Annotated in this window: 53 protein-coding genes and 1 riboswitch; of the genes, 25 read left to right on the forward strand and 28 right to left on the reverse strand. The window is 43.3% G+C overall.

Translation table 11 applies throughout. From position 1 onward, the window contains the following. The coding region (locus K5Q73_RS16990) for a prolyl oligopeptidase family serine peptidase (protein ID WP_308443292.1) at window positions 1-1,046 on the forward strand (1,046 nt) is incomplete at its 5' end. Window positions 1,047-1,084: 38 nt separating this feature from the next. After that, window positions 1,085-1,267: a hypothetical protein gene (locus tag K5Q73_RS16995; RefSeq protein WP_220763822.1), complete on the forward strand. Its 183-nt coding sequence runs from the start codon at window positions 1,085-1,087 to the stop codon at window positions 1,265-1,267. Window positions 1,268-1,402: 135 nt separating this feature from the next. Here K5Q73_RS16995 and K5Q73_RS17000 read toward each other — a convergent pair whose 3' ends face one another. Further along, window positions 1,403-3,331 (reverse strand): radical SAM protein, encoded by a 1,929-nt coding sequence (locus K5Q73_RS17000; protein ID WP_220763824.1) that lies wholly within the window; start codon window positions 3,329-3,331, stop codon window positions 1,403-1,405. Window positions 3,332-4,214: 883 nt separating this feature from the next. On the opposite strand from K5Q73_RS17000, the gene K5Q73_RS17005 reads away from it, so the two are divergent. Both K5Q73_RS17005 and K5Q73_RS17010 read left to right on the forward strand, forming a co-directional pair. Continuing rightward, window positions 4,215-4,718, forward strand: a complete 504-nt coding sequence (locus K5Q73_RS17005; RefSeq protein ID WP_220763826.1) for a GNAT family N-acetyltransferase — start codon at window positions 4,215-4,217, stop codon at window positions 4,716-4,718. Window positions 4,719-4,819: 101 nt separating this feature from the next. Next, the gene (locus K5Q73_RS17010) at window positions 4,820-5,227 is read left to right on the forward strand and encodes a GNAT family N-acetyltransferase (RefSeq protein ID WP_220763828.1); all 408 of its coding nucleotides are present in this window, start codon (window positions 4,820-4,822) and stop codon (window positions 5,225-5,227) included. A gap of 82 nt (window positions 5,228-5,309) precedes the next feature. On the opposite strand, the gene K5Q73_RS17015 is transcribed toward K5Q73_RS17010, so the two are convergent. The 14 genes from K5Q73_RS17015 to K5Q73_RS17080 all read right to left on the reverse strand — a co-directional run bounded on the left by K5Q73_RS17015 (window position 5,310) and on the right by K5Q73_RS17080 (window position 20,383). Further along, window positions 5,310-6,368 (reverse strand): TIM barrel protein, encoded by a 1,059-nt coding sequence (locus K5Q73_RS17015; RefSeq protein ID WP_220763830.1) that lies wholly within the window; start codon window positions 6,366-6,368, stop codon window positions 5,310-5,312. 107 nt (window positions 6,369-6,475) lie between these two features. Further along, entirely contained in the window at window positions 6,476-7,060 is a 585-nt protein-coding gene (gene cobO / locus K5Q73_RS17020) for a cob(I)yrinic acid a,c-diamide adenosyltransferase (protein ID WP_220763832.1), read from the reverse strand. Between the two features lie 36 nt (window positions 7,061-7,096). Next, window positions 7,097-7,870 (reverse strand): adenosylcobinamide-GDP ribazoletransferase, encoded by a 774-nt coding sequence (gene cobS / locus K5Q73_RS17025; protein WP_220763834.1) that lies wholly within the window; start codon window positions 7,868-7,870, stop codon window positions 7,097-7,099. Next, window positions 7,867-9,330, reverse strand: coding sequence for a cobyrinate a,c-diamide synthase (locus K5Q73_RS17030; protein WP_220763836.1), 1,464 nt, complete (start codon window positions 9,328-9,330; stop codon window positions 7,867-7,869). Before K5Q73_RS17030 ends, cobS begins: the two co-directional genes overlap by 4 nt. Continuing rightward, on the reverse strand, window positions 9,327-10,799 hold the full coding sequence (locus K5Q73_RS17035; RefSeq protein ID WP_220763838.1) for a cobyric acid synthase: 1,473 nt from the start codon (window positions 10,797-10,799) through the stop codon (window positions 9,327-9,329). Before K5Q73_RS17035 ends, K5Q73_RS17030 begins: the two co-directional genes overlap by 4 nt. Further along, entirely contained in the window at window positions 10,796-11,923 is a 1,128-nt protein-coding gene (locus K5Q73_RS17040; protein WP_220764056.1) for a hypothetical protein, read from the reverse strand. Before K5Q73_RS17040 ends, K5Q73_RS17035 begins: the two co-directional genes overlap by 4 nt. 11 nt (window positions 11,924-11,934) lie before the next feature. Further along, window positions 11,935-12,645, reverse strand: a complete 711-nt coding sequence (locus K5Q73_RS17045) for a histidine phosphatase family protein (protein WP_220763840.1) — start codon at window positions 12,643-12,645, stop codon at window positions 11,935-11,937. 1 nt (window position 12,646) lies between these two features. Then, window positions 12,647-13,237, reverse strand: a complete 591-nt coding sequence (locus K5Q73_RS17050) for a bifunctional adenosylcobinamide kinase/adenosylcobinamide-phosphate guanylyltransferase (protein WP_220763849.1) — start codon at window positions 13,235-13,237, stop codon at window positions 12,647-12,649. Further along, entirely contained in the window at window positions 13,234-14,181 is a 948-nt protein-coding gene (locus tag K5Q73_RS17055) for a cobalamin-binding protein (RefSeq protein ID WP_220763851.1), read from the reverse strand. The genes K5Q73_RS17050 and K5Q73_RS17055 overlap by 4 nt, the downstream gene beginning before the upstream one ends. 1 nt (window position 14,182) lies before the next feature. Next, on the reverse strand, window positions 14,183-14,758 hold the full coding sequence (gene cobU / locus K5Q73_RS17060) for a bifunctional adenosylcobinamide kinase/adenosylcobinamide-phosphate guanylyltransferase (protein ID WP_220763853.1): 576 nt from the start codon (window positions 14,756-14,758) through the stop codon (window positions 14,183-14,185). Continuing rightward, window positions 14,759-15,769, reverse strand: a complete 1,011-nt coding sequence (locus K5Q73_RS17065) for an iron ABC transporter permease (RefSeq protein WP_220763855.1) — start codon at window positions 15,767-15,769, stop codon at window positions 14,759-14,761. It abuts the gene before it with no gap. Beyond that, entirely contained in the window at window positions 15,756-16,568 is an 813-nt protein-coding gene (locus tag K5Q73_RS17070; RefSeq protein ID WP_220763856.1) for an ABC transporter ATP-binding protein, read from the reverse strand. The genes K5Q73_RS17065 and K5Q73_RS17070 overlap by 14 nt, the downstream gene beginning before the upstream one ends. 47 nt (window positions 16,569-16,615) lie before the next feature. Beyond that, entirely contained in the window at window positions 16,616-18,430 is a 1,815-nt protein-coding gene (locus tag K5Q73_RS17075) for a TonB-dependent receptor domain-containing protein (RefSeq protein ID WP_220763859.1), read from the reverse strand. Window positions 18,431-18,589: 159 nt separating this feature from the next. Next, window positions 18,590-18,760: riboswitch (cobalamin riboswitch) on the reverse strand. Window positions 18,761-19,024: 264 nt separating this feature from the next. Next, window positions 19,025-20,383, reverse strand: coding sequence for an MATE family efflux transporter (locus tag K5Q73_RS17080; protein WP_220763861.1), 1,359 nt, complete (start codon window positions 20,381-20,383; stop codon window positions 19,025-19,027). 34 nt (window positions 20,384-20,417) lie between these two features. Between K5Q73_RS17080 and K5Q73_RS17085 the strand changes: the two genes are divergently transcribed. After that, complete coding sequence (locus K5Q73_RS17085) at window positions 20,418-21,032, forward strand: riboflavin synthase subunit alpha (protein WP_220763863.1); 615 nt, start codon at window positions 20,418-20,420, stop codon at window positions 21,030-21,032. Window positions 21,033-21,108: 76 nt separating this feature from the next. Here K5Q73_RS17085 and K5Q73_RS17090 read toward each other — a convergent pair whose 3' ends face one another. Genes K5Q73_RS17090 through K5Q73_RS17100 form a run of 3 tightly spaced genes read right to left on the reverse strand, consistent with a single transcriptional unit; the run spans window position 21,109 to window position 22,435 of the window. Continuing rightward, a complete protein-coding gene (locus K5Q73_RS17090) occupies window positions 21,109-21,309 on the reverse strand; it encodes a CPXCG motif-containing cysteine-rich protein (protein WP_012277111.1) in 201 nt (66 codons plus the stop codon). Between the two features lie 2 nt (window positions 21,310-21,311). Continuing rightward, window positions 21,312-22,049 (reverse strand): pteridine reductase, encoded by a 738-nt coding sequence (locus K5Q73_RS17095; protein ID WP_220763865.1) that lies wholly within the window; start codon window positions 22,047-22,049, stop codon window positions 21,312-21,314. Window positions 22,050-22,090: 41 nt separating this feature from the next. Further along, window positions 22,091-22,435 carry a hypothetical protein gene (locus tag K5Q73_RS17100; protein WP_220763867.1) on the reverse strand — a complete coding sequence of 115 codons (345 nt, stop codon included), beginning with the start codon at window positions 22,433-22,435 and terminating at the stop codon, window positions 22,091-22,093. 286 nt (window positions 22,436-22,721) lie between these two features. Between K5Q73_RS17100 and thrS the strand changes: the two genes are divergently transcribed. From thrS to rplT, 4 genes are all read left to right on the forward strand, one after another. Continuing rightward, window positions 22,722-24,650, forward strand: a complete 1,929-nt coding sequence (thrS, locus tag K5Q73_RS17105; protein ID WP_220763869.1) for a threonine--tRNA ligase — start codon at window positions 22,722-22,724, stop codon at window positions 24,648-24,650. 3 nt (window positions 24,651-24,653) lie between these two features. After that, the gene (gene infC / locus K5Q73_RS17110; protein ID WP_220764059.1) at window positions 24,654-25,196 is read left to right on the forward strand and encodes a translation initiation factor IF-3; all 543 of its coding nucleotides are present in this window, start codon (window positions 24,654-24,656) and stop codon (window positions 25,194-25,196) included. Window positions 25,197-25,283: 87 nt separating this feature from the next. Beyond that, complete coding sequence (gene rpmI / locus K5Q73_RS17115) at window positions 25,284-25,478, forward strand: 50S ribosomal protein L35 (protein ID WP_012155497.1); 195 nt, start codon at window positions 25,284-25,286, stop codon at window positions 25,476-25,478. 18 nt (window positions 25,479-25,496) lie between these two features. Beyond that, complete coding sequence (gene rplT / locus K5Q73_RS17120; protein WP_012155496.1) at window positions 25,497-25,856, forward strand: 50S ribosomal protein L20; 360 nt, start codon at window positions 25,497-25,499, stop codon at window positions 25,854-25,856. Window positions 25,857-26,141: 285 nt separating this feature from the next. Here rplT and trxB read toward each other — a convergent pair whose 3' ends face one another. Then, a complete protein-coding gene (trxB, locus tag K5Q73_RS17125; RefSeq protein WP_220763878.1) occupies window positions 26,142-27,092 on the reverse strand; it encodes a thioredoxin-disulfide reductase in 951 nt (316 codons plus the stop codon). A 289-nt stretch (window positions 27,093-27,381) separates the two neighbouring features. On the opposite strand from trxB, the gene K5Q73_RS17130 reads away from it, so the two are divergent. From K5Q73_RS17130 to K5Q73_RS17140, 3 genes are read left to right on the forward strand one after another with little or no spacing between them, the layout of a single operon-like run. After that, window positions 27,382-28,509 carry a M14-type cytosolic carboxypeptidase gene (locus K5Q73_RS17130; protein ID WP_220763880.1) on the forward strand — a complete coding sequence of 376 codons (1,128 nt, stop codon included), beginning with the start codon at window positions 27,382-27,384 and terminating at the stop codon, window positions 28,507-28,509. A 42-nt stretch (window positions 28,510-28,551) separates the two neighbouring features. After that, window positions 28,552-28,869 (forward strand): zinc ribbon domain-containing protein, encoded by a 318-nt coding sequence (locus tag K5Q73_RS17135; RefSeq protein WP_220763881.1) that lies wholly within the window; start codon window positions 28,552-28,554, stop codon window positions 28,867-28,869. Continuing rightward, the gene (locus K5Q73_RS17140) at window positions 28,866-29,147 is read left to right on the forward strand and encodes a YeaC family protein (RefSeq protein WP_220763890.1); all 282 of its coding nucleotides are present in this window, start codon (window positions 28,866-28,868) and stop codon (window positions 29,145-29,147) included. Before K5Q73_RS17135 ends, K5Q73_RS17140 begins: the two co-directional genes overlap by 4 nt. A 414-nt stretch (window positions 29,148-29,561) precedes the next feature. On the opposite strand, the gene ansA is transcribed toward K5Q73_RS17140, so the two are convergent. Both ansA and sppA read right to left on the reverse strand, forming a co-directional pair. After that, window positions 29,562-30,578, reverse strand: coding sequence for an asparaginase (gene ansA, locus K5Q73_RS17145; protein WP_220763892.1), 1,017 nt, complete (start codon window positions 30,576-30,578; stop codon window positions 29,562-29,564). Window positions 30,579-30,757: 179 nt separating this feature from the next. Beyond that, a complete protein-coding gene (gene sppA / locus K5Q73_RS17150) occupies window positions 30,758-32,599 on the reverse strand; it encodes a signal peptide peptidase SppA (protein WP_220763894.1) in 1,842 nt (613 codons plus the stop codon). A gap of 155 nt (window positions 32,600-32,754) precedes the next feature. Between sppA and K5Q73_RS17155 the strand changes: the two genes are divergently transcribed. Together K5Q73_RS17155 and K5Q73_RS17160 are read left to right on the forward strand one after the other, a co-directional pair. Next, the gene (locus K5Q73_RS17155) at window positions 32,755-34,770 is read left to right on the forward strand and encodes an FAD-dependent oxidoreductase (RefSeq protein WP_220763896.1); all 2,016 of its coding nucleotides are present in this window, start codon (window positions 32,755-32,757) and stop codon (window positions 34,768-34,770) included. A 363-nt stretch (window positions 34,771-35,133) separates the two neighbouring features. Beyond that, entirely contained in the window at window positions 35,134-35,496 is a 363-nt protein-coding gene (locus tag K5Q73_RS17160; protein ID WP_220763907.1) for a YgiW/YdeI family stress tolerance OB fold protein, read from the forward strand. Window positions 35,497-35,958: 462 nt separating this feature from the next. Here the strand turns inward: K5Q73_RS17160 and yfaE are convergent, their stop codons facing one another. The 5 genes from yfaE to ubiG all read right to left on the reverse strand — a co-directional run bounded on the left by yfaE (window position 35,959) and on the right by ubiG (window position 41,680). Further along, window positions 35,959-36,384: a class I ribonucleotide reductase maintenance protein YfaE gene (yfaE, locus tag K5Q73_RS17165; RefSeq protein WP_220763909.1), complete on the reverse strand. Its 426-nt coding sequence runs from the start codon at window positions 36,382-36,384 to the stop codon at window positions 35,959-35,961. Beyond that, window positions 36,353-37,483 (reverse strand): class Ia ribonucleoside-diphosphate reductase subunit beta, encoded by a 1,131-nt coding sequence (gene nrdB / locus K5Q73_RS17170; RefSeq protein ID WP_220763919.1) that lies wholly within the window; start codon window positions 37,481-37,483, stop codon window positions 36,353-36,355. Before nrdB ends, yfaE begins: the two co-directional genes overlap by 32 nt. A 71-nt stretch (window positions 37,484-37,554) precedes the next feature. Continuing rightward, complete coding sequence (gene nrdA, locus K5Q73_RS17175) at window positions 37,555-39,843, reverse strand: class 1a ribonucleoside-diphosphate reductase subunit alpha (protein WP_220763929.1); 2,289 nt, start codon at window positions 39,841-39,843, stop codon at window positions 37,555-37,557. Window positions 39,844-40,293: 450 nt separating this feature from the next. Beyond that, window positions 40,294-40,977: an HAD family hydrolase gene (locus K5Q73_RS17180; protein WP_220763939.1), complete on the reverse strand. Its 684-nt coding sequence runs from the start codon at window positions 40,975-40,977 to the stop codon at window positions 40,294-40,296. Further along, window positions 40,970-41,680, reverse strand: a complete 711-nt coding sequence (gene ubiG / locus K5Q73_RS17185; RefSeq protein WP_220763950.1) for a bifunctional 2-polyprenyl-6-hydroxyphenol methylase/3-demethylubiquinol 3-O-methyltransferase UbiG — start codon at window positions 41,678-41,680, stop codon at window positions 40,970-40,972. The genes K5Q73_RS17180 and ubiG overlap by 8 nt, the downstream gene beginning before the upstream one ends. 280 nt (window positions 41,681-41,960) lie before the next feature. Here ubiG and gyrA point away from each other — a divergent pair, with 280 nt between their 5' ends. Next, a complete protein-coding gene (gene gyrA / locus K5Q73_RS17190) occupies window positions 41,961-44,678 on the forward strand; it encodes a DNA gyrase subunit A (protein WP_220763952.1) in 2,718 nt (905 codons plus the stop codon). A 327-nt stretch (window positions 44,679-45,005) separates the two neighbouring features. Here the strand turns inward: gyrA and K5Q73_RS17195 are convergent, their stop codons facing one another. Next, the gene (locus tag K5Q73_RS17195; protein WP_220763954.1) at window positions 45,006-46,163 is read right to left on the reverse strand and encodes a serine hydrolase; all 1,158 of its coding nucleotides are present in this window, start codon (window positions 46,161-46,163) and stop codon (window positions 45,006-45,008) included. A gap of 346 nt (window positions 46,164-46,509) precedes the next feature. Between K5Q73_RS17195 and serC the strand changes: the two genes are divergently transcribed. Continuing rightward, complete coding sequence (serC, locus tag K5Q73_RS17200; protein WP_220763956.1) at window positions 46,510-47,601, forward strand: 3-phosphoserine/phosphohydroxythreonine transaminase; 1,092 nt, start codon at window positions 46,510-46,512, stop codon at window positions 47,599-47,601. Between the two features lie 116 nt (window positions 47,602-47,717). On the opposite strand, the gene K5Q73_RS17205 is transcribed toward serC, so the two are convergent. Beyond that, complete coding sequence (locus tag K5Q73_RS17205; protein WP_220763958.1) at window positions 47,718-48,911, reverse strand: amino acid aminotransferase; 1,194 nt, start codon at window positions 48,909-48,911, stop codon at window positions 47,718-47,720. 408 nt (window positions 48,912-49,319) lie between these two features. On the opposite strand from K5Q73_RS17205, the gene aroA reads away from it, so the two are divergent. The 9 genes from aroA (at window position 49,320) to K5Q73_RS17250 (ending at window position 57,414) form a co-directional block, all read left to right on the forward strand. Then, complete coding sequence (aroA, locus tag K5Q73_RS17210; protein ID WP_220763960.1) at window positions 49,320-50,600, forward strand: 3-phosphoshikimate 1-carboxyvinyltransferase; 1,281 nt, start codon at window positions 49,320-49,322, stop codon at window positions 50,598-50,600. A 179-nt stretch (window positions 50,601-50,779) separates the two neighbouring features. Beyond that, window positions 50,780-51,472: a (d)CMP kinase gene (gene cmk / locus K5Q73_RS17215; RefSeq protein ID WP_220763962.1), complete on the forward strand. Its 693-nt coding sequence runs from the start codon at window positions 50,780-50,782 to the stop codon at window positions 51,470-51,472. Window positions 51,473-51,569: 97 nt separating this feature from the next. Beyond that, complete coding sequence (gene rpsA, locus K5Q73_RS17220; protein ID WP_012155309.1) at window positions 51,570-53,237, forward strand: 30S ribosomal protein S1; 1,668 nt, start codon at window positions 51,570-51,572, stop codon at window positions 53,235-53,237. Window positions 53,238-53,309: 72 nt separating this feature from the next. Beyond that, window positions 53,310-53,597 carry an integration host factor subunit beta gene (ihfB, locus tag K5Q73_RS17225; protein ID WP_220763964.1) on the forward strand — a complete coding sequence of 96 codons (288 nt, stop codon included), beginning with the start codon at window positions 53,310-53,312 and terminating at the stop codon, window positions 53,595-53,597. Between the two features lie 122 nt (window positions 53,598-53,719). Continuing rightward, entirely contained in the window at window positions 53,720-54,028 is a 309-nt protein-coding gene (locus K5Q73_RS17230; protein ID WP_259650803.1) for a LapA family protein, read from the forward strand. 1 nt (window position 54,029) lies between these two features. Then, entirely contained in the window at window positions 54,030-55,190 is a 1,161-nt protein-coding gene (lapB, locus tag K5Q73_RS17235; RefSeq protein WP_220763975.1) for a lipopolysaccharide assembly protein LapB, read from the forward strand. Between the two features lie 66 nt (window positions 55,191-55,256). Next, window positions 55,257-55,952: an orotidine-5'-phosphate decarboxylase gene (gene pyrF / locus K5Q73_RS17240; RefSeq protein ID WP_220763984.1), complete on the forward strand. Its 696-nt coding sequence runs from the start codon at window positions 55,257-55,259 to the stop codon at window positions 55,950-55,952. Window positions 55,953-56,024: 72 nt separating this feature from the next. After that, window positions 56,025-56,831, forward strand: a complete 807-nt coding sequence (locus tag K5Q73_RS17245) for an SDR family oxidoreductase (RefSeq protein ID WP_220763993.1) — start codon at window positions 56,025-56,027, stop codon at window positions 56,829-56,831. A gap of 40 nt (window positions 56,832-56,871) precedes the next feature. Beyond that, window positions 56,872-57,414: a DUF2058 domain-containing protein gene (locus K5Q73_RS17250; RefSeq protein WP_220763995.1), complete on the forward strand. Its 543-nt coding sequence runs from the start codon at window positions 56,872-56,874 to the stop codon at window positions 57,412-57,414. Window positions 57,415-57,671: the final 257 nt, after the last annotated feature.

Here is a 57,671-nt window from a genome sequence, read left to right on the forward strand (position 1 = left end):
GCATAAGAATAGTTAATCACCGACATGGAGTTCACGTGACCAAACATCTGCTAGCCATCCTTCTAATTATTTTCTCATTTAGTTCTCAAGCATCCAATTTGATCAATGATGAACGCGTTACAGAACAAAAAAACTGCTTTTCATGGCCGTTTACTGACTATGACTCTTGGCGTAGCGTCATGGAAAAGAAATTTAAAAGGAAAATAAGCTCTGAGGAAAAGCTTAAACAAACTTTATCTCGTTTTGATTCGCGTTTTGGTAAGGAAAAGTTTGATCTTTATAAGGCTAATTTATCCTGCTCTACATTTGAATATCTTGTAGATGGTAATGTCGTAAAGGGCTATATCATCAAGCCAATAGTATCTAGCGGTAAGTTGCCTGTGCTGATTTATAACCGTGGCGGCAACGGTAACTTTGGTGGTGTTGTTTTCGGCGCCATGATGAATAATTTATTTCCTATCGCTAATGAGGGATTCGTGATTATTGGAAGCCAATATCGAGGGACTTTTAATAGTGACTCTATCGTTCAGGATGAATTTGGCGGCAGTGATATCAATGATGTCATCGCATTAATGGATTTTATTCCTAGTATTGAAGGAGCTGATGAGCAACGCATTGGGATGTACGGGGCGAGCCGTGGAGGTATGCAGACACACTTAGCGGTAAAAAAAGCTACTAATATAAAAGCGATAGCAACTATTTCAGGTCAATCTGATCTACTTAAAGGTCTTACTTACCGACCTGAAATGGAAAATGTGTATTTACACCGAATTCCAAACTATGAGCAGAATAAAGTCACTGAACTTAACAAACGGTCGGTATTAAACTGGGTCAATGAATTATCACCCTCAATACCTATCTTACTTATACACGGTGATAATGATAAGCGAGTGTCTGTTAAGCACTCAATGGATCTCGCCGATGCGTTATCAACGAACCAGATCCCTCACAAACTGGTGATCTACCCTGAAGATGATCATTTCTTGAATAAGAATAAAGAAACAGCTGAAAAAGAGCTGGTTAATTGGTTTAAAGACTATCTATAACCAATCACTCAAATGGATATATTCATAGCGGAGTCAACATGAAAACAAATGATTTGTCAAAATCTCGCTATTATTTTAGCGGATCGGTGATTATGTTTTTAGGCTTAATTTATAATCTAATCGAAAAAGATCTGTTAGGTAGTTTTAGCTTTTTATTGTTATCGGTGATATCTCTATCTTTAGGTGTTATCAACAAAAGGGCTGCAACCGCAAAAGAATAATCTTGCGCAAGTATTTTAAACAAAAAGCCACTTTAAACAAAAGGCCACTTTGCTAAATAAAAGTGGCCTTGCTGTAGATTAGAGCGGCTATAGGCTAAAACGCATTCGCAACTAGCCGTTTAAGATATTCAGTGGTTAATCTGTTTCGATTAGATTGTTAATCGCTTTTGAGATCAGATCTTTCTTCATCTGAGTACGGGTAACTTTTTGGTTAAACCAGAAGCTCATCGGTTGGTCGAAGCCAATACCGTGCATGTAGTTGTAAATGGCTTTACGTAAGCCTTCGCCCAGCATTTCATGATCCGTGCCAGTTGGATCGGTAAAGTCGACATCATTTTCAGCGAACAAGATCTCAGGACGCTCGGCTAGGGTGATGCCAAATTGCTCAGGATTGATACCAATTGGACTGTGGATCGTGGCAACAAAACGGTGCCAGTAGGCAGATTGAAAGCAACCTTGTTGCATCATCTGACGCACCATTTCAAGTGAGTCCACTGTTTCTTGCTCGGTTTGTGTTGGGAAGCCATACATCAAATAGGCGTGAACCAATATACCCGCATCGCTAAAAGCTTTGGTGACTTGGGCGACACGCTCAACACTCACGCCTTTTTTCATCAGTTTAAGCAGGCGATCAGAGGCAACTTCAAGACCACCGCTGACCGCGATGCAGCCAGAATCTGCTAGCAACTGGCAGCGGGCTCGACTAAAGGTTCTCTCAAAGCGAATATTGCCCCACCAGCTGATCACAACTTTACGTTCAATTAAGCGTTTTGCTAGTGCAAACAATAACTTTGGTGGTAAGGCTTCATCGACGAAGTGAAAACCAGTCTCGCCTGTTTCTTCGATTAACTGCTCAATTCTATCGACTAAAACATCGGCGCCGGCAGCGTCAAAACGGTCGATATAATCTAGACTCACATCGCAGAAGCTACATTTACGCCAGTAACAGCCATGGGCGATGGTCAGCTTATTCCAGCGGCCATCACTCCATATACGGTGCATAGGGTTGAGCATTTCACATAAAGATAGGTATTCACCCAATGGCAACCCATCGTATATCGGAGCGCCAACATCGGCTTGTGGAATATCGTGCAGCTCGGTGTTTTCATTGAAATGTACGAACTGCTCGCCGTTTTCATCTTCTGCGAGGAAATAGGTCCGTACTAAGTCATCGACCTCACGTTGTCCTTGCAGATATTCTAATAAAGTGATTAGAGGGCGCTCGCCATCATCGAGACAGATGAAGTCGACAAACTCAAACACTCGAGGATCTTTCAGCGCACGCAGCTCGGTATTGATAAAGCCACCGCCCATCACAATAGGGAGTTCAGGGTTAATTGCTTTACAGGTTTGTGCAATACGCAGAGCGCCAAGCATGTTACCAGGGAAGGGCACGGTCAAAGCGACCACACTCGGTTGAGTCTCTTCCAGATATTGTTCGACCAATTGCTCCAAGATCTCTGAGCTGAAGCTTGGCTCATCCATCAAGGTGTCGTAGAGGTTGTCAAAGCTTGGATTCGCAGCCGCGAGTTTCTCGCCATAACGGCTCACTTCAAAATAAGGATCAACTCCTTGGGTGATCACGTTAGACAGGTCGTTAATAAACAGCGTGGCTAGATATTTGGCTTTATCTTGTACGCCAAGGTTACCAAAAGCCGCTTGCAACACATCGCCTGAAACGGCTTCCATCTGTGCAATGGTGTCAAACGCTGGGCCTTCGGGTAAAAATCGGCGTGAGTTAATGCGTAGCGCCAGGCTTGGATCTTTGCCTTGTAAAAAACGAATAGCAGGTTCTACAGCTAAAAGGTAACGGTCAAATTCAGCGAGAAAGTTAAAGATAACATCAGGCAATTCATCGTCTTCAAAGTGCTCATAGTTCTCTTCAACATGTTGGCGAATAACCTCAAGCGCTGGCGCTGTCATCATCTCTAGAAATAGCTCAATCGCAGGATCTCGCTGCACCGCCTCATAACCACGAGAGCGTAAAAAACCGGTTAAATACGCTGTAGCCGGGTAAGGCGTATTTAGCTGGGTCATGGGAGGGGTCATTAGAAGAACGGTCATAGCTTGCCTTTAAAATGTAAAACCTGAAAACACGGCTTAAATCTGAAGGGTTTGAAACGCTTCTCTTTAAACTGAGTGCGGTAGAAAATACCGCCGCCAAAAATAGCAATGGATTCTAGCAAATGTACTGGATAAACGCTCGCTAATTAGCTATTAAGATCAATCAAGCTGTGATAAATACTCAGCTTGACTCACTAGTTTTATGTAGATGAATGATTTTTATCTTAAGGTATTGTTTATCAGTGAAATTATCTATTATTAGTACTAACAAATATGATAGATGAAACCTGTTATAAAGACGATAATCGGCTTGGTTAGCTTGTCGCAACGGTTAAACTGATAACAAAAAATGGCTGAGGATAACTCACTTTACATCAAGCAATCACATTGTTATTTTTTATAAAAATCAGATAAGTGCAGAACCATACTCGAGTTTCAGGGTAACAAGCTAATCGAATAGGCAATATTAGCGCTATTGCTAAGTCAAAATGGAGTTTACTTCTGTCATGCAAGTTAAGCTATTTACTAGAATACTAAAGCCAAAATTCAGCTTTTGGATGAAACCTCTCGAAAAACTTGATTGTGGTTTAGAGACCGATATAAATCATTGGTTAGCGTCAAATCCATCCATTGACGTTATATCAATAAAACAATCTCAAAGTGGTGGCTCATGGATCCCTTCGACTGTTGTTGTCAGCGTTTGGTATCAAATAAATACAGATGATTAATAAACGGGAATGCAGCCCTAGGTCTTAGCTCACTAATATTATGCTTATGAGCTATCTAGGTTGAATATTTTACCTACTAAATAGCATGTTGGCGCCTAAGTATTTAAGTTATCAACTTGTTCCCAATATTCACGCGTTAGTCTTCAGGAATTACAGTGGAAATTATTCTAAGAGACGCAGTACAAGATGATGTTCAGCAGCTTGCTCAAATCCATGTTAACTCGTGGAAATCTACATTTTCTGGTCTTATGCCTGACAAGTATATCAATGGCTATACGCTTTCTTCTCGTGTAAATGAATGGCAGAGTGTAATTCATTCGAGATCAGAGATTGTGGTGGTCGCAGAACGTGGCGGTATAGTGATTGGATTTATGTCTTATCGTGTCAATCCTGAAAACCTAGCAACGATAGAACTGTGTAAGCTTTACCTTTGCCCGAGCGCTTATGGTCAAAGGTTTGGTAGCAAGCTTTTAAATCATTTAAAACTTAGTGCCCAAGCTCAAGGAATGAAAGCGATTAGTCTCTATGTACTCGACAGCAACAAAGTGGCAATTAACTTTTATTCTAAACATGGTTTCGAGTTTTCTGGTGGGTTTGTGTCTGTTGAATTTGAAGGTGCAGCCATTATCGATCTATTGATGACCATCCGCCTCAAATAAGCTGTAAGCCCCTAGAGCAGAGACTATTACGTCATAGTATATTTTAGCCTACAACTATCACCCTTTAATGGCTGTTATGCACAATCAGGAGCGAAGTAGATATGGATTTTGAAGTTGAACTAAACGGCGAGATTGAAGAAGCCGAAATTGTAGCATTATACCGAGCCAACCAGTGGTCTTCGGCAGATAAACCTGAGCCGTTATTGCTTGCTTTACGAAACTCTCATACGCTCGTGACTGCGAGGTTGGATGGTGAGTTAGTTGGTGTCGGTAATGCAATCTCTGACGGTCATCTAGTGGTGTACTACCCTCATATGCTTGTTCATCCCTCGAATCATGGCCAAGGCATAGGCCGTAAAATGATGGAAGCAATGCAATCTGTCTACAGTGGTTTTCACCAACAAATGCTTACCGCTGATGCAGAGGCTGTAGAGTTTTATAAAGCGCTAGGTTTCGAGCGTGCAGGTAAAACTGAACCGATGTGGGTTTATTTAGGGACAGAGCATTAACTGAGGTTCAACATCAGTGTTGTGAGTTGATCTGCTCCAGCAGGTACCCAATGACGCGGTGCAAAGATTGTCATTAATTTGTCTAGCCCAGAGCGGTAAGGTCATAATCTACATCAGACACATACTCAGACTTTCTTGTTGCGATACAAGCCCGCTGCATTGCTATGGCTCGACTCCATTCGAATAGACTGTTTTGTGACACTTCATGGACAAGATAACTTGGATCCACCGTCTCAATTAGATTTACAAGCTCGACACTGTGAAAGCCATTATGAGGGTCTAAGTGGCTGATGTGTTGCAGGGCGACATCAAACTGCTCCCAGAAACCATGACAGTTTTCATAGTGAGATTGTGTTAGAGAGGGAGAGCTAGTAGGTGGATTGCATGCGCTATGATGCGCACGGTCGCTTGGCTTAGTGTTTAAATTGCTATTTAGATGCAGGGTTTTAATCTCTTGGTTTAAATCGAGCTGATGTAGGCGGCTCATTAAAAATGACAACGCTTGTGGTTCATTTCTAAGTTCTTGGTTAGTCGCCATCATGTGCCCAGTATCAAAGCAAATTCCACAGTTGTTATGGTTCACCATGTTTCTGAGTTGATCGTATTCGCATCGATTATCAAGCCTAAAACTCTGTTGCCACCACATATTTTCAAACAAGAGCCAGCCTTTAAAATGACTTTTATTTAGGGCGAGATTGAGCAATTCACTGCAGGCATTGAGGGTATCGGTAAGTGTCCAAGGGAACTGCTGGCAAAAGACGTGTTCCATATTACAGTCCATTGGGTGGAATACCACATAGGGGGCGTTAAGCTCGGCGGCTAGATTGAGCTGGCTCACCATTACATTCACGATATGGTTAGCGTCTGTGCCGCCGTAGAACTGCTTAACTGTTTGCCAGTTACCAAAAATCTGCAGTAGTCGTTTGCTATCGTTGTAAAGCAAGGGAGTTAAAATGGGAAAAGATTGCAGGTGAAAGCCGCCGACTAATTCAGCAGGAATATCATTAGCCTTGATCACCCCGTGGGGATAGATCTCAAAACCCGAAAGCTGCATATGACCCAGCCATTGCTGCGCGCTGTTCCATGTTTCGAACAGGTGGCCTGGTTTTGGGGTTACGGTGATATTGGCTAACTGCTGCATTGCTTTTCCTTGAGATTGCAAACTGGCTCGAGTGTTAAAGTCAGCTTTCTTGATTCACAGCCACTAAATTCACAGCTATTAAATTCATAGTCACTAACTATAAGTCGCTACCAATCCAGTCCTTTACGCGCCATTAGACCTTGATGAAAAGCATGTTTTTCTGGGCGAACTTCACTCACGGTATCGGCAAGTTCTTTAAGCTCACGGTGGGCGGCGCGTCCAGTGATGATCACCGACATCTCTTTTGGTCTTTGTTTTAGCGTATCGAGGATGTCGTTAAGATCGAGAAAATCCCAAGTGATCATGTAGGTAAGTTCATCTAATAACACCATATCGAGCGATGGATCTTGTAGCCAAAGCTTAGCCTGTTGCCAAGCTTGTTCAGCCGCGAACTTGTCTTTAGCCTTATCTTCGCTATTCCAACTAAATCCGGTTGCCATGGTATGGAAGGGCACATTAAGCGATTCAAGCAGGTTACGCTCACCGCATTCTCCGACACCTTTAACAAATTGAACTACTGCCACTTTTTGCTGGTGGCCTAGAGCGCGTGTAATGGTGCCAAAACCTGCGGTGGTTTTGCCTTTACCATTTCCTGTGATCACCAATATTTGGCCGCGCTCTTCTTGAGCATTTTCCATCGCCTTTTCGACGTTTTGTTTATGTTGTTGCTGTTTTTTAGGGTGATAACTCATTAGATTGCCTTTTTAGAAACATTTGCTTTAAAAGCATTAGCTTGAAAGTGGGTTTTGAAAGTTATAAATCACTAAAGTGATTAAGCCTGTGATCTCTATGATCTGCTGTGTTGCGCCCAATGTATCGCCGGTGTAGCCTTGAATATGACGCTGCATTAACTTAATCATGGCGATAAAAACTCCTAGCCAAACCGCGATGAGTGTCAGGCTGCAGCCTAAAGGGAGTAACGTCATTGGTAGCGCACCACTAGCACAAAGGATTAACCGATTCGTGATGGGAAGTTTGGCGTCTTTTTGTGGCGTTTTATTATTGTCATCAGTCCTTGCATAAGGGAGGTAAACCGCCACAAAACCTGCGATAGAACGGCTTGCTGCGTGACACGTAATTAAGGCGAGGCAGGCAATAACTAGCGGTAATTGACTCAGTGCGATAACTTTAATGGCAAAAGAGCTCACCAGAGCTAATACGCCGTAAGTGCCAATTTGACTGTCTTTCATAATGGCAAGCTTGCGACTCCTTTCCCAGCCGCCTCCAAAGCCATCACACAGATCCGCCAGACCATCTTCGTGAAATGCGCCTGTTAGTAATATGATTAACAGCAGAGTTAATACTACAGCTAACTCTTGTCCCATTAACGCAGTAAATGAGTAAAGCAAACCCGCTGCAATCACACCAATCCATAAACCAATAAAGGCAAACCAACGGCTAGATTTGGCAATGGCATCACTATCTTTGGCTACCCATGTTGGCATGGGCAGCCGAGTTAGAAAACTTGCAGCAGCAAGAATAGCACCTATGTGACGCTTCATAGTGTGGCTGCCGCTAAGGGGTGGTGTTCTTGAATTGATGCATCTAGTGAGCGTTGGTCAAACAGTAACTGCCCCATAAACAGCTGACATACTAAGTTTGGCGCACTAGGTAAGTACCAGTGCACATATGAGGCTAACGTATTGCGATGGAGAAAGATCTTCTCCTGCATTTTAGTTTTACCAGCTTGCGAGGCAATGGCTATTGGTTCAAGTTCAATGTTTGAATTTGAGTAGTGGAAACAATGTCCTGTAATTGTTTGGCCATCAATCTTGCCGCTGAGCATACCTAAACCTTGAAGTTTTACCTGCATAGTGGCTTGACCTGGAAGTGCGCCAACCAGATTTGCCACAACGTTAGACTTTGTTGTTAACTGCTTAAGTAAGTAGAGCATGCCACCACATTCTGCTAATGTAGGCTTGTTATTGTTAATATGAGATAAAATAGACTGACACATAGAACGGTTGTTGCTTAGTGCCTCTAAGTGCAATTCAGGGTAGCCACCGGGAAGATAGAGACTATCTGCAGCAGGCATTGCCGCATCCTTAATCGGTGAGAAGTAACGGATCTCAGCGCCTAAATGTTCCAGTAAAGTGATGTTATCGTGATAGATAAACGAAAAGGCAGCATCTTTGGCCACGGCAATTATTTGCCCTGCAAGCGGCTTATCTGTAGGCATTGAAGTTAGCTTGAGTGCAGACTTAGATGTTGGTTTAGCTTCAAACGCTGGAAGTGAAGGGTTAGGCTTTGTAAGCAGAAATTCTGTGTTATCAGCCTCCGGCGCGTTAAAGCATACCGGGTCAGGTAAGGGGAGTTCACAGTGTTCGCCCAATACTTTTGCTGAGTATTGAAGCCACGCATCGATGGATTCAATTTCTTGGGCCTGTACCAATCCTAGATGTCTTTCTGGTAACGATAAATTAGGATCCCTTGGCATAGCCCCACAAAATGCTATGCCATCAGGTAAGCTATCTTTTAACATCAAAGCATGGCCTGGGCTGCCTACATAGTTGGCGATAACACCAAATAGATTCACATCATTACGATAATGGGCAAGTCCATAGGCTATTGCGCCAAAGGTTTGCGCCATCTTATTGGCAGGGATCACAGCAAGCATTGGGATCCCAAACTTAGCAGCTAAACTCGCGCTGTTGTTGTCACCATCGAACATGCCCATAACCCCTTCAACAAGGATAAGGTCGGCTTCTAAGGCGGCTTGATATAAGTGCTGCTTACAAATAGCTTCTCCCATCATTCCCAGATCGAGCTGGTGAGAGGGTTGGCCACTGGCAAATTCATGAAAAATCGGATCGATAAAGTCAGGTCCTGTTTTGAATACCCTGACTTTCTTACCTTGGTTACTCCAGTATCTTGCCATAGCAGAAACTAACGTGGTTTTACCGCTGTCACTACTTGGCGCTGTGATGAAAAGTGCAGGGCAATAGGCTGTTTGCTCACTCATACATGCCAACCCTCAATGCCATCAAAAAGTGAATCTAGATCCAGTGACTCCTCAAGGCTATCAGCCAGTCTATTGAGGTTTTCTTCTCTAAGGCTGCTCATGTCTTGGGCTCGGTTTTGTTGGTAACCAGCCCAGTTAAGCAGTGCGTTGCAGGCTGCAGGTTCATCAAAGATCCCATGAAGATAGCTACCCAATATTTGATCTTGTGGACACAGTGCACCGTCGGCATAGCTCTGCTGATCTGCTTGCAGCATGATAGGTTGACGTTCGTTCACCTTAGTTACACCTGCATGGATCTCATAACCTGTCACTGGGCAGGTGTTTCCGTTAAGAGTGAGGACACCACTTACTTGTTGTAATGTCTTTTGCTGCTCGAGGGAGGTTGAGATATTTAAGTAGCCTAGCCCTTCAAACTCACCTTTTTCACCTTCGACTCCGTGTGGATCGTCAATACTCAAGCCCAGCATCTGGTATCCACCACAAATGCCAATCACTTTGCCGCCAAACCGCAAATGACGGGCAATTTGCTTATCCCAGCCTCGATTTCTGAAGGCGGTTAAATCACCACGGACATTTTTAGATCCAGGTAGTATGATTAAGTCTGCAGCAGGTAGTGGGTCACCGGGTTTAACAAAACAAAGATCGACACCTGGGTGCAGTCTGAGCGCGTCAAAATCTGTGTGATTACTGATTCTAGGTAAACCGGGTACCACGATTTTAAACTGAGTATCATCATCGAGTTGCTGCTGATTGATAGCATCTTCGGCTTCTAGATAAAGACCGTGAAGATACGGTACGACGCCAAGTACTGGCACGCCGGTTTTTTCGGTTAACCAAGTTAGGCCACTTTCAAGCAGTGTCACATCGCCTCTAAAGCGATTGATGATAAAACCTTTTACCAGTTTTTTCTCATCGTCTGAAAGTAGATCGTAGGTACCGTAGAGATGAGCAAATACGCCACCTCTGTCTATATCGGCTACGATAACGACTGGTGTGTTGGCCGCTAAGGCAAAACCCATGTTGGCAATGTCGTGCTCACGAAGGTTCACTTCTGCCGGGCTACCCGCGCCTTCAACTAATCTTGCTTGGGTACCTTCACCTAAAATGTCAAAGCTTTCTAACACCATTTCAAGTAATTGAGGTTTAAAGCTGTGGTAACTGACGGCGTCCATATCTTCGATAGCTTTACCACGGATAATGATTTGTGCACCAGTGTCAGTGTTTGGCTTAAGTAGTACCGGATTCATATGCACACTTAACGGCAAGTTACAGGCTTGAGCTTGCACCGCTTGTGCGCGGCCTATTTCGCCGCCATCAGGGGTGACTGCGCTATTGAGTGCCATATTTTGCGGTTTAAATGGTGCAACTTTAATTCCTTTTCGGGCGAGTACGCGGCACAACCCTGCAACCATGACACTTTTACCTGCGTCGCTGGTGGTGCCTTGCACCATTAATTTATATCCGCTCATGCTATATTTCTCTCTGCTAACAGGTTTGCCTCTAACAAAAGGCTTTCCTCTATTAAATTATTTTTGTAATTAAAATGGTTCAGATGACACTGAACTGCTTGCTCCAGTGACGCGATGATCTGCTGCTCATTCCAGCCAAGAGCTTCAGCAATGACTAAACAGCCGCCTAAGCCACAACCTTCGACAACGATCCCTTGTTCATAAACGTTGAGACATTCAAATGTTGAGGCATTGAAACTGGTGGCGTTAGCCTGGATCTCATCTTCATTTTTAAAATGCTGTAATACATGAAAACCATCCCCTTGAAGTACCCAACGGGTGGTAGAGATCTTAACTGCTTGGTTAAGGTGCTTTGCCTGTCTTGATGCCAGCAATGGCGCGACAAACATCATGCCTCCCGCAAAATGAGGTAACGGCAGTGAACTGGGCCACTGACGAACAAGCGCACATATCGCTTTTTGAATATCATCATGAAACAGACTGTTAGCCAGTATGGTGTCGAGTTCAAACTGCTGATTTTGTGCTAGGTATTGCTGCTCAATGTCAGCCAAAATTTGTGATTTACTGGCCAGTTTGTCTTTGTCTACTGTACTGCCTGCAGGAGACAGTCTTAGCCCGGTTAGCAGTCGCAACCAGAATGTCGAGAAGGTGGTGCCGCCAACGCCGCATTCGGCCAAAATGCTGATACAACCGCGCTCGGCTTGCGAGGTTAAAATCGGTAAAAGATGCTCGCTAACTAACTGCTCGCCATTACTGTTAATTCCGCCAAAATGTTGGTTAACGGTGAGCCACTCCTGTTCAGGCGCTAGAGCTTCAGTTACCTGAGGTTTGGGCACATTGAAATTAAAACTATTAAATTCAATTTGGTAACCAGCCTGATGAAACATTCTTAGTAAGCCACGGGTCAACACTGCAGGGCTAACACCGCGATTTGGTAACAATCCATTCCCGCTTGACTGTATGCCTGGCAGTGGTGTTTGGCTTTGACCGCAGACAATGAGCTCAGTGTCTCTTGTTGGAGTCAGGTGCATTAAATTTTGCCCTACACCCGCATCAGATAATTGATGAAGACTCGGCAATTGTGTGGCTGCACCGTTTAGTATGTTAAAACAGATTGTTTTCATCATATTGTCCATTAGATAGCACCAAGAACTGTAGGGTTAGATACAGAAGCGTTAGAAAATGAAGGATTGTGAAAGCCTTGAAGCTGCGGCCATAAGTGGTCGTCTGCATCTAGATAGGTGTTAAAGTGCAGTAATGCAGCATGCTCTAGCGAAATACGACTAAGGTGTGGATTACCTTGCAAAGTGCTATTGAGTAACTTGGCTAACACCATACGCATCACTCCTGAATGAGTGATGATTAATAAATGCTTACCTTGGTGTTGACGGCTTAAGCTTTCGATACTCACAGAAATCCGTTGCAACAAAGCTAGGCTAGACTCACCTTCTGGCGGGGTATGCTCGAATGGTGCATGCCAGAAATCTGAGTAAGTTTGTGGCTGTTGGATTTGTTGCTCTAATGGCTTTTTGGGGCCAGACGAATGAGTTTGCTGTGAACCTTGCCAAAGTTCGGCGATGCTTTTGCCATCCCATAGTCCAAAATCAAGCTCTTGCCACGCATCATCGATAATAAGCTGACACTGGCTGTTATCAGCTAAATGCTGTGCAAAGCTTTGGCAACGAATAAGCGGCGAGGAAACAATCAAATCAAACGCAGTGGCGCCTAAGCTTTGCTGCATTTGCTGCCAACCTTGCGCAGTTAATGGCGGATTAGTACGGCCAAGTAAGCACTCTGCTTTTTCAGGCAAGCCGTGTCGGAGTAGGGTAAATTGAGTGTAACTCATGTTAACTACCTGACTTTTGAGAAAGTGGTGCGCTTAGCTGAACACTGCGATTAGCACTATCATCTTTTAGAGTGAGCGCAATACCTGCTTGGCAAAAGCAAACTCTATTGGCTATTTGAGCAATTTTCTGATGCATCATCCCGCTGTAATGGACAAATTCCTGACTCATTTCATCATCGGGGATCAAGCTTTGACCGACTTCAGTACTGACTAATACGATGTGGCTTTCAAGTAAAACTAGCGTCTGGCAAAGCAGATCTATTTGTTGCATCACATCGACTGGCGCTAAATTGCGCGCTAACGACTCTTGTGTAGCCATCATTTGATTAGTTAGCCACAGAGTGAGGCAATCAACGATGATGATGCTTTGCTTGCAGTCTAATTGCAGCAGGCTAGATGCTAGCGTTAGTGGCACTTCTTTGGTTGCCCATTCACTTGGGCGCTGTGCTTGATGCAGTGCGATACGTTCAGCCATAGAAATACTTGCATTAGCTGTGGCGATATAGGTGGTAGGCAACGCGGCATTGATAACTTCTTGTTCGGCAAGGCCTGATTTGCCGCTTCTAGCGCCACCTAGGTATAGGCTGATCATAATAATGAGCCCTCGGTTGGTGCGTGCTTATTATTGCTTGGACTAGTCACTTGGCTACTAATGAGAGGCTCTGCAGGGCTCTGCTTAGCGCGGCGGACTTTGTCGATGATTTCACATACCAGCTCCATGCCTTGTAAAACCCGAGGCCCAGTTCTATGCACTAGGTCGCCTTCAATGGTAATGATGTGATTGTTGGCCACCGCAGGGATCTCTGGCCACTTTGCCCAATTGACGGACTCTTGATCGGCATTACCGTGATAAACAGGTTTAATGATCACTTCAGGGATCGAATACAGCACTTGCTCAAGACTCACTTGAGGATATTCGCTGACACTATTTGCAAACACATTATTGGCTCCACACCCCGCGAAGATTTCATTCATCCATGGGCTGGCCGTTGTCGTGAGCGGCATTGGCCATACTTGATAGAAAAGGTTTACAGGTGTTTTGCCTTGATAGGTCGTTTTGAGCTGTTCAAGTGTCTGGTTAAACTTTTTTGCGCTTTGGCTTGCTTCTATATCGTGGCCAGTTAATTGTCCTAGCTCGATAAGACGCTGAGGGATCTGTTTAAGCTCGGTAACACTTGCATCGACAAGATTAAAGCCTAATTCTTTTAGCCGTGACTGCATGCTGGCAGTGGTAGTGCTGCTGACAATAATCGCATCGGGCTGAAGCAGCATTAGCGCTTCATAGTCGATAAAGTCATGGCGACCAATGCGGCGAATGTCGTTCGCTTGAGCAGGGTAGTCAGCATACTCTACGGTGCCAATAATGGTATCGCCGGCGCCAATTTCAAATATCATTTCAACCGCATGAGGCGATAACACAATCAGGCGAGGCATTTTTTCTGCGCTAACAGGAAGGCTGACACTAAGTGCAAGGCTGGTACCGAGTGCAAGACTGACACCAAGTGCATAGCGCTGGCTAAGATAAGTAGCTTTCATCTTAGTCCTCCAGTTGCAGGGGAGCGGCTGAAACAGCGTTAGCGTGAGTCGTTTTAGTCGCGGACTTCATTACTAAAGGTAAACCCGCAACAACCATGGTCACTTCATCAACATGCTTGGCTAATGCTTGATGTAACCAGCCGGATTCGTCGACAAACTCTCTTGATAGTTCTCCAAGAGGCACAATACCTTGACCCACTTCGTTACTGATAAAAATGACTTCTCCAGGCAATTGTGTCATCGCAGTGAGCAGAGCTTGTTTGTACTGTTGCCAGCTAACCTCACTCAGTAAGCAATTGGATAACCACAGAGTTAAGCAATCAACAAGGATAAGGTTGTTGGCGTGACTTTGTTCAATTAGTGCTTGAGGTAGATCTAAACAGGTTTCGATGAGTCGCCAGTCTTTAGGGCGATGACTTTTGTGATGGGCAATACGTTTAGCCATTGCGCCTTCGCTTACTTCTGCGGTAGCGATAACGATGACTTCACCTTGGGTATGGGCCTTCCAAGTTACAGCATATTCTTGTGCTAAACGACTCTTACCGCTGCGAGCGCCGCCAATAATTAATTGCTTCATCTATCTAAACCCTTGCTTACGTTTAACCAACAACCCAATGAAAAATACACTGCCTAACATGGCTGTCATCACACCAACAGGCAGTTCCTGTGATGGCAGCAGTAATCGAGCAAATAGGTCAACCCACACCATTAAAATACCGCCGAGCAAAGCCGTAGCAATAAGTGAGCTTGAGGAAGCTGAGCCTATTAGCATGCGAACGATATGTGGCACCATAAGCCCTACAAAGCCAATGCCACCGCAAGTTGCGACTAATGATGAAGTCATAAGAGCGGTCAGTAGCAGCATGCCTAAGCGCAGGGGCATTACGGCAACCCCCTGGGTATGTGCGCTTTCATCACCCACCATGAGTGCCTGTAATGGGCGCTGAAATTGATAAATAATAAAGGTTGCACACAATACGATGAGTCCTGGCGCCATCAGTGAACTCCAACTCGCGCGGCTAAAACTGCCCATAGACCAAAACAGTACGGCTTGCATTGCTTGCGGATCGGCAAAATAGAGAATGAGATTGGCTATTGATGACAGTAAAAAAGAGATGGCGACACCCGATAATACGAGTGTTTCTACCTGACCATCTTTAGCCATTACGATCACCACTGCAACGGCGATTAATGAACCTAAAAACGCGCTAATAGGCAAAGGGAGCAGAGTCATGCCGCCTGTTAGGGCAAGAATTGCGCCTAGTGATGCGCCAGCAGAGATCCCGAACAGGTAAGGGTCGGCGAGGGGGTTTTTGGTAACACTTTGCAAGACTGAACCCGATACTGCGAGGCCTGCGCCACAGATCATCGCTAAAATAGCCCGTGGCATTCTGAGCTCGATAATGATGCGATCAGCGAGCGAAGTACTTACTTGTGGATCAAATTGTGCACTTAAGGTACGAGAAATCGCGCCTATTACTTCTTTAAGGCTGATGTCAGCTGTGCCCAAAGCAATAGCGATTAAAGGAGAGAGCAGTGCTAAGGGAATTAATACCAGTAATAATAATTTTGGATTAAACAGCCGCATTTCGTCCTCCATCAAAATGGTAGGTGACTCTTGGGTGGCAGCCCTGAGGATGTCTGTCTACTTCGGTTTTTATGCCATAAATGTTTTCGATACTGGCAGGGGTTAGTACTTGCGCTGGGGTGCCAGACTTAATCAATTTTCCTTCTCTTAATAACAGTAGCTTGTCGCAAAATGCACTCGCTAGGTTAAGATCATGGATTGTTGCTACAACTGTGATATTTAAGCTTTTTATAAGTGATAGAATTTCGACCTGATAGCCGACGTCAAGATGATTTGTGGGTTCATCCAGTAGTAATATTTCTGGTTTTTGCAATAGGGCTCTGGCTATCAGTAAACGTTGGCGCTCACCGCCAGAAAGTGATTCAAAAATCTGCTCTGATTTATGCTTAAGGCCAACGAGGGCTAATACTTCATCAATCTGCTGGTTTTCTTTTGCTTTATTTATGCTCTGCCACCATTTTTGTTGGTTGATGAGCCCGGTAGCAAGCAGTTGTCTTGCTGTCATAGAAAAGCCGACAGGTGTGTGCTGCAAAACGACAGCAACCTTAGCTGCAAAGTCTCGATGGGCAATGTTTTTGATGTTTTGATTGTTCAGCAGAACATCTCCGCTGTCTGGCGCGAGGTATTTGTACATACAGCGTAATAATGTCGATTTTCCGACACCATTAGGACCCAAGATCCCAACAAATTTGCCTCTTTCAATGGTGAAGCTCAAATTGTCGAGTACCTGCTTAGACTGTGTTGCCCAACTTAGTTGGTTAACTTGCATATGGGCACTTGTTTGCATTGATATTGGCATTAAACAATCCAATCAAGCGCCGACAGAGTCGGCGCTTTCTTTCTAAATTAAAACGCTTGGTAGCTAACGCTTAAGAACAACTGACGACCTGGGCTGAAATAATTTCTGTCAGAAACGATCTCTTCATCCAGCAGGTTATTAGTCTTGAGTCTGACTTGCCAAGCATCAGCAATTTTGTAGCCGATACTTAAATCAACTTGGTGGTAAGGATCGAGAAAGTCATTCGAGGCTTTACGTTCACCTTGATAGTGGTAGTTAAGTAAAACATCGAATGCGTCCCAGCTGTAACCCATTGCATAGTCGAGTTCATGCTCACTGCGGCCATCAAGCTGTTGATCATCTGCTTTATCTACGGCATCAACATAGCTATAACCGAATTGATGTTCGATCCCCCATGTGGTGTAGTTGAGTGATACTTCGACACCGGTGATTTCAGCGCTCTGAATATTGGCTGGTTTCCAAATTTCATAGCCATCATCATCTAACTCAGGGGTGGGAGCCCATTGAATAAGGTTATCAATAGTGTTGTGGTAAAGGCTGATATAACCACGGAGATTATCGCCTGAGTAGTGCAGGGTAATATCATAGTTTTCTGATGTTTCAGAGACTAAATCTGGATTACCAGTTCCTGGCCAATATAGGTCGTTGAAGCTAGGCGCTTGAAACCCTGTACCTGTGCTGACAGCAAGACGCCATTGGTCATTAAATTGGTAGGCTGCACTGCCGCTGTAAGAGGTTTCACTGGCGATGTTTTCTACATCGTCATAGCGCACAATACCTTCAAGTAATAACTTGCCATATTGATAGCGTGCAAGGGCGTAAATTCCGGCGATATCACGCTCATCAACCGCGTAATCACCAATAATGGATTCTTTAGACCAGTCAATACCGCCAATAAGCGTTAAGTTTGATGAAGCTTGGTATTTGTTGCTCCAGTTGACTTGATCGCGTGTGGTTTTATAAAGCGTGACTGGATAGTCATCTACATCAGAGCGAAAGTTTTCATTTTTATCTTGAGACTGGGCGAGTGCTAATTTACTGGTTAGCTTATCGTTTTCGAACTTTGCGCCCACACTCCACAGGTAATTATCATAATCAGCTTCATTGGCGCGGCTGTTATCATATTCATAATGGCCTGTTTCTAACTGGCCGTTCCAGTTTAACGACCAAAGCTCGTTTAACGTTTGCTCACCGTTAATGCTCAAGCCTAGGCGGTCATAACCGTCATCATCATCTTCAGCGTCATTTTTAACGTTATAACCATCGCTTTGCTCGTGGTTAAGGCTAATACTGGTGTGGCCATCACCATGGCTAATGCCTGCTCCTGCCGTGGCGCGCATATACTGATCGCTGCCGTATTCGGCCGATGCAAACCATTCGCCGCCTTCAAGTTTACGGGTAAAAATTTGAATCACGCCGCCAATTGCATCGCTACCCCATATTGCCGCTCTTGGGCCTTTTACGACTTCGATACGTTCTATATTTTCAGGTGACAATGCATTGAAGCTAACAGCGCCAAGGGTTGCCGAGCCAACCCTGACACCATCGACTAGAACTAACACATGACTGGAATTGGTTCCGCGCATACTGATAGAGGCTGACTGACCCGCACCGCCGTTTCGAGTGACACTTACGCCCGGTAGTGTTTCTAGTAGATCTGCCACAGATTTAGGACTTAGTCGGTCAATTTCTTCCCGTTCGATGGTATTGACTACCGCAAGTTGTTGTTCTTGTTCGGTGTCAAAGCGATCACCCGTAACCGTAATGGTTTCCATAACGGGTGTGGCAGGTATGGCTGCTGCGGCAGTGAAGCTTTGGCATATCGCAATAGTAAGTACGGAAAGTCGCAGTTTAAAACTCATGATTAACCTTTAATTATTTTTTGAGTTAGAAATTTGCGGGAAAATGCGTCGTATTAAGCCGTGAACGAATGACTTTATATATCGACGAATAGAAAATATAGGTGTGTTTATATGTAGAAACAGCGACCTGCATCGTCTATTTGCTCAAGAAACCCGCTTGAGTCAATAGTGCTTATGGGTCGGTCTCCTGGCTCACAGCGTCTAGAAACATTCCTTCCCGGGCTAGCCAGTGGTAATAATGCTTCGCTCTGTTTACAGTTGCAGGTACAGCCGTGGGGTCTCACCACGTTCCCGATTAAGTCGTATAACGCCCTTAAGTGGGCAGGAATATAGCGGTAAAATTCGGGGTGAAACGAGGTAAAGATCACACCCAAAATCGAAAACGGAAAAGACTGTTATTTTCCACAGTCTTTTTATGAGCGGTTTGACGTAAGGTGTAAGCTGGGGTGATTTTTCATTTCTAGTTCAATAGCTTGCTTTTTATACGACGTCCAAATTTGCCATCGTGTTCACATCGGTGATTTAAGGCTGAAAACAAAAAGGCTAACTCTTTTGAGTTAGCCTTGTGGGGTTTTAGCGTGAAGTGGCTAATTATCAAATCGCGGTATTGATAACACCTTGCTTTTGAATGTAGCGTAAGCGGGCTGCAAACATAATTGCTGCGGCTGTTAAACCGGCGATGAGTCCAATCCAGAAGCCTTGAGCGCCCATGTGCGGAACAATTATATCTGTACGCGCCAAAGTGTAACCTAAGGTCATACCAACGCCCCAGTATGCAACTAGCGTGATATAAAATGCGCTGCGGGTATCTTTATAACCACGTAGTGCACCTGCTGTAACCACTTGTACTGAATCAGATAACTGATAGATAGCGGCGAAGAACATGAGACTGCCAGCGAGAGTAATAACCTCTGGATTATCATTATAAAGTAGCGCAATTTCGTTTCTAAATAAGATAGTAATCACAGCTGTGCAGGCGGCTAACGAGAATGAGATTATTAGTGCCAGCTTGGTTACTAGCGCTGCGATTTCAGGCTTATCTTGACCTAAGTAATAACCAACACGAATTGAAACTGCGATACCTAAAGATAGCGGCAACATAAATACGATTGATGAAAAGTTGAGTGCAATTTGATGTCCTGCTACCACTGTGGCGCCCAAAGGGGCTAAAAGTAGCGCGATGATTGCAAATAAACTCACTTCAAAAAACAGCGCCATAGCGATAGGGAAGCCATGTTTTGTCATGTCAAACATGACTTTTGCGTCTGGTAAGTGAAAAGATTTGAACGGAGCCAACTCTTTAAACTTTTTATGCCATTGCATGTAAATAACCATGGCGATAAACATTGCCCAGAACACAAGCGCTGTAGCGATACCACAGCCTGCACCGCCCATTGCAGGCATACCAAAATGACCATAAATGAAGATATAGTTAGCGGGGATATTGACTGCTAGGCCGACAAAGCCAATTACCATAGTCGGTAAGGTATAAGAGATCCCTTCGCTACAGCCTCTTAATACTTGATAAAGCACGAATGCAGGTACACCCCACATAAAGCCATTTAGGTAGCCAACACCAAGTCTTGCCATTTCAGGCTCTAAATCCATCATGGTGAAAATATTCTCTGCAAATGAGAGGATAAGCACCACAACAAGGCTACCAACTATGGCAATATAACCGGCTTGAAAAGCTAATGGTTGAATCGCTTTTTGATTATCGGCACCATGATGGTGAGCAAATACTGGAGTAAAGGCCATTAATAAGCCTTGAACAAACAATAATGCTGGTAGCCAAAGACTGGCACTAATTGCAACTGCGGCCATATCGACGGCGCTAACACGGCCAGCCATAACGGTATCGATAAAGCCCATCATAGTTTGGGTAACTTGGGCAATAAGCACTGGAAGCGCTAATTGGACTAAGCGTTTGGCTTGAAAGCCAGAATGGTTCATGGGTACAGCCCTTAATATACTAACGAGAGATAAGATGTTTACAGGTATAGTTCAAGCAACATGCGAAGTGTTGGCGATAGATAAGAAATCAGGCTTAAACACGCTACAAATCGCAATTGGGCCGGATTTGCGCGAGGGACTTTCACTAGGGGCAAGTGTCGCAAATAACGGTGTATGTTTAACAGTCACAAGAATAGAAGATGATAGGGTGTTTTTCGACGTAATGGAAGAGACCCTTAAGCTAACTAACCTATCAAAACTGAGAGTTGGCTCACAGGTTAACATCGAGCGTTCATTAACCTTCGGAAGTGAGATAGGTGGGCACATTTTATCGGGTCATGTTCATACTCAAGCCGAGGTAGATTTCGTTAGCCAAACTAACGAACATTACGATATTCGGCTGACTGTTGATCCTAAGTGGATGAACTACATCTTGTATAAAGGTTTTGTGGGCGTAAACGGCTGCAGTTTAACAGTTGGAGAGGTGACTGAAACGAGCTTTATGCTGCATTTAATCCCCGAAACGCTAAAACTGACCAATCTTGATGGCTATGTTAAAGGTGACAAGATAAATATCGAGATTGATAGTCAGACTCAAGCGATTGTCGACACGGTCGAACGAGTGCTTGCTAAGAGATTTGCAAGTTAATAGACACTAGCAACTTAATATTAGAAAGTTGACTAAGTTGTCGTTTGTTCTCAGACAAACAAAAGAGCGGATCTATTTAGTAGATCTGCTCGTCATCTGAATCAATAAAAAATTCAATTTTGTGCTGTGCTTCATCCATATGTAATCGCATATGAATTGGGTTACAGCAAACTCGACAATCCTCATAGTAATCCTGATCACCACAAGTCGCATCGATATTGATATGTTGGTGATGCCCACAGTGGGGGCAACTAATCGTCTTATTGATGAATCGCATATTTACGCTCCCATAAAACCTACTGCGCTTCGACCTCCATCTACGGCAATGACTTGGCCAGAGATATAAGGCGCGCTCACTAAATGAGAAATAAGCCCGGCAATATCGTTAACTTGGCCAAGCTTAGCCAGCGGGATAGCACTTAATACGGCTTGTTGCGATGGTTCGTCGGATTGTTCTGGCCATAGAATTGCGCCCGGTGATACGCCATTGACACGTATATTAGGAGCGAGTTCTTGAGCCAGTGACAAGGTGGCCATTTCAAGTGCAGCCTTTGATATAGAGTATAGTCCATGATCTTTTAGCGGGCGTTTGCCGTGGATATCTAAAAGGTTAATCACACAACCCTTATTAGCCTCAAGAAGCGGGCTGAGTTTTTCAGCTAATAGGTAAGGCGCGATAAGGTTTGTTGCAAGCAACTGCTGCACTTTAAGAAAAGAGGTTTCGCCTATTGGTGTCGGGTAAAAGCACGAAGCATTATTAATAAGGACAGATACACTGATAGCTAAAGAATTAATTTCAGCAATTAGTGAGTCGATTGCATCGCTATTAGTTAAGTCGGCTTGCATGATAATTGCAGAGTCGCCGCGCTTAGTATTTAGCTTGTCGCATAGTGCCTGAGCTTCATCAATCGATTGCCCATAGTGGATCACTATATTGTAACCATCATCATGTAATTGAACCGCTATCGCGTGTCCGATACGTTTTGCAGCGCCAGTCACCAATGCCCAAGTTGTCATAACTATGCCCGTATTCTTCATAGATTAAAGATATGGCTAAGTTACAAGATTGAGTTGCTATTAGCCTTTGTAACGACATCATAGCTATAGGTGCTGTTGAATAGAAGATGCTGGTATCGAATAACTAAAGTTATAGATGACTCGTTACGGGTTAACTTGCTGCCTCGAAGGGGATTAAATTCAACCAGTTCTGCATTGGTTTCTACTTCTTTTAGAGTCGTGCTTTCTTGTAACAAAGAAAGTGTCATCTGTGCCAAAGCGTGATTAAGTTCAGTTTCAATCTGAGTGGCGATCACTGTTTTATCTATATCAACTTGCGTTACAGGTTTCACTTGGTTTATATCAACTTGAAAAAGTGCTGCGGCAAACATCAATGTATTAATCATTACGATCTCCTTATTTAGATGCGGTGATAATAGTGAGATAACGTGAACAAACTGTGACGCTAAGTGACTATTTTTATTACATTCGCCTCTATTTAATTTGAGTGATTAATAAGAAAAACTAATATGATGGAAAACTTGCATCGCACAGCCCGTATCACTTAGAATTGACGGCTTGCGCGCTGGATACATCAGACTACAGTAAGGTCTAGTCCCAGTGGCGTAAACCACACTTAATTTTAAAACCAAGTGGCCCTACGTGGGGGTCACCACTGGAAAAGGAAATATCATGCCTGTTATTACACTTCCTGACGGAAGCAAACGCGAGTTTGCTCACTCTGTTTCTACTTTAGATGTTGCTGCTGACATTGGTCCTGGTCTTGCTAAAGCGTGTATCGCTGGTCGCGTGAACGGTGAACTAAAAGACGCATGTGATTTGATTGAAACTGATTCAGATCTTTCAATCATCACCGCTAAAGATGAAGAGGGTGTTGAAATTCTTCGTCACTCTTGTGCTCACTTGCTAGGTCATGCGATCAAGCAACTGTTCCCTGAAACCAAAATGGCTATCGGTCCAGTTATCGATAATGGTTTCTACTATGACATCGACTTAGACCATAAGTTGACTCAGGAAGATATCGATGCGCTAGAAAAGCGCATGGCTGAACTTGCTAAAACTAATTACGCTGTCGATAAGCGTGTTGTTAGCTGGCAAGAAGCGCGTGATACGTTTGAATCACGTGGTGAAGTTTATAAAATGGCGATTTTGGATGAGAATATTCCAAAAGACTCAACGCCTGCTCTTTATCACCATGAAGAATACATCGACATGTGTCGTGGTCCACACGTACCAAACATGAAGTTCTGTCAGAACTTTAAGTTGATGAGTGTTGCTGGTGCATATTGGCGCGGTAACTCAGACAACAAGATGTTGCAACGTGTATACGGTACAGCTTGGGCTGATAAGAAAGCCCTTAAAGTTCACCTTAACCGTCTTGAAGAAGCGGCTAAGCGTGATCACCGTAAAATTGGTAAGCAGTTAGATCTGTACCATATGCAAGAAGAAGCACCTGGTATGGTGTTCTGGCATAACGATGGTTGGAGCTTATTCCTAGAGCTTGAGAAGTTTATTCGTCAAAAGCTAGGTCAATATACTTACCAAGAAGTAAAAGGCCCATTAATGATGGACCGTGTACTTTGGGAACGTAGTGGTCACTGGGACAAGTACTCAGAAGCGATGTTCACAACAAGCTCAGAAAATCGTGAATACGCGGTTAAGCCGATGAACTGCCCAGGTCACGTGCAGATCTTTAACCAAGGTCTTAAGTCATACCGTGATTTGCCATTACGTATGGCAGAGTTTGGTTGTTGTCACCGTAACGAGCCATCAGGTTCATTACATGGCCTAATGCGTGTACGTGGTTTCACTCAAGATGATGCACATATCTTCTGTACTGAAGAGCAAGTGCAGCAAGAAGTGAGCGCATGTATCAAGATGGTTTACGATACATACGAAACATTTGGCTTTAATAGCATTGTTGTTAAGTTGTCGACACGCCCAGAAAAGCGTATCGGTGATGACGATATGTGGGATCGTGCAGAAGAAGCACTTAAGCAAGCATTGACGGCTAACGGTATCGAATTTGAAATTTTACCGGGCGAGGGCGCGTTTTATGGTCCTAAGATTGAATTTACATTGCACGATTGTCTAGACAGAGCGTGGCAATGTGGTACAGTGCAGCTCGATTATGCGTTACCTGGTCGTTTAGGTGCAACTTATGTTGCTGAAGATAACAGTCGTCAAACACCTGTTATGATCCACCGAGCGATTTTAGGTTCGTTAGAGCGTTTCTTGGGTATTCTTATTGAAGAGTACGCAGGTAAATTCCCTGCTTGGTTGTCACCAGTTCAAGTTGTTGTAATGAATATTACCGACAAACAGTCGGATTATGTCGATAATGTAGTCAATATATTCAAAGAACATGGAATTCGTGCAACTAAAGACTTGAGGAATGAGAAGATAGGCTTTAAAATACGCGAACATACCTTAAGGCGTGTGCCTTATCTGTTGGTCGTAGGTGATCAAGAGATGGAAAATAAGGAAGTAGCGGTGCGTACCCGTGAAGGCGTTGACTTAGGTAAGATGCAAATCGAAGAATTTGCTACTAAGCTCAAGAACCAGATTTCGCTCCGTAGTCTCAATTTGTTGGAGGATTAGGTCATAAAGATCAAAAAAACAGCAGGGCGCCAGGCGGCCCCGAACAGAATCAACGAGCTCATCGTTGGTGTATCTGAAGTCCGTCTAAACGGTTTAGATGGTGAGCAGTTAGGCATCTTAACTATTAAAGAAGCACAAGAAGTTGCTGATGAAGCAGGTGTAGATTTAGTAGAAATTAGCCCTAATGCTGAGCCGCCAGTTTGTCGTGTTATGGACTACGGTAAGTTCCTTTTTGACAAAGCAAAAGCTCAAAAAGAACAAAAGAAGAAGCAGAAAATTGTACAGGTGAAGGAAATTAAATTCCGTCCCGGTACAGACGAAAACGACTACCAGGTAAAACTACGCAACCTGACTCGTTTTCTAGAAGACGGCGACAAAGCGAAAGTAACGCTGCGTTTCCGTGGTCGTGAGATGGCTCACCAAAGTTTAGGTATGGATCTTTTGAACCGTATCAAAGCTGATTTGGAAGTTATAGCAGTAGTGGAGTCTTTCCCGAAAATGGAAGGTCGCCAAGCTGTTATGGTTCTCGCGCCGAAAAAGAAATAGTAAGGCAACCATAAAAGTAACAGGGGCCTCTTGAGGTTTCCTGTTCGCCTTGCGTTTTATTAATTGTCCCAATGCGGAGTTTTAGCAATGCCTAAAATGAAAACAGACAAGGGTGTACAAAAGCGTTTTAAGAAAACCGCTAACGGTTTTAAGCGCAAGCAAGCCCATTTACGTCATATTTTGACCAAGAAGAGCACTAAGCGTAAACGTCACTTACGTGCAAAATGTCAAGTAGCTAAGTCTGATGTGCCAGCAATCGCACGTCAACTACCATACGCTTAATTAAAGGAGCAATGAACAATGCCTAGAGTTAAGCGTGGTGTAACCGCTCGTGCTCGTCACAAGAAAGTACTTAAATTAGCTAAAGGTTATTATGGCGCTCGTAGCCGTACTTACCGTGTTGCTGTTCAAGCAGTAACTAAAGCTGGTCAATATGCTTACCGTGACCGTCGTCAGAAGAAACGTCAATTCCGTCAACTATGGATTGCACGTATCAATGCGGCATCTCGTCAAAATGGTCTGTCTTACAGCCGTTTCATTAATGGTTTGAAAAAAGCATCAATCGAAATCGACCGTAAGATCCTGGCTGACATCGCTGTTTTCGATAAAGTTGTATTTGCAACTTTAGTTGAAAAAGCAAAAGACGCTTTAGCTAAGTAATTAGTTTAGAATCTTTCGAAAAGGGAGCCTTTAAGGCTCCCTTTTTTTATAGCTATAATTTAATGTGCTGTAGCAGATATTGTGTAGTCGATATTGTGTAGTCGATATTGTGTAGCTTTAGTATTGATATCACCCTGTAGAGAACCGGGCAACTCTCGTAGAGCGGCAAATTCTTTATAATGATACGTATTCGAAGTGGATTGCGTGACAAATCGCAGCGCTTGCTATATTGCAGCCAAAAAAAACCAACTGAAACAGTTGGCTTTTTGTATCGAATAAACAGTATTACTGTGCGTCTAAGAAGCGCTCTGCATCTAACGCAGCCATACAGCCAGTACCTGCAGAAGTAATTGCTTGACGGTAATGTTGATCCATTACGTCACCAGCGGCGAATACGCCTTTAATGCTAGTTTGAGTCGCATTGCCGTTTAGACCACTTTCTACTTTGATGTAGCCATTGTTCATTTCAAGTTGGCCTTCAAACATTGAAGTGTTTGGTTTGTGGCCAATAGCTACGAATACACCTGCAACTTCTAGATCTTTAATCGCACCGTCTTTGGTGCTCTTCATCTTAAGACCTGTTACGCCCATTTGGTCGCCTACAACTTCATCAAGCGTGTTATCTAAGTGAAGTACGATATTACCGTTCTCTACTTTATCCATAAGGCGCTTAGTTAGAATTTTTTCACTGCGGAATGAATCACGACGGTGAATAAGGTGAACTTCAGATGCGATATTGCTTAGGTAAAGTGCTTCTTCGACTGCAGTGTTACCACCACCGATCACCGCAACTTTCTGGTTACGATAGAAGAAACCGTCACAGGTTGCGCATGCCGATACGCCGCGGCCTTTAAATGCTTCTTCTGACTCAAGGCCAAGATACATAGCTGAAGCACCAGTAGAGATAATTAGTGAGTCACAAGTGAACTCACCATTGTCGCCTTTAAGCTGGAAAGGGCGCACATTAAGGTTCACTTCGTTGATGTGATCGAAAATAATCTCAGTTTCGAACTTTTCAGCGTGCTTCTGCATACGCTCCATCAATGCTGGACCGGTTAGGTCTTCAGCATCGCCAGGCCAGTTTTCAACTTCTGTAGTCGTTGTTAGCTGACCACCTTGCTGTATTCCTGTGATCAGTACAGGCTTTAAGTTTGCGCGCGCAGCGTAAACTGCTGCAGTGTAGCCTGCTGGGCCTGAGCCCAGAATAAGTAGTTCACAATGTCTAGCTTGGGTCATTAGTTTCTCCGTTCCTTAACGAATGCAGTACTGCAAGGGGAATTGCTTCCCTCTTGTTTTACGAATTGCTGCGATTGTATGGAATTTCCGAAGGCTGGTAAAGCTCTGTCTTAGTGTTTAACGTTGACAGAAGTTAGCTTATGTAGTGATATTTGACGGTTTTTAGTGGGTTTTGGCTGCTCCTTATCACATTTTGGTTTATTCTATAGCGCAAAGAACGAGAGTTGGCTTGTTTGCAACGTCAAACAGTAACAGTCATGCCGTATTAGCAAAAGTAAAAGGAAGTGTTATGCGTATTACCGCGAATTTTGATAGTGGAAATATTGAAGTTATCAATCTAGATAATAAAGATGACGTCCAGTTAGCAATCCGCCCTGATGAAGGTGGTGAATTTTTTCAGTGGTTTAACTTTAAACTCGAAGGTGTGGTGGGTAACCAGTACACACTGAATATCGTTAATGCAGATAAAGCTTCTTACACTAAAGGTTGGGAAGATTACCAAGCGGTAGCAACCTACGATAGACAAAATTGGTTTAGACTGCCGACTCAATACAAGGACGGTAAGTTATCTATTGAAGTCGACTTGGATTGCGACGCGATTCAAATTGCTTATTTTGCGCCTTATAGCTACGAGCGTCACCAAGACCTATTATCTGCGGTTCAAGTTCATCCTCTAGTGCGACTTGAGCACTTAGGTTTAACTCTAGATGGTCGTGATATGACCCTGATTAAAATTGGCGACGGTGATGAAGACAAAGCCAATATCTGGATCACTGCACGTCAGCACCCAGGCGAGACGATGGCTGAGTGGTTAGTTGAAGGCTTAATGAACAACCTGCTTGATGGTGATTGCCCAACGGCTAAAGCGCTATTAGATAAAGCTAACTTCTATATCGTTCCGAACATGAACCCAGACGGCAGTGCTCGTGGCCATCTGCGTACTAACGCTGTTGGTACCAACCTTAATCGCGAATGGAAAACGCCTTCTTTAGAGAAGAGCCCAGAAGTTTTGTACGTGGTTAACAAGATGAAAGAGACTGGCGTGGACCTTTTCTATGATGTGCACGGTGATGAAGGTCTACCCTATGTCTTCCTTGCGGGTTGTGAGGGAGTACCTGCGTTCACTGAAAAAGACGCGGCACGCCAGCAAGCATTCGTTGATGCATTACTGATGGCAAGTCCTGATTTCCAAAATGAGTTTGGTTACGATAAAGACGAACCTGGCCAAGCTAACTTAACGGTTGCATCTAACTGGGTTGCTCACACATTTGGTTGCCTTTCAAATACCCTTGAAATGCCATTTAAAGACAATGCCAATATGCCAGATCTAATGGCTGGTTGGTCGCCTGAGCGCTGTATTTATCTTGGCGAAGCATCATTGATTGCAATGAATGCGGTCGTTGATAAACTTAAGTAAGACTCTAGCGGTCGACTTAAGACGTAAACTAAGAGGTAGCCAATGGCATTAGTTAATTGTCCTAGCTGTAATAAACGCATCTCAAGTATGGCTAAAGAGTGTAATCATTGTAAGGCAAGTATTTCTGCAGACAATGAAAGCCTAAAAGTGATTAGCCACATCAAGCGTTCTAATCAGTTAATGAATCAGAGCTTTTTAGCGTTAACGCTGTTTATTGGTGGCGTAGTGACTTGGTTTTGGGGCGGAGAGCCTGCTGAAGGTGCAAGATCGTATATTGCGATAGGTGCGTTTTCACTGGGCTTTGTTGGCTACTTAATTACTCGAATACAGATCGTTTTGCATAAACGGAAGAAAGTATGACCGATATAAATAAAGTTATCGACGATATGCCTAGCGAAGTTTACCAGCGTCTTTTAAGTGCTGTAGAACTGGGTAAGTGGGAAGATGGTAGCGTATTGACTGCAGAGCAGCGTTCTTCGACTCAGCAAGTGGTAATGCTCTATCAAGCGAGAAGACTCAATCAGACCGACCATTTCACGATCAATAGTGCAGGGCAGGTCAACGAGCTATCTAAGTCTGAACTTAAGAAGCAATTCAAAGGTGAGGCGATAGCCGAGTTTAAAGAGCAGGAGCTCTAGTTAGCAATAGTCACAACGTCGTGATCTAGATGAGTCTGCAGAGTGTCAACTTCACGGGACAAGTTCAATAAAAAGCCCAAGCTTAATACTTGGGCTTTTCTTTTATCCAGACCAATTCAAACGTTATTTTCTTATTACCGATTGGTATTATACCAATCAGTATAAGAATTTGATCTACTCAGAGCGATTTTTGGCAAACTAATTCAAGGCGAATAGCTGCAATAATGGTTATTCCCTTACAAAGCTAATCAACGCAGAAGTAGGCAGCCAAAAACGCTCCAGAATGGCGAGTCTTAGCGATTCTGATGCTGTGTTAACGAGCTTGAACGTAGAACAACTATGCCCTTTACTCGTTGCCTTGCCTCAAAACCGCTAAACTCTCGCTGAGTGACTAAATGTTTATACTGTTTGGTATTAGTCGGCGGTTAATTCACCAGCGATAGACACTTTCATTTCAGCACGGATTTCATCTGGAGTCATGTCGGTAGACAATAAATAGTGCAGTTTAGTCAGTGCTGCTTCTGTCGTCATATCGTAGCCGCTGGTAACTCCAGCTTCTGCCAATGCGTTACCTGTTGCATAGCCGTCCATGTTAACGCGTCCCTGTAAGCACTGGGTAAGGTTAACTATGACGATTCCACGCTTCTGTGCATCTTTTAAGGTTTTAAGTAACTCTGGTGTTTGTGGCGCATTACCGACACCAAAAGTCAGCAAGATTAGCGCTTTCACAGGTTGCTGAAGTATATTGGCAAAAATTTCGGTGTTTATACCCGGATAAAGAGTAACTACGCCTATTGGTTGTGGGCTTATTTTTGCGACTTTAAGTTGAATTTTTGGATCAAATTTAGCGCGTTGCCCAGCATGCCAGCGAATTTTAATTCCTGCTTCCAATAGCAGCGGGAAGTTAGGTGATGCAAATGCATTGAAGCCATCGGCATGAACTTTGGTAGTGCGGTTACCTCTAAAGAGTTTGTTGTTAAAGAACAGGCAAACTTCGGCGACCGGATAGTTGGCAGCAATATATAACGCGTTGAGTAAATTCGTTTGGCCATCAGAACGCAATTGAGCAAGAGGGATTTGCGAACCCGTTACAATGACCGGCTTTTGTAAGCCTTGTAGCATAAAAGAGAGAGCTGATGCGGTAAAGGCCATGGTGTCGGTGCCATGGAGAATAACGAAACCATCATACTGATCGTATTTTGCTTTAATATCATCGGCAATCATCTGCCAGTCAGTCGGTTTCATATTCGCAGAGTCGATAAGTGGCGAATATTCATGAATGACAAAGTCAGGCATTTCGTCATGATAAAACTCGGGCATTGCCTTGACGCAGCCAGTTAGGAAATCGGCAACAGGAGCGAAGCCATGATCGGTTTTTTGCATACCGATTGTGCCGCCAGTGTAGGCTACATAGATAGAACGTTTTGGCATTTGATTTTGTTTTTTAGTTTTGGATAAATGACGATGCAGGGATTATATACCCAAAGCTACATAAGTTGCAGGACTCGTAGTCAAATTAGTGAAGTCGCCGAGGAGGGCAACGTATAAAGATTAAAAAGCCCGGTGAAAACCGGGCTTTGAATACATGTAATGTCAATTATTGCGAATGATTAGAAATTACAGGTATCGCAATAGAGATAAACACCATTTGGATCATCGAATGCTTGGAACTCTTCAATGACACCAGACCATTGACTAAGAAGGGTTTCAATAAGAGAAGATTGACGCGCACTCTGAGGTAGATGACTCGAAGCGGTAGCAAACATCTCCTGAATAAACTGCTCTTGCGGAGAGAGCTCTCTTTCAATCACCTCGGTATCAAAGGTATCGAGTGAAGCCATTTCTGCGGCCTTGCTTACTGCGTCTTGTAACTCACCTAAACCATCGACTAGGCCAAGTTCTAATGCCTTACGTCCGGTCCATACTCGGCCTTGAGCAATGCTATCAACCTGATCTAAGCTCATATCACGCTCTTTAGCGACTAATGAGATAAAATCGTAGTATCCACGTTCAATATGGCGCTGAATAACAGCCTGGATTTCAGGGGTTAGGCCTTTAGTAACAGAGAAGCCCGTCCAATCAGAAGTGCCAACTCCATCGGTGTGAACTCCAATGCTGGCTAACGAGTCTTCAAAGGTCGTGATCATCCCGAAGATACCGATTGAGCCAGTTAGTGTAGTTGGCGTTGCATAAATATAGTCAGCACTTGCGGAGATCCAGTATCCTCCTGATGCGGCGTAACTGCCCATGCTAACAACCACAGGCTTATTAGCCGCCTTTAACGCAAGGACTTCTTGTCTGATTTGTTCTGACGCAAAGGCACTACCACCAGGGCTGTCGACTCTGAGTACAACCGCTTTTACTGAGTCATCGAAACGGGCTTTTCGCAGTAGCTCAGATGTACTGTCACCACCGATTTGTCCGGCAGGTTGTGAACCATTTAAGATATTACCTTTGGCGACAATGATACCAACTTGATCATTTAAAGATAATGAAGGATAAGTTTGAGTCACAGAGAGATAATCATAAAAATCGATATGATTAAAGCTGTTACCATCGCTAGACTTGCCGACGGCATCGACCATTGAAAGCCTAAACTCTTCAGCAGACTTAAGACCATCGACCCACTTCATATTAAGCGCCATGTTAGCTGAATTCCCCTCCGCCTTATCAAGCTGGGCGAGGTATTCTTCTGCGCTAAGTGATAAATCTTGGTTATCTATGCCACGGTTATTTGCAACCGTATCGGCATAACTTTGCCATAGATCGTTTAAGAGGACGAGGTTTGCTTCTTTAGCTTCATCAGACATGTTGTCACGAATAAAAGGTTCGACTGCTGACTTGAAAGTACCGACTCTAAATACGTGAGCATTGATTTTAAGCTTCTCTAATGCAGACTTAAAATAGAGGCGATAGCGCCCTAAGCCCTCTATTTCGACACTACCTTGAGGGTTTAGATAGACTTTATCGGCAAAGCTTGCAAGGAAGTATTGATTCTGACCATACCAGTTACCATTGGCGACAACCGTTTTGCCTGTCGCCTTGAATGATTCTAAGGCGTTACCGATTGATTGCAGCTTACTTATGCCGGTGCCGCGCAACATGCCTAAGTCCAATACCAGCTGACTAATACGCTCATCTGAGGCCGCGTTATTAATGACGAATAGCACATCAGCAAGTAAAATCTCACCGCTGCCGTCGGCTTCTTTGCCACTTTTCATCGCAGCTTCAATAGGATCGACTTGACGCTTTTGATCAACAATGGTGCCAGATAAATTAAGCACAAGAGCAGTGCCATTTTTAACTTCGACACTATCATCTGTACTTAGACTGACGATGATAAGGGCAATTACACCAAAGAAAATGAGGTTAAGAAACAGCTTTCTTAATCCATTGACGGTATTCCAAATAAGGAGGAATATCCTTTTAAAAATAGAGGGTTTAGTGGACATCAGCCACTCCTTTATCACTGAGTTGGCATAATGCTAACTGAAATTCAGCCGGAAAGGAAAACTCAATTGTAAAGGAATCTATTCATACACTTATTGAGGTTATGGTTTACTCAGGGTATGCTGGATTAAATCACTTGTTTAAAAAGGATGTTTGAATGTCGTTTCCGCATTTATTAGAACCCTTAGATCTGGGTTTTACCCAGTTAAAAAACCGAGTATTGATGGGCTCAATGCATACTGGTTTGGAAGAAGAAAAGGGCGGCTTTGAGAAACTGGCAGCGTTTTACAAAGAACGTGCATTAGGTGGTGTAGGCTTAATCGTAACCGGCGGGATCTCGCCGAACCTGAGAGGTAGACTGGCACCAAATGCCTGCCAACTCAGCTTTCCTTGGCAAGTTAAGAAACATACCAAAGTAACACAAGCAGTGCACGAAGCTGGCGGTAAGATCTGTATGCAACTCTTGCATGCTGGCCGTTACGGCTACCATCCTTTTTCTAGTGCGCCGAGTAAGATTAAATCGCCTATTACTCCTTTCACTCCATCTGCAATGTCAGCAAGGCAGGTTAATGGCACCATTAAAGATTATGCCACCAGCGCGGCATTAGCCCAAAAGGCGGGCTATGACGGTGTCGAAGTGATGGGAAGTGAAGGTTACTTGATTAATCAGTTTATCAGTTCTCGTACGAATAAACGTGATGATAAATGGGGTGGGGCATTTGAAAATCGTGCTCAGTTCCCAATTGAAATTGTAAAACAAATTCGCGCCAAAGTGGGTTCAGACTTTATCATTATATTTAGGTTGTCTATGTTGGATCTTGTCGATAATGGTTCGACTTGGGAAGAGGTGGTGCAACTGGCTAAATGGTTAGAGCAAGCCGGTGTGACGATAATCAATACCGGTATTGGTTGGCATGAGGCACGTGTCCCGACTATCGCCACTAGCGTACCGCGAGGTGCCTTTGCCTGGGTCACCGAGCGTTTAATGAAAGAGATGTCTATTCCGCTTATTGCCACTAACCGCATTAACACCCCAGAGATTGCCGAGCATATTATCTCATCGGGTCAGGCTGACATGGTGTCGATGGCACGGCCATTTTTGGCTGATGCAGATTTCGTTAATAAAGCTGCAGCCAATACTCCAGAACTTATCAATACTTGCATCGGTTGTAATCAAGCGTGTTTGGACCACAGCTTTGCGCTTAAACGTGCCACTTGTTTAGTTAATCCGCGTGCTTGTTATGAAACTGAGCTCAATTTCACTCCTGTACAAAACAAGAAACGTATTGCTGTTATGGGCGCAGGTCCTGCTGGCATGGCATTTTCTATTTATGCGGCGAGTCGTGGCCATGAAGTGGTGTTATTTGAGGCTAAAGCTGAAGTGGGTGGTCAGTTTAATCTGGCTCGTAAGATCCCAGGTAAAGAAGAGTTTAACGAAACTATTCGATACTTCCTTAACCAGATAAAACTGCATAAAGTCGATTTGCGTTTAAACACTCGCCTCGATGCCAGTGTGGTACGTGATGAGAAGTTCGATGAAATCGTTATGTCTAGCGGCGTTAAGCCTAGACCCATCGACTTACCAGGTTTTGATAGCCCCAAGGTGGTCGATTATCAGCAAGTGCTTAATGGCACAGCTGAAATAGGTCAGAAGGTTGCGTTGATCGGCGCGGGCGGTATTGGTTTTGATATGGCTCACTTCCTGTGTGAATCAAAGTCTTCAACACTGGATCTAAACCGCTGGTTAAAACAGTGGGGAATAGACAAAGACTATAAAGAACGTGGCGGATTAACTGCGCCAGTGCCTGAAGATAAGCACAGAGAAGTTTACCTGCTACAGCGTAAAACCACCAAGATGGGTAAGGGCTTAGGTAAAACCACAGGTTGGATCCATCGTTCAGTGCTAAAACAGCACCAAGTAATGATGAAGACAGGTGTAAGTTATGAGAAGTTTGACGAACAAGGCTTACACATTAACATTGATGGTAAATCTGAAGTTTTAGATGTCGATAATGTCATTTTATGTGCAGGCCAAGTATCTAATACTGAGCTTGTTGATGAGATGAAGTCTACAGGAATTCCTGTGCATCTTATCGGTGGTGTAGATGTGGCTGCAGAGCTTGATGCCAAACGCGCTATCAGACAAGGCGCAGAGCTTGCTATCGCACTTTAGGCTCTCAATAGCTTGAAAGAGCATAACAACAAACCTGCTAATGCCTTAAAGTTTTAGCAGGTTTTTTATTGCTGTTAGATAGCAAACTTAACGGACTCATAAATTTATATATAACAGCGAATTGCTTTTAATGTTAAAGCTTGAATTCACACTTCCTTCACGCTCACCTTATTAAACTGTGTAAATTAATTCAGCTATTGGTTTAGTATGTACTATAGTATTGATTACTAATGATAACCTTAGCAAGATAGCCGTTTAAATCGCCTTTTATGGTTAATTAAATACGCTAGGTGATGCTATCTCTAACTGATAGATATATTTTTAAGTTGTTTTTATTCAATCGCTTACAAAGGAAATGTTGACATGAAAAAGTGTGTATTAGTAGGTGGCTTGCTCTTAGCTTCATCAGGTGTATTAGCTGCGCAAGGTGTAGATAAAAAAGGTGGCTTCATTGGGCCGAGTAACGTAAAGGTTCAGACTGTAGCTGTTGCTTTAGAAGCGAAAGATGACACACAAGTGCTGCTAATGGGTTATATTGTTGCGGGCTTAGGTGACGAAGAATACCAATTTAAAGATGACACCGGTGAAATTGTTATTGAGATTGACGATCGCGATTGGAATGGCGTAGAGGCGACACCAGAAACCAAAATAGTGATTCAGGGTGAAGTCGATAGCGGTTGGTCTTACACCACGATTGATGTGGACTCGGTTAAATTAGCTAAGTAACTCTGCATTGCCTATAACAATAGGGAAGCTTCGATTTGAACCGTAACGAATGCAAGATGCTGACCTCGCCAAGTTTGTCTTGATACTATAAAGCCCATTACGCATTAGTGGGCTTTTACTTAAGTGGTGTATTTCTACTTTGAACAAGGGGCAAGTTGATCTTGTCATTTACATTGGGTGTCAGTGTTTGAATCATAAAGCTATATTGCAAAAGCTATATTTCAAAAGCTATATGATGTGATCGAATATGCTGAGGAAGAACTGGAATTTAATGGTAAGGAGGGCACTGAACGCTTGGTCTCAACGTCCACTGGTGCAATTTTATTAACCCCCGATGAACTTAGAGAAATTAAAGAGCTTCTGCCCTAAAAACAGAGTGTCCGCAATATTAAGTGTAAGTTATTATAACTCTATGAAGTGTCTACTGTTCTATGGGCTTACCAAGGTGTGATATGTTTGGGGTTAGCCTTGTACAGGCGAATTGGCAGAAGAAATCACTTCGCTGTTAATAGCTGGTGACATATCAGCTTTTAGATTGGCAGTTCGTCCAACAACCTCTGCACCTTCGGCAGAAAGGGCCAAATCGATATCACCATCGGGTACGCAGCAGCAGGGCAGGCATTCATCATCTTCGAGCGTAACCAGCGGTTCGCGAATATAACTGACCGTACCACGCTTAACCTTAGTTTTGCATTGGCCACAGTAGCCGCTACGACACTCTGAGAATACCTTAACCTTCTTTTGTTCAAGCGCTTCAAGCAAAGTCTGGTGTTGCTGGTTAAACAGCAACACCGGCATGCCTTGAAGGCTCACAATCGGAGCCTTCTTAAAGCTAGCTTGACTAAAGTTGACAGGCTTAAAGGTCAAAGTCAGAGAACTCGTCGTCATCGATTGAGGAATCGATTTGACCAACAAGATAAGAAGACACTTCTACTTCTTGTGGCGCTACCTGTACTGAATCACTTTCTAACCAGTTCTTCATCCAAGGTAGTGGGTTACTCTTCTCTTCATAAGGAGAAGCAAAGTTTACCGCTTTCATACGTTCGTTAGTGATGTATTCAACATACTGACAAAGAATATGTTCGTTAAGACCAATCATAGATCCGTCTTTGAATAGGTATTTTGCCCACTCTTTTTCCTGCTCAGCAGCTTTGATAAAAATATCGATTGCCGTCTGCTCACACTCTTTAGCGATTTCAGCCATTTCTGGATCATCTTTACCAGCGTGCATGATCTTCAAGATATGCTGAGTGCTGTTTAGATGCAGTGCTTCGTCACGAGCAATAAGGCGGATAATTTTAGCGTTACCTTCCATGACTTTACGTTCTGCAAAGGCAAAAGAACATGCAAAACTCACGTAGAAGCGGATAGCTTCAAGTACGTTAACCGACACCATACATAGATAAAGGGCTTTTTTGATTTCACGTGTTGTGACTTCAATGATTTCGCCGTCGATCTCGTGGCTACCTTCACCGAGCAGGTGATAGGCCTGGCTGAGCTTGATTAAGTGATCGTAATAGTTAGCAATATCGCTAGCACGCTTTAAGATCTCTTCATTTTCGACGATATCGTCGAACACGATTGAAGGATCGTTTACGATATTACGAATAATATGCGTGTATGAGCGCGAGTGAATGGTCTCAGAGAAAGACCAAGTTTCAATCCATGTTTCTAGCTCTGGTAATGATACCAGTGGCAAGAAAGCAACATTCGGTGAACGGCCTTGAATTGAATCAAGTAGCGTTTGATATTTAAGGTTTGAGATGAAGATGTGCTTTTCATGCTCAGGTAGCGCTGCGTAATCGATTTTATCTCGGCTAACGTCTACTTCTTCAGGACGCCAGAAGAATGAAAGCTGCTTTTCGATCAGCTTTTCGAATACTTCATATTTTTGTTGATCATAACGCGCTACGTTAACTGACTGACCAAGAAACATAGGTTCTAGCAGTGCGTTGTTTGGAGTTTGACAAAATGTTGAATAGGCCATTTTTCTATCTTCCGATAATGGGGGCTAGGCCCCCTTAAATTAACGTTTAATACTAATGATTAAAATCTTGGTTAGATCTTACATGCGCCGCCAGCGCAACTGTCATCTTCTTTCTCAATGGCAGTGATATCGTCAAGACTATCTGAAGCTCCATCACGAGTATTGTGATAGTAAAGTGTCTTCACACCATATTTGTAAGCGGTTAATAAGTCTTTCAATAGTACCTTCATAGGTACTCGACCACCCTCAAAACGGCTAGGGTCGTAGTTGGTGTTAGCTGAAATCGACTGGTCGACGAATTTCTGCATTAAACCGACTAACTGTAAGTAACCATCGTTATTAGGCATTTGCCATAGTAACTCATAGCTATATTGGTACTTTTCAAAATCAGGTACCACTTGCTTTAGCTGACCATCTTTACTGGCTTTAACACTGATCAAACCACGTGGTGGTTCAATACCGTTAGTCGCGTTAGAGATCTGTGACGAGGTCTCTGATGGCATTAACGCTGAAAGCGTTGAGTTGCGTAAACCGTGAGTTTTGATCTCTTCACGTAAAGTGTCCCAGTCAAGGTGTAGTGGTTCATCACAAATCTTGTCTAAGTCACGCTTATAGGTATCAATTGGCAATATACCTTTAGCATAAGTCGTCTCGTGGAACGCAGGGCAGGCGCCTTGCTCCTGAGCAAGCTTCATCGATGCTTTTAATAGGTAGAATTGAATTGCTTCAAACGTCTTGTGAGTAATACCGTTCGCTGAACCGTCAGAGTAACGTACGCCTTCTTTTGCTAAGTAGTTAGCAAAGTTAATTACGCCTATACCTAGTGTACGGCGGTTCATCGATGCTTTCTTAGCAGAGATGATTGGGTAATCTTGATAATCAAGTAAGTTATCAAGTGCACGTACTGCGAGATCGGCCAGTGGCTCAAGCTCTTCTAACTTCTTAATTGCACCAAGGTTCAATGCCGACAGAGTACAAAGTGCAATTTCACCATCTGGATCGTTAATGTTATTTAATGGCTTAGTTGGCAATGCAATTTCAAGACACAAGTTAGACTGACGCACCGGTGCAACCTTAGAGTCAAATGGACTGTGGGTATTACAGTGATCAACGTTTTGAATGTAGATGCGGCCGGTTGAGGCGCGCTCTTGCATCATTAATGAGAACAGCTCAACGGCTTTTATCTGCTTCTTACGAATACTAGGGTCAGCTTCATACTTAAGATATAGACGCTCGAACTCTTCTTGATCTTCGAAGAATGCATCGTACATACCTGGTACGTCAGATGGGCTGAACAAACTAATCATGCCGCCTTGAATTAGGCGCTGATACATAACCTTGTTAATTTGAACGCCGTAATCTAAGTGACGAATACGGTTATCATCAACACCACGGTTGTTCTTCAGTACCAATAGTGACTCAACTTCTAGATGCCACATTGGGTAGAATAGGGTAGCTGCACCACCACGAACGCCGCCTTGAGAGCAAGACTTAACCGCGGTTTGGAAATACTTATAAAATGGTAAACAACCTGTGTGGAATGCTTCACCGCCGCGAATAGGGCTACCTAGGGCACGGATACGGCCAGCATTGACACCAATACCTGCACGCTGTGAAACATACTTCACGATTGACGATGAAGTCGCGTTAATTGAATCTAGGCTGTCACCACACTCAATCAATACACAAGAACTAAACTGACGGGTAGGCGTACGTACACCTGCCATGATAGGTGTTGGTAGCGAGATCTTAAAAGTAGAAGTCGCGTCATAGAAATCTTTAACGTATTGAAGACGCGTGTCTTTTGGATACTTAGCAAATAGGCAAGCAGCAACCAAGATATACAGGAACTGAGCACTTTCGTAGATCTCGTGGGTGACACGGTTTTGAACCAGGTATTTGCCTTCAAGTTGCTTAACTGCAGCATAAGAGAAGTTCATATCACGCCAGTGGTCGATATAGCTATCGAGGATATCGATCTCTTCTTGAGTGTAGTCTTCTAAAATATGCTGATCATATTTACCAAGTTCTACTAATTTAACCACATGATCATAAAGCTTTGGTGGCTCAAATTGGCCAAAAGCTTTTTTACGAAGGTGGAAAACAGCTAAGCGTGCAGACAGAAATTGATAATCTGGTGATTCAGGCGAGATTAAATCTGCAGCTGCTTTAATGATAGTCTCATGGATGGCTTCAGTGGCGATGCCGTCGAAAAACTGCAGATGAGAACGCAGTTCAACTTCAGATACAGAGACGTTGTTAAGTCCTTTTGCCGCCCATTCGATAACGCGATGGATCTTCTCGAGATCGATAGTCTCACGTTCGCCGCTACGCTTTGTGACTGTCATATTGCTATTCATTAAAGATAAACCTTGGTTTTTATATTTATGAAAGTGACCTGCTTAGGTGCACCGTACGTTTCCTTGTAAACAAACAGTTTTAACCGAAAAACGGAGAGTTCCTTTTTGTTGACACAAACGACTAAATAGTGCCTGCCTTTGTCACTCACACACTATATATGGTGTTTTGAGATTCAATAGCTACAAGATAGTGAGGTTATTGGTTTTTTGCAAGTGGGAATTTAGGGGACAAGTTGTGGATATCTTGAGGATAATCTAGCCTGTTAGTAACGGCTAACCGTTAAAGCTTGTTTTGGTTTGATTTCCTTTTGCAAGGTTAATAAATAAACAAATAAAAATGATCTGTCGGATCGCCACTTAGTTGAGCGATCTAAGCAGATCATTTTGACGACTTTAGTATTAAGTTTGCAGCCTAATTAATCACGGCTGAAAATGTGTTCGCTTAGAAACTTAACCTTGCTGCACAAGAGTAAAAAAGTCAGCTAAATGATCGCCTGTCTCAAAACTGAGATCGGCAGGCCAAAGCGAAACATCATCATTCACGCCAATATAACCCCAAAGGGCAAGGCCTGAGATCATATTCGCGGCTTTTGCAGCGACAAGATCGCGCTCTGCATCACCTAAATAAAGAATATGTTCAGGTAATACTCTTAGTTGCTGCGCGGCTAAGTGCATCGGAGCCGTATGAGGCTTAGAGTAATGCGTCGTGTCACCACTGATTACCGCAGGCATTTTTGCCGTAAGACCGAGTCGATTTAGCAGCGGTCTTGAAAAGCGAGCTGGTTTATTGGTTACCACACCATAGGGAATACAAAGTCCGTTAAGTGTGTCGAGTAACCTATCTAAGCCTGCAAATAAACGACAATCGTCACCATTTATTCGCTCATAGTTATCGAAAAGCGCTTGCTGTAGCTCGCCGATGTACTTTTCATCGAGCTGTGGTAGGGCGGCCTTAATCATGGCGATACTGCCATGGGATGCACTGTCACGGATCTGCTCAAAGGGGACACGTGAGTGCCCATTTGCTTCTAAACTGAGGTTTAGAGCCTCAATCATATCCGGCGCGGTATCGGCAAGCGTACCATCAAGATCGAATAATACGCCTTTAATACGTAGCGATTCAGCCTTAGTCATTTTTAACCGTAGCGATCATGTAGTTCACTTCAAGGCTCTTGGTATATCTAAAGATATCGGTAATTGGGTTATAGGTGATACCTACAGCATCTTTGCAGAACAGTTCTGCATTGTCGGCTAAATCGATAAGCTCAGATGGTCTGATAAACTTATTATGATCGTGGGTACCAACAGGTAGCATCTTTAATACATATTCAGCACCAAGAATGGTTTCTATATAAGCACGGATATTACGGTTAATCGTTGAGAAGAAAACATAACCGCCAGGCTTCACCATATCAGCGCAGGCTTGAATAACGGAACTTGGGTCTGGCACGTGTTCAAGCATTTCCATACAGGTAACAACATCGTATTGGCCACGGTGTTCATCTCTATGGGCTTCTGCTGTGTTTTTGATGTAATCAATTTCAACACCAGTTTCCAGTGCATGCAATCTGGCAACATCTAGTGGCTCATCGCCCATATCAAGGCCGGTAACATTAGCGCCAATTCTTGCCATGCTTTCAGACAAGATCCCGCCGCCACAACCAACATCCAGCACTTGTTTACCAAAAATTCCGCCAGCAGTTTGGTCTATATAGTTAAGACGCAATGGGTTTAAGTTGTGTAGTGGCTTAAATTCGCCTTTAGGATCCCACCAAGTGGCGGCCATTTTCTCAAACTTTGCGATCTCTTGTGGATCAACATTATTATGTGTTTGCACTTTATTACCTCACAGTGACAAAACCGTATTTAGCGCCAGATTATAATGAATAGTGGCAATAAACAAACAAGTTATGATTTTGCAGAACAATGTGGTGAAAAAATGCGCCTATGCCTTGATTTTAATCAAGTGAATTGACTTTATCTGGTTATTTAAAATGAATCGATGTTTGGGTCTAGCGCCATAAAATAACTGTGTTAGAATGCCAAATCACGTTTTCAAGCATAGCTATTCTAGGAAATAGGAATAGCACGCTAAATTTCAGGGGATCGAGCAGTTTATGACTGATCTGGCTTCATCTATAACACCAATTAATATTGAAGACGAATTAAAGAATTCATACTTAGATTACGCTATGAGTGTAATCGTTGGCCGTGCATTGCCTGACGTTCGTGACGGTTTAAAACCGGTACATCGCCGCGTGCTTTTTGCCATGAGCGAATTGAAAAACGACTGGAACAAGCCTTATAAAAAGTCTGCCCGTGTCGTTGGTGACGTAATCGGTAAATATCACCCGCATGGTGACACTGCTGTATATGACACAATCGTTCGTTTGGCTCAGCCTTTCTCTATGCGTTACCCACTTATCGATGGTCAAGGTAACTTCGGTTCTGTCGACGGTGACGCTGCAGCTGCAATGCGTTATACCGAAATCCGTATGGACAAGGTTGCTCACCAGTTACTTGCTGATTTAGAAAAAGAAACAGTAGATTTTGTGCCTAACTACGATGGCACTGAGTTTATTCCTGCCGTTCTGCCAACGCGTATTCCAACACTGCTTGTGAATGGTTCGTCAGGTATTGCGGTTGGTATGGCTACAAACATTCCGCCACATAACTTGAATGAAGTTATCAGTGGTTGTTTAGCGCTAATCGAAGACCCAGCATTATCTATCGAACAATTGATGGAATATATTCCTGGTCCTGACTTCCCAACTGCTGCGATTATTAATGGCCGTAAAGGCATTATCGATGCGTATAAAACTGGCCGTGGCCGTGCTGTTATGCGTGCTCGTGCAGAAATTGAAGAAGAGAACAACCGTGAGCGCATTATTGTTCACGAGATCCCATACCAGGTTAACAAAGCGCGTCTGATTGAAAAAATCGCCGAGCTTGTTAAAGATAAAAAGATTGAAGGTATTAGCGGTCTACGCGACGAGTCTGATAAAGACGGTATGCGTATTGTTATCGAGATCAAGCGTGGTGAAGTGGGCGAAGTTGTTCTAAACAACCTTTACGCACAAACACAAATGCAGTGCTCTTTTGGTATCAACATGGTTGCACTGACCAATGGTCAGCCAAAACTATTTAACTTAAAAGAGATGCTAGAGTGCTTTATTCTTCACCGCCGTGAAGTGGTTACTCGCCGTACTGTATTTGAATTACGTAAAGCTCGTGAACGCGCACATATTCTTGAAGCGTTAGCGGTAGCACTAGCAAACATCGACCCAATTATTGCGCTTATTAAAGCATCTCCAACTCCAGCTGAAGCGAAAGTGAAGCTAGTTGCAGAAGGTTGGGAACTTGGCCATGTTAAAGGCATGCTTGAAAAAGCTGGCGATGATGCGGCTCGTCCTGAATGGCTAGAGCCTGAATTTGGTATTCGCGACGATAAGTACTACCTGACAGAGCAACAAGCTCAAGCAATTCTGGAACTACGTCTACACCGTCTAACCGGTTTAGAACATGATAAGATCATTGCTGAATACGAAGAGCTACTAGAAATCATCGCAGCACTACTATTTATTCTTGGTAGCCCGCAGCGTTTGATGGAAGTGATTAAAGAAGAGCTTGAAGAAGTTCTAGCTAATTTCGGTGACGAGCGTCGTACAGTTATTAACGCTAACGAAGTTGATATGAGTCTTGAAGACCTTATCAATGAAGAAGATGTAGTAGTTACGCTTTCACACCTTGGTTATGCAAAGTATCAAGCACTAACTGATTACCAAGCTCAGCGCCGTGGCGGTAAGGGTAAAGCAGCGACTAAAGTTAAGGACGAAGATTTCGTTGAAAAGCTTTTGGTTGCTAACACTCATGACACCATTTTGTGCTTCTCTGACTTCGGTAAGATGTACTGGTTGAAAGTTTACCAGTTGCCATTGGCTAGCCGTACTGCTCGTGGCCGTCCAATTGTTAACTTGTTACCGTTAGCAGAGGGTGAGCGTATTACTGCGATTCTACCTGTACGTGAATATGCTGAAGATAAGTACATTATCATGGCAACATCACACGGTACGGTTAAGAAAACAGCTCTAACGGCTTATAGCAACCCACGTGCAAACGGTATTATCGCTGTAAACCTGAAAGATGGCGATCAGTTGATTGGCGTTGACATTACCGATGGTAACGACGATATCATGCTGTTCTCTAACGAAGGTAAAGTGGTTCGCTTTAACGAGAAAGCTCGTAGCTCTGAAACTGGTGAAGTGAAAATTGATCCAGAAACAGGCGAAGAAGTTATCGCGCTTCGTGCAATGGGTCGTACAGCGACTGGTGTTCGTGGTATTAAGCTAGAAGATGGTCAAACTGTTGTATCGCTAATTGTACCTAAGGGTGAGGGCGATATCTTAACTGTGACTGAGAACGGTTATGGTAAGCGTACTGATTTAGCAGAATACCCAGCGAAGAGCCGTGGTACTAAAGGTGTTGTTTCTATCAAGGTTAGCGAACGTAACGGCGCCGTAGTTGGTGCAGTACAAGTTGGCGAAAATGATGAGATAATGCTGATCAGTAACAAAGGTACTTTAGTACGTACTCCAGCTACTGGCGTATCAAGCATTGGTCGTAACACTCAAGGTGTGACCATTATCCGTACCGCTGAAGATGAGAAAGTTGTTGGTCTTCAACGTATCGATGAGATTCAAGTTCCTGAAGTTGAGCTTGATGAAGAGGGTAACCCTATCATCAATGAAGGTACTGCGGAAACGGAAGTGGCAGCAGAAGCAGAAGCTGTTAATACCGGATCTGAAGTGACTGAAACTCCAAAAACGGAAGATTAATATTCATCAAACAAGATGAAGTATTAATTTGATAAAAAAGGATGCCATTGGCATCCTTTTTTGTTTTCAGTGACCCATCCTTAATAACGTTGACACTTTTCAAAACCTGAAGACCTCAAAGCTTCAAAGTTTCAAAGCCCTTAAGTCAATAATTCAGTAAGTCAGTAGGATTTTTACTAATGCCTAGAAAGATAAAGCCACCTACTTCAGTAGGTGGATTTTTTACAATGCTAGCTTAAAGTTAACTGTGTTTGAGAGTTATACGATTTGGGCGTAGCAGCAATCAATTTGATGCTTCCCGTTTGTCGTTTAAGACTGAGTAGAAAATTACTTACCTACCTTGTCAGCTCTTTTAAAGGCATCTCGCCAAAACTGTGCACTTAACTTAGCGATGACTCTGGACTCGCCGTTTAATAGCATTGCCATACCTATGTTGAGTTCTGGTGAGTAGGAGATCTCTGCTACATAACCAGATACCCAGCCAGCATGATAGATAAGTGGTCGTCCGTTGAACTCATATACTCGCCAACCTTTACCGTAATGGGCACTGTCGAGGAAAGGACGCCAATCTCTTCGGCGTAACTCTTTGGTCGTCTTAACGCCTGGCGTAGTAATGTCTTCTATTAAACTTGCAGACAGTACTTCGGGGTTTTGGCCTAAGTTAGCCATTAACCATTTTGAAAGGTCGGTAATACTCGCGTTGACGCCTGCTGCTGGTGCTAGCTGATAATAGTTTGGTTTAACTTTTACCTGTTGAAACCCTGATTTGGTTTTGACGTGGGGTTCCGCTCGATTGCTTTCATTTAGAAAAGCATCGAAGCCCACTGAGGCTGTACTCATACTTAATGGTGCAAAGATCCGTTTCTGAATAAAGTTTGCGTAGCTGAAAGTTGATTGTTGTTCTATGGCTTCTTTGATAAATGAAAACGCTACATTTTGATATCCATAGCAGAGCCCCGGCTGGCAAATCGGGGTGAGCTCATCGAACTTGCTAACAATCTTGTTGAGATTAACATTAGCGTTAACTAAGTTGTCGTAGCTATTGGGCATTAAGCCAGTACTATGACCAATGATATGGCCTAAATTAATCTGTTTTGCGTTTTGTTGATCCGCCAAAGTAAATTTTGGTAAATAACTAATAATAGGCTGTTGCCAATCCATCTTGCCTTCTTCGACTAACATGGATGCAAGTGTACCGGCGAAGGTTTTAGAGACTGAGGCGAGCCTAAATACGGTGTCCGCATCTATCTTTTGGCTACTATTTTTGCTTCTTTTGCCATAGGTGCCTAACTCTAAGACATTATCAGCTTCAACGATTACGAAAGCGCCGCCAGGAAGCTTGTTTTTTGTTAGCTCATGATTAAAACGTTTTTTGAAACTATTTGAAAGATCAGTATATTCGGACTCTGCTGCAGACGCTTGCACAAGCGTAAGCAAAGACCCAATAGATAAAGAGCTGATCAAAAGGAAAGACTTTAAAAACATGTATAAATCCAATGTGCCGCTATAGCGGTCTGTTTAGTATTTTTTGCGACTTAAAGTACTAACAATAGATGTTAACCTAGGAACATATTCGTTGTTGTTAAGTACAAAGCCTTAGTGCAAGAGAGCATGAAGACTTGATAATTACTAACATTTCGCCTCTAACACTAACCTGAGCAGTATTTTAACCATAATGTTAGCAAAAGCAGATATTAAAATTCAAAAATAGTGAATTGATATGGCTTGGTTTATGTGATTTTTTAATGTTAGCTGCCAAATAGTTGGGATATACTGATTGTAATAAATAATACCCTAATGTTTTTACTGATAATAATAGAAGGACAATACTGTGAGCGCGATTTTCAACTTCTGTGCAGGCCCAGCCATGCTCCCACCTGCTGTAATGCAAAAGGCTCAGAAAGAACTGTTAAACTGGAATGGCCTAGGTATTTCCGTAATGGAAATAAGTCATCGTAGTAAGGAGTTCATCGCGTTAACTGAGCAAGCAGAAGCGAATTTGCGTGCGCTGATGGAGATCCCATCAAATTATCATGTGCTGTTTATGCATGGTGGTGGTCGTGGCCAATTCTCTGCTGTTGTGAATAATTTTCTTGGTAATAACGGCAAAGCGCTTTATTTAGTTGATGGTAGCTGGTCTAAGGCAGCGGTTGAAGAAGCTGAAAAGCTCGCAGGTAAGAGCAATGTGGATAGCATTGAGCTTGTGAAGGAGGTTAATGGCTTAAATCAAGTCGTTATACCGGACTTAACTCAGATTGATAAAGATTATCGTTATGTTCATTACTGTCCAAATGAGACGGTTGATGGTATCGAAATTTTTGATAACATCAATAGTCCATGGCCTGTGATTGCCGATATGTCTTCTAATATATTATCGCGTAAAATTGACGTAAGCCAATTCGGTTTGATTTATGCTGGGGCGCAGAAGAACATTGGGCCATCAGGTTTAAGTATCGTAATTGTCCGTGATGATATGTTGGCTCTGCCAAGTTTGCCGCAATCTTCTATCATGGATTATCGTTTGGCGGTTGAAAATGATTCTATGTATAACACGCCTCCGACTTTTGCATGGTACTTAGCGGCCGAAGTGTTTGCTTGGCTTGAGCAAGTCGGTGGAGTAGCCGAGATGGAAAAACTCAATATTGAAAAGGCTAAGCGCCTTTATGAGTGCATCGATGAGCTAGATTTCTATGTTAGTGGTGTGGCAAAAGAAAATCGCAGCCGTATGAATGTGACATTCCAATTGACCAATCCTCAGCTAGATAGTCAGTTTTTAGCCGAGGCTCAAGCTGCCGGCTTAGTGGCGTTAAAAGGGCACCGTAGTGTGGGTGGTATGCGAGCGAGTCTATATAATGCTATGCCGTTAGCGGGTGTAGAAGCTTTAGTCGGATTTATGAAAACCTTTGCGGCGAACAATGCTTAAACACATTCTTGGACGAGACAATTAGCCTAAAAAAAGCCGACATATAAAAGTGTCGGCTTTTTTATTGCTGTAATCGCATAACACCAGCGGATAGCCTTTGTTAGAAACTACTTAGGTTAGCAGATTACTTTGGCAATCGACTCGGCTAGGTAATCAACATTGCCTGTGCCAATACCCGCGATACTGATCCGGCTAGAATCTACCATGTATACACTATAATGTTCTTGCAGCTCGGTTACTTGAGCTGGGGTGATCCCAAGAAAAGAGAACATACCTTTTTGCTCTGCGATAAAATCAAAGTTACGTTGCACGCCTTTTTCTTTTAGCTTGTTAACCAGCATTGCTCGATTGCTATTAATGCGTTCACGCATCACTTTAAGTTCATCTAGCCATTCTTGTTTGAGCTCATCTGAACCTAGTATCGTTTCAACAATCGCAGCGCCGTGGGCTGGAGGCATTGAGTAGATACAACGGACGACATACAAGAGTACAGAAAAAGCAATGTCTGCTCGGGTTGAATCGCGGCCTATGATAGTGCAGGCGCCAATTCGCTCACGATATAACCCGAAATTTTTCGAACATGAACTGCATAGGATCATATTATTAACCGATGCTGCCATCTTCCTTACGCCATAAGCATCTTCAGCTACGCCGTCACCAAAACCTTGATAGGCCATATCGATAAGCGGAGTAAAACCTTTGTCGGCAGTTAATGCGATGATTTCATCCCATTGCTTCGGGGTTAAATCCATACCACTTGGGTTATGACAACATGCATGTAGCAGCACAACATCATCTGAACTCACTTGTGACAAGGCAGCTTTCATTTCATCAAACTTTAATGATTTAGCATCGTAGTCATAGTAAGGGTAGGTCTTGACGGTAATACCTGCAGCTTCAAATAATCCAGTGTGATTTGCCCATGTCGGATCGCTGACCCACAAAACAGCATTTGGGTTGCAGCGTTTAATAAAGTCGGCAGCGACTCTTAACGCTCCCGTACCGCCTGGCGTCGAGACTGTGCGGACTCGGTTAGCTAGAATTGCTGGGTTATCTATACCAAATGCCAGTTCAGACATAAGGCGATTAAAGTCGGCAGAACCTGTAGGGCCGATGTAAACTTTTGTTGACTCGGTGTCTAATCGGAATTTCTCAGCCTTTTTCACACAAGAGAGAATAGGCGTATGACCTGACTCATCTTTATAAACACCTACGCCTAGATCGACTTTTTGAGGCTGAGTATCCTCGCGATATTTAGTGAGCAAGCCTAAGATGGGATCGGCAGGCATAGCGGTTAATTTGTTGAACATGTCTGAGATTACCTCTTTTGTTATCGGCAAGTTTTCAGCCGTTGTCGTTATCAACTTAGAGTAACTTAATAAATGTAAAAATGAATAGGATTAGTAATAATATTCATCACATCAAGATCCGGCAATTAATAGTTCCACTCAATTTATTGCATAAAAAATAGCCCTTCAATGGCAAGCTTAAACTATGACTTATCGATACTTGAGAAGATTTCGTCTATTAAAGGTCGATTTTAATAAAAAAGTGTTGAATCCTTCGGCTCAATGAGTAATTTTATAACTACGAAGTTCAAACAAACGCTCAGTTGACGGTCATTTTGTCGTGGTGGCCGCATTACGTCTTCTAGCATGAACATCTACTGTTAACCCGCGGGCGAGTTTGACCCCCGCAGCAATAATAAGAAGTATGCAATGAATCAATTACGATTAGAGCCGATCAAACAAGTATCAGGTACCATTAATATTCCTGGTTCGAAAAGTATTTCAAATCGTGCTTTATTATTGGCAACTCTTGCCGAAGGCACCACGACACTCACCAATTTACTGGACTCAGATGATATTCGCTATATGTTGGCATCTCTGAAGCAGTTAGGTGTCAATTACCGTCTATCTCAGAACAATACTGTTTGTGAATTAGACGGATTAGCAGGGCCATTAAACGCGAGTGAAGCGCAAACCCTATTTTTAGGTAATGCCGGAACGGCAATGCGTCCTTTGTGCGCAGCGTTAACACTAGGGCAAGGTGATTTCACATTAACGGGTGAGCCACGTATGGAAGAGCGTCCTATTGGCGATCTTGTCGATGCGTTACGTCAACTTGGTGCCGAAGTCAGTTATTTAAAGAATGATGGCTTTCCACCTTTAAGCATCGCTGCTACGGGTTTAAACGGTGGCAACGTCGAAATTGCAGGCGATTTATCTAGCCAGTTTTTAACAGCATTGCTTATGGTTGCTCCCTTAGCTAAAGGTGACGTGAATATTCAGATTAAGGGCGAGTTAGTCTCTAAACCTTATATTGATATTACACTTGCTTTGATGGCGCAGTTTGGCGTTGAAGTTCAAAACAATAATTACGCTTCGTTTATTATCAAAGCGGGTCAGCGTTATGTTTCGCCAGGCAAAGTGTTAGTTGAAGGCGATGCATCGTCCGCATCATACTTTCTTGCTGCGGGCGCTATTCAAGGCGGTGAAGTCAAAGTTACTGGTGTTGGCAAGTTATCGATTCAGGGCGATGTAAAGTTTGCTGATGTGCTCGAACAGATGGGCGCTGAAATAGAGTGGGGCGATGACTACATTATTTCTCGTGGAGCAAAGCTAAACGCTGTCGATTTAGACATGAATCATATCCCTGATGCCGCTATGACTATCGCAACGACGGCGCTATTTGCGACCGGCACAACCCATATTCGTAATATTTACAATTGGCGTATTAAGGAAACCGATCGCTTAGCTGCAATGGCGACTGAACTGAGAAAAGTGGGGGCAATTGTCGATGAAGGCCACGATTACATCAGTGTAACCCCACCGGCAGAATTAAACACTGCAGCCATTGATACCTATAACGATCACCGTATGGCAATGTGTTTCTCTATGCTAGCGTTTGCCGACTGTGGCATTACCATTAATGAGCCCGAGTGCACCTCTAAAACGTTCCCTGATTATTTTAATCAATTTAATGCACTTGCTAGATGAGCGTAAACCCCAACAAGCAGTAATATGCTTCAGGTTGACCATGGTTAACCTGAAGCTTTGCTGAACCAAGTTCCCGAATATTTGAAGTTTTTGCCGCTTTCTTAAGTTACATGGTTTATAATGCGCGCGCTCATTTTTCGGTTATATCAAGGAAGATGGAATTTCTTGTGGAGGATTTTATGTCAGAAAGGGCGCCTGTTGTCACTGTTGACGGCCCAAGCGGTGCGGGAAAAGGTACTATTAGTCAGTTACTTGCTGAGCGATTAGGTTACAAGTTACTCGATAGTGGTGCAATTTACCGCGTATTAGCGTTAGCTGCTATTCATCACAATGTAGAACTAGATAATGAAGAAGCGTTAACATTACTTGCTGCACATTTGGACGTGCAGTTCGTGACGGGTAATGAAAGTAAAGGTATTAAAGTTGTATTAGAGGGTGAAGATGTCTCGATTACGATACGTAGTCAAGAATGCTCTAATGCAGCATCAAAAGTAGCGGCGTTCCCAAGAGTAAGGGAAGCGTTACTACGACGTCAGCGTGCTTTTGCTGAAGCACCTGGTTTGATCGCTGATGGTCGTGATATGGGCACTGTGGTTTTCCCTGCGACGCCAGCTAAATTGTTTTTAACGGCGACGGCGGAAGAAAGGGCGCAAAGACGCTATAATCAGTTGCAGGACAAGGGCTTCGATGTTAATATCGATCAACTTTTGTCTGAGATAAAAGAGCGTGACGACCGCGATATGAATCGTAGCGTCGCTCCTTTGGTGCCTGCCGAAGACGCTTTAGTCATCGATACGACCAATATAAACATTGAAGATGTGTTGGACTTAGCGCTAACCCATATTCACCAAAAGCTCCAAGTACCGGCGTAAGCGGGTACTTAACTATTTGCCCCAAGGATGAGGCAAATTATTATACTGACTCCACGTCCAGGATGGTCCGTGGTTTATTAAAGAAAGTAACTTAAACATGACTGAATCTTTTGCTGATCTATTTGAACAATCCCTTAATGAACTTGAATTCCGTCCTGGTTCTATCGTACGTGGTGTAGTTGTAGCCATCGAAAACGGTATGGTACTAGTTGACGCAGGTCTTAAGTCTGAAAGCCCAATCCCTGCTGAACAGTTCAAGAACGCTCAAGGCGCTCTAGAAGTTGCAGTTGGTGATGAAGTTGACGTAGCTCTTGACTCTGTTGAAGATGGTTTCGGTGAAACTCAACTTTCTCGTGAGAAAGCTAAGCGTCACGAAGCTTGGATCGTTCTAGAAAAAGCGTACGAAGATGCTGAAACTGTAATCGGTATCATCAATGGTAAGGTTAAAGGCGGTTTCACTGTTGAATTAAACGGTATCCGTGCATTCCTACCAGGTTCTCTAGTTGACGTTCGCCCAGTTCGCGATACAGCTCACCTAGAAAACAAAGAATTAGAATTCAAAGTTATCAAGCTTGACCAGAAGCGTAACAACGTTGTTGTTTCTCGTCGTGCAGTTATCGAATCTGAAAGCAGCGCAGAGCGTGATGCTCTTCTTGAGAACCTTCAAGAAGGTCAATCAGTTAAGGGTATCGTTAAGAACCTTACTGACTACGGTGCATTCGTTGATCTTGGTGGTGTTGACGGTCTTCTACATATCACTGATATGGCTTGGAAGCGTGTTAAGCACCCATCTGAAATCGTTAATGTTGGTGACGAAATCAACGTTAAAGTTCTTAAGTATGACCGTGAGCGTACACGCGTATCACTAGGTCTTAAGCAACTTGGCGAAGATCCATGGTTAGAAATCAGCAAGCGCTACCCAGAAAACACACGTTTGACTGGTCGCGTTACTAACCTAACTGACTACGGTTGTTTCGTTGAAATCGAAGAAGGCGTTGAAGGTCTTGTTCACGTTTCTGAAATGGATTGGACTAACAAGAACATCCACCCATCTAAGGTTGTTAACCTAGGTGATGAAGTTGAAGTTCTAGTTCTTGACATCGATGAAGAGCGTCGTCGTATCTCTCTAGGTCTTAAGCAATGTAAGACTAACCCATGGGATGATTTCGCAGAGCGTTTCAACAAGGGCGACAAGGTTTCTGGTAAGATCAAGTCAATCACTGACTTCGGTATCTTCATCGGTCTTGACGGCGGCATCGACGGTCTAGTTCACCTTTCTGACATTTCTTGGAATGGTACTGGCGAAGATGCAGTTGCTGAATACAAGAAAGGCGACGAAATCCACGCTGTAGTTCTTTCAGTTGACCCAGAGCGTGAGCGCATCAGCTTAGGCGTTAAGCAAACTGAAGACGATCCATTCAATGCATACCTTGCTGACAAGAAGAAAGGTGTTGTAGTAAATGGTGTTGTTACTGCAGTTGACGCAAAAGGTGTTACAATTGAACTAGCTGAGACTGTTGAAGGTTACCTTCGCGTTTCAGATATCTCTCGTGAGCGCATCGAAGATGCATCAACAGTTTACTCTGTAGGTGACAAAGTCGAGTCTAAGTTCATGGGTGTGGATCGTAAGAACCGCACTATCAGCCTATCTATCCGTGCGAAAGATGAAGCTGAAGAGAAAGAAGCAATGGCTAGCTTGAACAGCCAAGAAGACGCTGTGATGAGCAGTGCAATGGCTGAAGCGTTTAAAGCAGCTCGTAAATAATCGCCTTGAAGTTCAGGGGTGCTAGCACCCCTAAAAGGTGACTGTGTTTGGCTTGATAATAGAGGGTATAGGATGACTAAGTCCGAACTAATCGAAAAACTTGCCACTAGGCAGTCGCAGCTGTCTGCGAAAGAAGTGGAAGCCGCTATCAAAGAAATGTTGGAGCAAATGGCTGATACATTAGAAGCTGGAGATCGAATAGAGATCCGCGGTTTTGGTAGTTTCTCACTTCATTATCGTGCGCCACGCACTGGCCGTAATCCAAAGACTGGTACTTCAGTCGAATTGGAAGGCAAGTATGTACCGCACTTTAAGCCAGGCAAAGAACTGCGCGAACGTGTTGATGCTATTAACGCGTAATTTACATTGTATTAAAAGCCTCCGTTAGGAGGCTTTTTTATACCTAAAACTTAGGTATCACTAGCTAGTTCTCTCTTTTTCTTAGATAATTAAAGCTCACATACGCGTTCATGGAGCAAAACGTGAAGTCATTTATCATCGCTTTTATCGTCGCTGCGTTTTTTTTCTTAGCGCTTATCTTTGGCGCCCGAAACGAACAGGTTGTAACCATTAGTTATTTTGTTGCTCAGGGGGAATTTAGATTACCTCTGGTGTTAGCTTCTGTGTTTTTGGCTGGTTTTTTGGTGAGCTGGATTTTTGCTATGTACCATATAGCAGGGCTAAAGTTATCTTTACGCCGTGCAAACAAAAAGCTATCTACATATGAAGACAAACAAGAGCAGTCAAAATCTGTGGCAGTGAAAAGCACTGATAAAGAAGTAGACGCCTAATATGTTAGAGATCCTCTTTCTGCTTCTTCCAATTGCTGCCGGCTACGGTTGGTATATGGGGCGCAGAAGTGTTAGACAGAAGCAGACAAATCAACGTAAGCAGCTAAGTCGAGACTATTTTACTGGACTTAATTTTCTATTGTCTAATGAGTCAGACAAAGCTGTGGATCTATTTATCAGTATGTTGGATGTCGATGACGATACCATCGATACACACCTATCTTTAGGCTCGCTATTTCGTAAACGTGGTGAAGTCGACCGTTCAATCCGCATTCATCAAAATTTAATCGCAAGACCAAGTTTAACTACTGAGCAAAGAGACATCGCCATGATGGAGCTTGGTAAAGATTATCTTGCTGCGGGTTTTTATGACCGCGCAGAAGAGATTTTCATCAATTTGGTTAATCAAGACGACCACAGCGAAGAAGCTGAGACCCAGTTGATTGCAATATATCAAGTGACCAAAGATTGGCAAAAAGCCATCGATATTATCAAAAAGCTTAAGCGTAAACGTCAGCAAGAACTAAAGCATGAAAGTGCTCATTTTTATTGCGAGTTGGCAAACGAAGCTGAAGATGATGCATTAAAACTTAAAAACCTACAGTCTGCGATTAAACAAGATAACCAATGTGCTCGAGCCTTATTAACCTTAGCCGAGCAATACTTAAAGCAAGAAGAATTTAAGTTATGTAAACAGACCATTGAGAAGCTGCTTACTACTGATATCGATTTATTGCCTGATGCCTTACCGATTGCTAAAGAAGCGTACTTGCTAACAAATGACAGTACCGGCTATCAAGAGCTCTTAAGAGAGGCGATTGAAAAAGGCGCGGGTGCAAGCATTACGATTACGCTTGCTCAGCATATGATTGAACAAGGGCATCCCAAAGATGCAGAAAAGCTGATTATGGAAGGTCTAATTAGACACCCAACCATGAAAAGCTTTCAGCACTTAATGAAAATGCAATTGCAGCAAGCGGAAGAAGGCCAGGCAAAGAAGAGTTTGTCGATGCTAGAGCAGCTTGTTGAACAACAAATTAAATATCGACCAGGTTATCGTTGTCGAGAATGTGGATTCCCATCACACAGATTATATTGGCATTGCCCCTCTTGTAAGCATTGGGGCAGCATAAAAAGGATCAGAGGCCTAGACGGAGAGTAACCGTAATTGGCTCTGGTTTATTAACAAAAACAGTAAAACCTACACCGCAAAGCGATTGGAGAAACAATGACTAACAAGCCTATTTTAGTTGCCCTAGACTATGATAATAAGAATGATGCTTTGCAGCTAATCGATCAATTAGATCCTGATATGTGCCGCCTAAAAGTTGGCAAAGAGATGTTTACTCTTTTTGGTCCACAGTTAGTAACCGATATCCACAGTCGTGGATTTGAATTGTTCCTGGATTTAAAGTTCCACGATATTCCAAACACGGTTGCTAAAGCGGTTGCTGCCGCAGCAGAGTTGGGCGTGTGGATGACAAATATCCATGCATCAGGAGGTTTAGCCATGATGGAAGCGGCTAAACGCGCACTAGAGCAATATGGTGATAAAGCGCCACTATTGATTGCAGTGACAGTATTAACATCCATGAGCGATGAAGAGCTTAAATTACTCGGTATTAACGTTCCAGCTTCAGAGCATGTATTGCGCTTAGCGGCGTTAACGAAACAAGCAGGCCTTGATGGTGTGGTTTGTTCGGCGCAAGAGTCAAGCTTGTTAAAAGCGCAGTTTGGTCAAGACTTTAAACTGATCACGCCTGGTATCCGACCTGTAGGCAGTGATAATGGCGACCAACATCGTGTGATGACGCCACCTCAAGCTTTAGCCGCTGGTTCTGACTATTTAGTGATTGGCCGGCCAATTACCAAAGCCGCAGATCCATTAAAAGCATTGCAGGCAATTCATCAAACAATTGCTTAATCGTTTGATGCCTAGTAGGTTGGTCTAAATCGCAGTGAATGATTTAGATAAACCTTTGGGAGAGAAGTGACGATGTTTAGCTATCAAGGAAAGAATGTAGTCGTAGTTGGCGGTACTAGTGGGATCAATCTAGGTATCGCTATTCGCTTCTCTCAAGCTGGCGCCAATGTTGCTGTTGCAAGTCGTAGTGAAGACAAAGTGACTGCTGCTGTAGGGCAACTCAAGCAAGCTAATCCTGCTGGAAATCATTTTGGTGTGTGTTTTGACGTTAGAGATCTAGAAGCGTTAAAGCAAGGTTTCAAAGTCATTGAAAACAGCTTTTCACATATAGATGTCTTAGTCAGCGGCGCAGCGGGTAACTTTCCATCGACGGCTGAAAACCTATCTGAAAACGGTTTTAAATCTGTTATGGATATTGACTTATTAGGTAGTTTTCAGGTGTTAAAGCAAGCGTATCCGCTGATAAAGGAACATGGCGGTGCTATCATTCAGATCTCGGCGCCTCAGGCATATATACCAATGCCTATGCAAGTACATGTTTGCGCAGCCAAAGCTGGTGTTGATATGTTAACTAAAACATTGGCTATTGAATGGGGCTGTAAAGGGATCCGCATCAATTCAATTGTACCTGGCCCTATCGCTGGTACAGAAGGCTTTGATAGACTAGCGCCAACAGCGGAATTACAAGCGCATGTGGCAAAAGGCGTCCCTTTAAGACGCAACGGCCAGTGTGATGACATTGCCAATGCAGCATTGTTTTTAGCGTCAGATATGGCGTCATACATCACAGGTACGGTATTACCTGTTGATGGTGGTTGGTCACTTGGTGGCGCGGGTGCCGCGATTGCTGAAATTGGTCAACTCGCCAAACGCAGTTAAGTATAGAGATAAAGTAAAAGTTAAATAGAGAAGTAGAGCTATGGCAAACCCATTTCAAGAGCAGCTTTTAAAAGCGGGCTTAGTTAGTAAACAGAAAGTAAAAGATACTAAAACGCAAAAGCGTCGTGATAGAAAAGCCAAAGTTGATGATGGCTCAGAGGCATTAAAGCAAGAAATTGCAGCTAAAAAGCAAGCTCAGGTAGACAAAGATAAACAGTTAAATGAACAGCGTTTTGCTGAAGCTTCTGAAAAAGGCTTGGTACGTGGTCTTGTGACTGAGTTTAAAAAGTTTGCGATTACTGCACCAAAAGATGCAGAAATTAAGTTTAACTTTACCTTCGAGAATAAGATCTACTCATTATACGTCAATGAAAAGATGCAAAGTGAATTGTTAAATGGTCACTTAGGGATCCTTCGTCACGAGGAAGTGAGTTACTTGGTACCACATAAACTGGCTGAGCGGGTTAACTTATTAGTGCCAGCTTGGGTTGGTTACCTATGGACCCAAGAAGAGAGCACTGAAGTTGTTGAAGAAGACGATCCATATGCAGATTATGTTATTCCAGATGATCTAATGTGGTAACCATAATCTGCTGTAAATCTATCTGTTGTAACGGATAGACAGTTAAGCCTTAAAGCCATAATGAGACACTCATTATGGCTTTTTTGCTATATCAAGCGTAAATAAGTATTTTTCTATCCTTACATGTTAAACATTACGGGCTATTAAAAGCTGCCTCATTGCTATGCGGCTGAATTAAATTCACTTTGCATATTGTATATCAATTGTTACATTTTTGTTTCGTTGGGTCTAAGGCCATTTGTGTCAGCCCGATTTAG

Origin of the sequence: Shewanella sp. MBTL60-112-B2 (assembly GCF_019655055.1) — a bacterium.
Taxonomy (GTDB): Bacteria; Pseudomonadota; Gammaproteobacteria; order Enterobacterales; family Shewanellaceae; genus Shewanella.

What these genes read in the sequence shown, in the direction of transcription:
- K5Q73_RS17100 (WP_220763867.1), bottom strand. Translation starts at nt 22,435, where the DNA reads ATGATTAATACATTGATGTTTGCCGCAGCACTTTTTCAAGTTGATATA.
- thrS (WP_220763869.1), top strand. Translation starts at nt 22,722, where the DNA reads ATGCCTGTTATTACACTTCCTGACGGAAGCAAACGCGAGTTTGCTCAC.
- K5Q73_RS17065 (WP_220763855.1), bottom strand. Translation starts at nt 15,769, where the DNA reads ATGCGGCTGTTTAATCCAAAATTATTATTACTGGTATTAATTCCCTTA.
- cmk (WP_220763962.1), top strand. Translation starts at nt 50,780, where the DNA reads ATGTCAGAAAGGGCGCCTGTTGTCACTGTTGACGGCCCAAGCGGTGCG.
- K5Q73_RS17015 (WP_220763830.1), bottom strand. Translation starts at nt 6,368, where the DNA reads ATGCAGCAGTTAGCCAATATCACCGTAACCCCAAAACCAGGCCACCTG.
- K5Q73_RS17000 (WP_220763824.1), bottom strand. Translation starts at nt 3,331, where the DNA reads ATGACCGTTCTTCTAATGACCCCTCCCATGACCCAGCTAAATACGCCT.
- K5Q73_RS17095 (WP_220763865.1), bottom strand. Translation starts at nt 22,049, where the DNA reads ATGACAACTTGGGCATTGGTGACTGGCGCTGCAAAACGTATCGGACAC.
- ihfB (WP_220763964.1), top strand. Translation starts at nt 53,310, where the DNA reads ATGACTAAGTCCGAACTAATCGAAAAACTTGCCACTAGGCAGTCGCAG.
- K5Q73_RS17155 (WP_220763896.1), top strand. Translation starts at nt 32,755, where the DNA reads ATGTCGTTTCCGCATTTATTAGAACCCTTAGATCTGGGTTTTACCCAG.
- K5Q73_RS17205 (WP_220763958.1), bottom strand. Translation starts at nt 48,911, where the DNA reads ATGTTCAACAAATTAACCGCTATGCCTGCCGATCCCATCTTAGGCTTG.
- cobU (WP_220763853.1), bottom strand. Translation starts at nt 14,758, where the DNA reads ATGAAGCAATTAATTATTGGCGGCGCTCGCAGCGGTAAGAGTCGTTTA.
- K5Q73_RS17075 (WP_220763859.1), bottom strand. Translation starts at nt 18,430, where the DNA reads ATGAGTTTTAAACTGCGACTTTCCGTACTTACTATTGCGATATGCCAA.
- nrdB (WP_220763919.1), bottom strand. Translation starts at nt 37,483, where the DNA reads ATGGCCTATTCAACATTTTGTCAAACTCCAAACAACGCACTGCTAGAA.
- K5Q73_RS17195 (WP_220763954.1), bottom strand. Translation starts at nt 46,163, where the DNA reads ATGTTTTTAAAGTCTTTCCTTTTGATCAGCTCTTTATCTATTGGGTCT.
- K5Q73_RS17090 (WP_012277111.1), bottom strand. Translation starts at nt 21,309, where the DNA reads ATGCGATTCATCAATAAGACGATTAGTTGCCCCCACTGTGGGCATCAC.
- K5Q73_RS17080 (WP_220763861.1), bottom strand. Translation starts at nt 20,383, where the DNA reads ATGAACCATTCTGGCTTTCAAGCCAAACGCTTAGTCCAATTAGCGCTT.
- K5Q73_RS17010 (WP_220763828.1), top strand. Translation starts at nt 4,820, where the DNA reads ATGGATTTTGAAGTTGAACTAAACGGCGAGATTGAAGAAGCCGAAATT.
- K5Q73_RS17180 (WP_220763939.1), bottom strand. Translation starts at nt 40,977, where the DNA reads ATGACTAAGGCTGAATCGCTACGTATTAAAGGCGTATTATTCGATCTT.
- rpsA (WP_012155309.1), top strand. Translation starts at nt 51,570, where the DNA reads ATGACTGAATCTTTTGCTGATCTATTTGAACAATCCCTTAATGAACTT.
- K5Q73_RS17045 (WP_220763840.1), bottom strand. Translation starts at nt 12,645, where the DNA reads ATGAGTTACACTCAATTTACCCTACTCCGACACGGCTTGCCTGAAAAA.
- rplT (WP_012155496.1), top strand. Translation starts at nt 25,497, where the DNA reads ATGCCTAGAGTTAAGCGTGGTGTAACCGCTCGTGCTCGTCACAAGAAA.
- K5Q73_RS17245 (WP_220763993.1), top strand. Translation starts at nt 56,025, where the DNA reads ATGTTTAGCTATCAAGGAAAGAATGTAGTCGTAGTTGGCGGTACTAGT.
- K5Q73_RS16995 (WP_220763822.1), top strand. Translation starts at nt 1,085, where the DNA reads ATGAAAACAAATGATTTGTCAAAATCTCGCTATTATTTTAGCGGATCG.
- ansA (WP_220763892.1), bottom strand. Translation starts at nt 30,578, where the DNA reads ATGCCAAAACGTTCTATCTATGTAGCCTACACTGGCGGCACAATCGGT.
- cobO (WP_220763832.1), bottom strand. Translation starts at nt 7,060, where the DNA reads ATGAGTTATCACCCTAAAAAACAGCAACAACATAAACAAAACGTCGAA.
- yfaE (WP_220763909.1), bottom strand. Translation starts at nt 36,384, where the DNA reads ATGACGACGAGTTCTCTGACTTTGACCTTTAAGCCTGTCAACTTTAGT.
- K5Q73_RS17070 (WP_220763856.1), bottom strand. Translation starts at nt 16,568, where the DNA reads ATGCCAATATCAATGCAAACAAGTGCCCATATGCAAGTTAACCAACTA.
- cobS (WP_220763834.1), bottom strand. Translation starts at nt 7,870, where the DNA reads ATGAAGCGTCACATAGGTGCTATTCTTGCTGCTGCAAGTTTTCTAACT.
- K5Q73_RS17040 (WP_220764056.1), bottom strand. Translation starts at nt 11,923, where the DNA reads ATGAAAACAATCTGTTTTAACATACTAAACGGTGCAGCCACACAATTG.
- K5Q73_RS17250 (WP_220763995.1), top strand. Translation starts at nt 56,872, where the DNA reads ATGGCAAACCCATTTCAAGAGCAGCTTTTAAAAGCGGGCTTAGTTAGT.
- K5Q73_RS17030 (WP_220763836.1), bottom strand. Translation starts at nt 9,330, where the DNA reads ATGAGTGAGCAAACAGCCTATTGCCCTGCACTTTTCATCACAGCGCCA.
- lapB (WP_220763975.1), top strand. Translation starts at nt 54,030, where the DNA reads ATGTTAGAGATCCTCTTTCTGCTTCTTCCAATTGCTGCCGGCTACGGT.
- sppA (WP_220763894.1), bottom strand. Translation starts at nt 32,599, where the DNA reads ATGTCCACTAAACCCTCTATTTTTAAAAGGATATTCCTCCTTATTTGG.
- pyrF (WP_220763984.1), top strand. Translation starts at nt 55,257, where the DNA reads ATGACTAACAAGCCTATTTTAGTTGCCCTAGACTATGATAATAAGAAT.
- K5Q73_RS17130 (WP_220763880.1), top strand. Translation starts at nt 27,382, where the DNA reads ATGCGTATTACCGCGAATTTTGATAGTGGAAATATTGAAGTTATCAAT.
- K5Q73_RS17140 (WP_220763890.1), top strand. Translation starts at nt 28,866, where the DNA reads ATGACCGATATAAATAAAGTTATCGACGATATGCCTAGCGAAGTTTAC.
- aroA (WP_220763960.1), top strand. Translation starts at nt 49,320, where the DNA reads ATGAATCAATTACGATTAGAGCCGATCAAACAAGTATCAGGTACCATT.
- trxB (WP_220763878.1), bottom strand. Translation starts at nt 27,092, where the DNA reads ATGACCCAAGCTAGACATTGTGAACTACTTATTCTGGGCTCAGGCCCA.
- nrdA (WP_220763929.1), bottom strand. Translation starts at nt 39,843, where the DNA reads ATGAATAGCAATATGACAGTCACAAAGCGTAGCGGCGAACGTGAGACT.
- K5Q73_RS17035 (WP_220763838.1), bottom strand. Translation starts at nt 10,799, where the DNA reads ATGAGCGGATATAAATTAATGGTGCAAGGCACCACCAGCGACGCAGGT.
- K5Q73_RS17055 (WP_220763851.1), bottom strand. Translation starts at nt 14,181, where the DNA reads ATGAAAGCTACTTATCTTAGCCAGCGCTATGCACTTGGTGTCAGTCTT.
- rpmI (WP_012155497.1), top strand. Translation starts at nt 25,284, where the DNA reads ATGCCTAAAATGAAAACAGACAAGGGTGTACAAAAGCGTTTTAAGAAA.
- K5Q73_RS17135 (WP_220763881.1), top strand. Translation starts at nt 28,552, where the DNA reads ATGGCATTAGTTAATTGTCCTAGCTGTAATAAACGCATCTCAAGTATG.
- gyrA (WP_220763952.1), top strand. Translation starts at nt 41,961, where the DNA reads ATGACTGATCTGGCTTCATCTATAACACCAATTAATATTGAAGACGAA.
- K5Q73_RS17085 (WP_220763863.1), top strand. Translation starts at nt 20,418, where the DNA reads ATGTTTACAGGTATAGTTCAAGCAACATGCGAAGTGTTGGCGATAGAT.
- K5Q73_RS17050 (WP_220763849.1), bottom strand. Translation starts at nt 13,237, where the DNA reads ATGATCAGCCTATACCTAGGTGGCGCTAGAAGCGGCAAATCAGGCCTT.
- K5Q73_RS17160 (WP_220763907.1), top strand. Translation starts at nt 35,134, where the DNA reads ATGAAAAAGTGTGTATTAGTAGGTGGCTTGCTCTTAGCTTCATCAGGT.